At 48.2% G+C, this 57,671-nt stretch carries 51 protein-coding genes and 1 riboswitch (1 of these 52 only partly in view); of the genes, 30 read left to right on the top strand and 21 right to left on the bottom strand.

Annotated elements, in window-relative coordinates:
- Positions 1 to 198 precede the first annotated feature (198 nt).
- The 7 genes from FJ023_00525 (at position 199) to FJ023_00495 (ending at position 9,152) form a co-directional block, all read left to right on the top strand.
- Positions 199 to 1,290, top strand: a complete 1,092-nt coding sequence (locus tag FJ023_00525; protein ID MBM4445831.1) for an NCS2 family permease — start codon at positions 199 to 201, stop codon at positions 1,288 to 1,290.
- A 17-nt stretch (positions 1,291 to 1,307) separates the two neighbouring features.
- The gene (locus FJ023_00520) at positions 1,308 to 1,904 is read left to right on the top strand and encodes a cysteine hydrolase (GenBank protein ID MBM4445830.1); all 597 of its coding nucleotides are present in this window, start codon (positions 1,308 to 1,310) and stop codon (positions 1,902 to 1,904) included.
- 547 nt (positions 1,905 to 2,451) lie between these two features.
- A complete protein-coding gene (locus FJ023_00515; protein MBM4445829.1) occupies positions 2,452 to 3,828 on the top strand; it encodes a GTPase in 1,377 nt (458 codons plus the stop codon).
- A 239-nt stretch (positions 3,829 to 4,067) separates the two neighbouring features.
- The gene (locus FJ023_00510) at positions 4,068 to 5,255 is read left to right on the top strand and encodes a serine/threonine protein kinase (GenBank protein ID MBM4445828.1); all 1,188 of its coding nucleotides are present in this window, start codon (positions 4,068 to 4,070) and stop codon (positions 5,253 to 5,255) included.
- Positions 5,256 to 5,341: 86 nt separating this feature from the next.
- Complete coding sequence (locus tag FJ023_00505) at positions 5,342 to 6,859, top strand: hypothetical protein (GenBank protein MBM4445827.1); 1,518 nt, start codon at positions 5,342 to 5,344, stop codon at positions 6,857 to 6,859.
- Between the two features lie 293 nt (positions 6,860 to 7,152).
- Positions 7,153 to 8,112 carry a carbamate kinase gene (gene arcC / locus FJ023_00500; GenBank protein ID MBM4445826.1) on the top strand — a complete coding sequence of 320 codons (960 nt, stop codon included), beginning with the start codon at positions 7,153 to 7,155 and terminating at the stop codon, positions 8,110 to 8,112.
- Positions 8,113 to 8,429: 317 nt separating this feature from the next.
- The gene (locus FJ023_00495; GenBank protein MBM4445825.1) at positions 8,430 to 9,152 is read left to right on the top strand and encodes an HAD-IIA family hydrolase; all 723 of its coding nucleotides are present in this window, start codon (positions 8,430 to 8,432) and stop codon (positions 9,150 to 9,152) included.
- 76 nt (positions 9,153 to 9,228) lie between these two features.
- Here the strand turns inward: FJ023_00495 and FJ023_00490 are convergent, their stop codons facing one another.
- Complete coding sequence (locus FJ023_00490) at positions 9,229 to 9,723, bottom strand: N-acetyltransferase (protein MBM4445824.1); 495 nt, start codon at positions 9,721 to 9,723, stop codon at positions 9,229 to 9,231.
- Positions 9,724 to 9,971: 248 nt separating this feature from the next.
- Here FJ023_00490 and pyrB point away from each other — a divergent pair, with 248 nt between their 5' ends.
- The gene (gene pyrB, locus FJ023_00485; protein ID MBM4445823.1) at positions 9,972 to 10,952 is read left to right on the top strand and encodes an aspartate carbamoyltransferase; all 981 of its coding nucleotides are present in this window, start codon (positions 9,972 to 9,974) and stop codon (positions 10,950 to 10,952) included.
- Between the two features lie 26 nt (positions 10,953 to 10,978).
- On the opposite strand, the gene argF is transcribed toward pyrB, so the two are convergent.
- From argF to FJ023_00440, 9 genes are all read right to left on the bottom strand, one after another.
- Entirely contained in the window at positions 10,979 to 11,980 is a 1,002-nt protein-coding gene (gene argF, locus FJ023_00480; protein MBM4445822.1) for an ornithine carbamoyltransferase, read from the bottom strand.
- A gap of 55 nt (positions 11,981 to 12,035) precedes the next feature.
- Entirely contained in the window at positions 12,036 to 12,266 is a 231-nt protein-coding gene (locus tag FJ023_00475; protein MBM4445821.1) for a hypothetical protein, read from the bottom strand.
- 2 nt (positions 12,267 to 12,268) lie between these two features.
- Positions 12,269 to 13,453 (bottom strand): acetylornithine transaminase, encoded by a 1,185-nt coding sequence (locus FJ023_00470; protein MBM4445820.1) that lies wholly within the window; start codon positions 13,451 to 13,453, stop codon positions 12,269 to 12,271.
- Between the two features lies 1 nt (position 13,454).
- Positions 13,455 to 14,234 (bottom strand): acetylglutamate kinase, encoded by a 780-nt coding sequence (gene argB / locus FJ023_00465; protein MBM4445819.1) that lies wholly within the window; start codon positions 14,232 to 14,234, stop codon positions 13,455 to 13,457.
- A 23-nt stretch (positions 14,235 to 14,257) separates the two neighbouring features.
- Positions 14,258 to 15,463, bottom strand: coding sequence for a bifunctional glutamate N-acetyltransferase/amino-acid acetyltransferase ArgJ (argJ, locus tag FJ023_00460; protein MBM4445818.1), 1,206 nt, complete (start codon positions 15,461 to 15,463; stop codon positions 14,258 to 14,260).
- 155 nt (positions 15,464 to 15,618) lie between these two features.
- Positions 15,619 to 16,947 carry a 2-hydroxyacyl-CoA dehydratase gene (locus tag FJ023_00455; GenBank protein MBM4445817.1) on the bottom strand — a complete coding sequence of 443 codons (1,329 nt, stop codon included), beginning with the start codon at positions 16,945 to 16,947 and terminating at the stop codon, positions 15,619 to 15,621.
- Positions 16,835 to 17,902, bottom strand: a complete 1,068-nt coding sequence (locus FJ023_00450) for a 2-hydroxyacyl-CoA dehydratase (protein MBM4445816.1) — start codon at positions 17,900 to 17,902, stop codon at positions 16,835 to 16,837. The genes FJ023_00455 and FJ023_00450 overlap by 113 nt, the downstream gene beginning before the upstream one ends.
- A gap of 101 nt (positions 17,903 to 18,003) precedes the next feature.
- Positions 18,004 to 18,786, bottom strand: coding sequence for an enoyl-CoA hydratase/isomerase family protein (locus FJ023_00445; protein MBM4445815.1), 783 nt, complete (start codon positions 18,784 to 18,786; stop codon positions 18,004 to 18,006).
- A 17-nt stretch (positions 18,787 to 18,803) separates the two neighbouring features.
- A complete protein-coding gene (locus tag FJ023_00440) occupies positions 18,804 to 19,235 on the bottom strand; it encodes a hypothetical protein (protein MBM4445814.1) in 432 nt (143 codons plus the stop codon).
- 138 nt (positions 19,236 to 19,373) lie between these two features.
- Here FJ023_00440 and FJ023_00435 point away from each other — a divergent pair, with 138 nt between their 5' ends.
- Positions 19,374 to 19,634 (top strand): helix-turn-helix transcriptional regulator, encoded by a 261-nt coding sequence (locus FJ023_00435; protein MBM4445813.1) that lies wholly within the window; start codon positions 19,374 to 19,376, stop codon positions 19,632 to 19,634.
- Positions 19,635 to 19,757: 123 nt separating this feature from the next.
- On the opposite strand, the gene FJ023_00430 is transcribed toward FJ023_00435, so the two are convergent.
- Together FJ023_00430 and FJ023_00425 are read right to left on the bottom strand one after the other, a co-directional pair.
- Positions 19,758 to 20,204, bottom strand: coding sequence for a hypothetical protein (locus FJ023_00430; protein ID MBM4445812.1), 447 nt, complete (start codon positions 20,202 to 20,204; stop codon positions 19,758 to 19,760).
- Complete coding sequence (locus tag FJ023_00425; protein MBM4445811.1) at positions 20,201 to 21,121, bottom strand: hypothetical protein; 921 nt, start codon at positions 21,119 to 21,121, stop codon at positions 20,201 to 20,203. Before FJ023_00425 ends, FJ023_00430 begins: the two co-directional genes overlap by 4 nt.
- 268 nt (positions 21,122 to 21,389) lie before the next feature.
- On the opposite strand from FJ023_00425, the gene FJ023_00420 reads away from it, so the two are divergent.
- Positions 21,390 to 22,304, top strand: coding sequence for a hypothetical protein (locus tag FJ023_00420; protein ID MBM4445810.1), 915 nt, complete (start codon positions 21,390 to 21,392; stop codon positions 22,302 to 22,304).
- Between the two features lie 55 nt (positions 22,305 to 22,359).
- Here FJ023_00420 and mutS read toward each other — a convergent pair whose 3' ends face one another.
- On the bottom strand, positions 22,360 to 24,936 hold the full coding sequence (gene mutS, locus FJ023_00415; protein ID MBM4445809.1) for a DNA mismatch repair protein MutS: 2,577 nt from the start codon (positions 24,934 to 24,936) through the stop codon (positions 22,360 to 22,362).
- Between the two features lie 155 nt (positions 24,937 to 25,091).
- Positions 25,092 to 25,218, top strand: a riboswitch (cobalamin riboswitch).
- Positions 25,219 to 25,306: 88 nt separating this feature from the next.
- Here mutS and FJ023_00410 point away from each other — a divergent pair.
- Complete coding sequence (locus FJ023_00410) at positions 25,307 to 26,326, top strand: cobalamin-binding protein (GenBank protein MBM4445808.1); 1,020 nt, start codon at positions 25,307 to 25,309, stop codon at positions 26,324 to 26,326.
- 35 nt (positions 26,327 to 26,361) lie between these two features.
- Positions 26,362 to 29,628, top strand: a complete 3,267-nt coding sequence (locus FJ023_00405) for a hypothetical protein (protein MBM4445807.1) — start codon at positions 26,362 to 26,364, stop codon at positions 29,626 to 29,628.
- A 276-nt stretch (positions 29,629 to 29,904) separates the two neighbouring features.
- Here the strand turns inward: FJ023_00405 and FJ023_00400 are convergent, their stop codons facing one another.
- Positions 29,905 to 30,516 (bottom strand): CDP-alcohol phosphatidyltransferase family protein, encoded by a 612-nt coding sequence (locus FJ023_00400; protein MBM4445806.1) that lies wholly within the window; start codon positions 30,514 to 30,516, stop codon positions 29,905 to 29,907.
- Positions 30,517 to 30,681: 165 nt separating this feature from the next.
- Positions 30,682 to 31,251: a hypothetical protein gene (locus tag FJ023_00395; protein MBM4445805.1), complete on the bottom strand. Its 570-nt coding sequence runs from the start codon at positions 31,249 to 31,251 to the stop codon at positions 30,682 to 30,684.
- Between the two features lie 404 nt (positions 31,252 to 31,655).
- Between FJ023_00395 and FJ023_00390 the strand changes: the two genes are divergently transcribed.
- The 18 genes from FJ023_00390 (at position 31,656) to hemC (ending at position 51,065) form a co-directional block, all read left to right on the top strand.
- Positions 31,656 to 32,918 (top strand): KamA family radical SAM protein, encoded by a 1,263-nt coding sequence (locus tag FJ023_00390; protein ID MBM4445804.1) that lies wholly within the window; start codon positions 31,656 to 31,658, stop codon positions 32,916 to 32,918.
- The gene (locus tag FJ023_00385; protein ID MBM4445803.1) at positions 32,890 to 33,897 is read left to right on the top strand and encodes an ATP-grasp domain-containing protein; all 1,008 of its coding nucleotides are present in this window, start codon (positions 32,890 to 32,892) and stop codon (positions 33,895 to 33,897) included. The genes FJ023_00390 and FJ023_00385 overlap by 29 nt, the downstream gene beginning before the upstream one ends.
- Complete coding sequence (locus FJ023_00380; GenBank protein MBM4445802.1) at positions 33,822 to 34,880, top strand: ATP-grasp domain-containing protein; 1,059 nt, start codon at positions 33,822 to 33,824, stop codon at positions 34,878 to 34,880. Before FJ023_00385 ends, FJ023_00380 begins: the two co-directional genes overlap by 76 nt.
- On the top strand, positions 34,881 to 35,366 hold the full coding sequence (locus FJ023_00375; GenBank protein MBM4445801.1) for a GNAT family N-acetyltransferase: 486 nt from the start codon (positions 34,881 to 34,883) through the stop codon (positions 35,364 to 35,366). It abuts the gene before it with no gap.
- A 93-nt stretch (positions 35,367 to 35,459) separates the two neighbouring features.
- A complete protein-coding gene (locus FJ023_00370) occupies positions 35,460 to 36,068 on the top strand; it encodes a hypothetical protein (GenBank protein ID MBM4445800.1) in 609 nt (202 codons plus the stop codon).
- 12 nt (positions 36,069 to 36,080) lie between these two features.
- Positions 36,081 to 36,614, top strand: a complete 534-nt coding sequence (locus FJ023_00365; protein MBM4445799.1) for a C_GCAxxG_C_C family protein — start codon at positions 36,081 to 36,083, stop codon at positions 36,612 to 36,614.
- Positions 36,615 to 36,668: 54 nt separating this feature from the next.
- Entirely contained in the window at positions 36,669 to 37,790 is a 1,122-nt protein-coding gene (locus FJ023_00360) for a CBS domain-containing protein (GenBank protein MBM4445798.1), read from the top strand.
- Positions 37,791 to 38,042: 252 nt separating this feature from the next.
- Positions 38,043 to 38,600 carry a response regulator gene (locus tag FJ023_00355; GenBank protein ID MBM4445797.1) on the top strand — a complete coding sequence of 186 codons (558 nt, stop codon included), beginning with the start codon at positions 38,043 to 38,045 and terminating at the stop codon, positions 38,598 to 38,600.
- A gap of 10 nt (positions 38,601 to 38,610) precedes the next feature.
- The gene (locus FJ023_00350; protein MBM4445796.1) at positions 38,611 to 38,985 is read left to right on the top strand and encodes a response regulator; all 375 of its coding nucleotides are present in this window, start codon (positions 38,611 to 38,613) and stop codon (positions 38,983 to 38,985) included.
- Complete coding sequence (locus FJ023_00345) at positions 38,982 to 39,251, top strand: hypothetical protein (protein ID MBM4445795.1); 270 nt, start codon at positions 38,982 to 38,984, stop codon at positions 39,249 to 39,251. Before FJ023_00350 ends, FJ023_00345 begins: the two co-directional genes overlap by 4 nt.
- Positions 39,252 to 39,279: 28 nt before the next feature.
- Positions 39,280 to 40,398, top strand: a complete 1,119-nt coding sequence (locus tag FJ023_00340) for a response regulator (protein MBM4445794.1) — start codon at positions 39,280 to 39,282, stop codon at positions 40,396 to 40,398.
- Between the two features lie 78 nt (positions 40,399 to 40,476).
- Positions 40,477 to 44,694: a PAS domain S-box protein gene (locus FJ023_00335; GenBank protein MBM4445793.1), complete on the top strand. Its 4,218-nt coding sequence runs from the start codon at positions 40,477 to 40,479 to the stop codon at positions 44,692 to 44,694.
- 222 nt (positions 44,695 to 44,916) lie between these two features.
- Complete coding sequence (locus tag FJ023_00330; GenBank protein ID MBM4445792.1) at positions 44,917 to 46,077, top strand: radical SAM protein; 1,161 nt, start codon at positions 44,917 to 44,919, stop codon at positions 46,075 to 46,077.
- Positions 46,074 to 47,210: a radical SAM protein gene (locus FJ023_00325; protein ID MBM4445791.1), complete on the top strand. Its 1,137-nt coding sequence runs from the start codon at positions 46,074 to 46,076 to the stop codon at positions 47,208 to 47,210. Before FJ023_00330 ends, FJ023_00325 begins: the two co-directional genes overlap by 4 nt.
- Positions 47,211 to 47,219: 9 nt before the next feature.
- Complete coding sequence (locus tag FJ023_00320) at positions 47,220 to 48,209, top strand: Lrp/AsnC family transcriptional regulator (GenBank protein MBM4445790.1); 990 nt, start codon at positions 47,220 to 47,222, stop codon at positions 48,207 to 48,209.
- The gene (locus tag FJ023_00315; GenBank protein ID MBM4445789.1) at positions 48,206 to 48,871 is read left to right on the top strand and encodes a bifunctional precorrin-2 dehydrogenase/sirohydrochlorin ferrochelatase; all 666 of its coding nucleotides are present in this window, start codon (positions 48,206 to 48,208) and stop codon (positions 48,869 to 48,871) included. The genes FJ023_00320 and FJ023_00315 overlap by 4 nt, the downstream gene beginning before the upstream one ends.
- Entirely contained in the window at positions 48,868 to 50,148 is a 1,281-nt protein-coding gene (locus tag FJ023_00310) for a glutamyl-tRNA reductase (protein ID MBM4445788.1), read from the top strand. Before FJ023_00315 ends, FJ023_00310 begins: the two co-directional genes overlap by 4 nt.
- Positions 50,145 to 51,065: a hydroxymethylbilane synthase gene (hemC, locus tag FJ023_00305; protein ID MBM4445787.1), complete on the top strand. Its 921-nt coding sequence runs from the start codon at positions 50,145 to 50,147 to the stop codon at positions 51,063 to 51,065. Before FJ023_00310 ends, hemC begins: the two co-directional genes overlap by 4 nt.
- Positions 51,066 to 51,116: 51 nt before the next feature.
- Here the strand turns inward: hemC and FJ023_00300 are convergent, their stop codons facing one another.
- The 6 genes from FJ023_00300 to FJ023_00275 all read right to left on the bottom strand — a co-directional run.
- Positions 51,117 to 51,356: a hypothetical protein gene (locus FJ023_00300; protein ID MBM4445786.1), complete on the bottom strand. Its 240-nt coding sequence runs from the start codon at positions 51,354 to 51,356 to the stop codon at positions 51,117 to 51,119.
- A gap of 184 nt (positions 51,357 to 51,540) precedes the next feature.
- Positions 51,541 to 53,715 (bottom strand): DUF1926 domain-containing protein, encoded by a 2,175-nt coding sequence (locus tag FJ023_00295; GenBank protein MBM4445785.1) that lies wholly within the window; start codon positions 53,713 to 53,715, stop codon positions 51,541 to 51,543.
- Positions 53,716 to 53,734: 19 nt separating this feature from the next.
- Positions 53,735 to 53,956 carry a photosystem reaction center subunit H gene (locus FJ023_00290; GenBank protein MBM4445784.1) on the bottom strand — a complete coding sequence of 74 codons (222 nt, stop codon included), beginning with the start codon at positions 53,954 to 53,956 and terminating at the stop codon, positions 53,735 to 53,737.
- 45 nt (positions 53,957 to 54,001) lie between these two features.
- Positions 54,002 to 55,327, bottom strand: coding sequence for a hypothetical protein (locus FJ023_00285; protein MBM4445783.1), 1,326 nt, complete (start codon positions 55,325 to 55,327; stop codon positions 54,002 to 54,004).
- On the bottom strand, positions 55,300 to 56,292 hold the full coding sequence (locus FJ023_00280) for an ROK family protein (GenBank protein ID MBM4445782.1): 993 nt from the start codon (positions 56,290 to 56,292) through the stop codon (positions 55,300 to 55,302). The genes FJ023_00285 and FJ023_00280 overlap by 28 nt, the downstream gene beginning before the upstream one ends.
- Positions 56,292 to 57,671, bottom strand: partial view of a glycogen synthase gene (locus FJ023_00275; GenBank protein MBM4445781.1) — the 3' portion only. 42 nt of this gene lie beyond the right edge of the window; only the last 1,380 of its 1,422 coding nucleotides appear in the window; its start codon lies off the right edge, out of view; the stop codon is at positions 56,292 to 56,294. The genes FJ023_00280 and FJ023_00275 overlap by 1 nt, the downstream gene beginning before the upstream one ends.

The raw sequence follows: 57,671 nt of genomic DNA, 5'->3' as shown, positions 1-57,671 counted from the left end.
TGAGATTACAAAAGACGAGCTCCACGTGGAGCTCGTCGATATTTTTCGGGAAGACTGAGGTAGAAGGAGGAAGGAGGTGATATATGGGACACTATCACAATCAGGGAAACATCTCAACGCAGGATTTAGAAGTCTCGCTAGCTTGAGACTACAAAGAGGTCGGCTTTGGTAAAATCGAATTTATAGGAGGTAAAAAGTATGGAAATATTGCAAGATGTCTTAGCAGCAGTTTTTACCCTTGGTGATACCTTGGGTGAAGGATTGGTAGCCCTGACCCTTGGTTTTGCCGCTAAGGCAACCGGAATTGGTTTTCTGGTGGGTGCCTTATTCATGCTTATCTACGGCTCAATAGTCCCGGTCTCCTTCCAGGTAGAAGGTTTGACGGTGGTTTCCCGCCGGGCCAAAGGTGACTGGCGATCTATGTGCTATGCGGTCATGCTAGCTGGCCTAGTTGGCGCCCTGCTAGGGTTCATTGGCGTCTTTACCGCCATTGCTAATTTTATTGGCGGGGGAATCCAAAGTGGCATGATGACAGGAGCTGGCTTAATCTTGGCAATTGTAGCCATCGATATTTTAAGAGGAAATTGGAAAATCGGGCTGACTTCGGCAGTGGTGGCCTATATCCTGTTCATCTTTATTCCCAGCCCTGATTGGGGGTTAATTATTGCCTTGGTTGGCAGTGTCTTAGCCGGCGTCATTGCTGGCAGAATCCTCAAGGTTTACGAGCCAGTCGTCTCTAATCCAGAGATTGAGAAGGTGAGACTGGTGCCGCGATCCTGGCGGGACCTCAAACTCTTCGGAAACACCAACGTCGTACGAGCCGCTCTTGCTATATTGGCACTGCGTACTGGTACTAGCATAGCCTATAGCGGTGTAGATGCTGGTTTAGCTGGTGCAACCTTTAATGCTGACCATGTCAACATTGCCTCTGGTTTAGGTGGCTTCTTCAGTGCCCTATTTGGCGGCGCCAATGTTGAGCCAATTATAAGCGCCACTGCCGCCGCTCCTCATCCAATGTGGTCAGGGATATTAATGATGGTGCTAACAGCAGCAATACTCCTTTTTGGCCTGCTTCCTCGCTGGGGGAGATATGTTCCGGCACAGGCAATATGTGGCTTCTTACTAGTCCTAGGACCGATGATAGTAATCCCGAGTAATATAGAAGGCATATTAGCTGATCCAGTGCCAAGTGCCGTTGCCGCTGGTGTTACCGCTGCCACTATAGACCCATTCCTGGGTATGGTCGTAGGCATAATAGTGCGGGCACTAATGGGAATATTTGGCGGTTAAGTTAAGGGGGTGATTGAATGGTCAAAATGATTGAAGGCAGAGCGGCTATTGTGGTAATTGACGTGCAATACGATTTTCTGCCTGGGGGTGCGGTACCAGCAGTAGATGGCTGTGAAATAGTACCGAGAATAAACCGCCTAATTGAGGCTGGTCGCAAGGCTGGTATTCCAGTAATCTTTACTCAGGAATTCCACCGAAAGGACAAGGTTGACTTCGGCCGGGAGCTTGATGGCGCTGAAGCATATCATTGTCTTGAGGGCACCCAGGGGGTTGAGATCGTCAAGGACTTAAAAGTAGCGGCAAACGACTATGTAATCAAGAAGCCAAGATATGATATCTTCTTAGGTACCGGTATGGAGTATCTGCTGAATGGCTTAGGTATAAAACCTGGCGATACTCTTATTCTGGTTGGGCTGGTTACCAACGTTTGCGTCCATTACTCTACAGCATCAGCACACCAGCGTGACTACCGTGTCCGTGTAATTGAGGAATGCTGTGCTGGGACTAGCGTTGAGGAACATAACGCCTCCATGACAGCTATGGAGTACCTGCAGGCTGGTGCTAGAGTTAAGTTGGAGGACGTGCTAGGGGCAATAGCCAAATATAAAACATAACATAAAAGGAGTGCTACTTTAGTTTCACAGCGACCATGTTAAAAAACCCCAGGCAATGCCTGGGGTTTTTCTTTCGTGGTATTTCTGACAAGCACCGCCTTATCCAGTTTCATATAAGGATTAGTATTTACCCCTCTAAGAGCTCCATCTGTATCTGGTCCCCATAGTCATCATGGCTTAGCAGCGAGAACTACAGAATTTTGCTTCAACTGGCACACCCTGTTTTGGGGAATTATTGAGACGTGAACAGCCCAATTTTAAGAATTTTTTGGGAAAAACAGCCTAAAAACCATTGACAATTCATAGATGAGGTGCTACGATTTCCCCATCCAATTTTATACAGGGACTATCCTGGAGCTAGGCGGCCCTTGATTCGAAAGGACGAGATGCTAGATGCTTGCTACCAGCGGTGTCCTGAGGAACAAGGAGGGGTAGTTCACTCAAGGTGAGCCTTTATCTCGCCAAGTGTGAGTGTAAACGAAAGACGAGCTCCGTTTGGAGCTCGTTATTTTTTTAGGGAAACTAAAGTAGAAGGAGAGAGGTGACCATGAGAAAAAAGAACGTAATCATTATCGGGTCTGCGGGAAGAGATTTTCACAACTTTAACGCGTATTTCAAGGATAAAGACGAGTACAACGCGGTCGGGTTCACCGGCTCGCAACAAGTCCCCGGCATCTCTGGGAGAAAATATCCGGCCGAGCTGGCGGGTAATCTATATCCGAAGGGAATTCCAATATACTCAGAGGAGGAATTGCCGCGGCTTATAAAAGACTTAAAGGTTGATTACTGTGTCTTTTCCTACAGCGATGTTACTTACCAGCACGTAATGGGTATCGGGGCAATTGTGGAAGCAGCCGGTGCCAACTACATGATGCTTGGCCCCAATGACACCATGCTAAAAAGCAAGAAACCCGTCATCGCGGTGGGTGCAGTGAGAACAGGCGCCGGCAAAAGTCAGACCGCGAGGAGAATTGTCGGTATCCTCACGGAATGGGGGCTTAAAGTCGTTGCCGTGCGCCACCCCATGCCCTATGGGGACTTAATTGCCCAGAGAGTGCAGCGCTTTGCTGAGCTCAATGACTTAGAGAAACATAAATGCTCCATCGAGGAGATGGAAGAGTACGAGCCACACTGCGTCCGAGGAAACGTTATCTACGCAGGCGTAGACTACGCCGCCATTTTGAAGGCAGCGGAAGAAGACCCGAAAGGCTGCGATGTAATCCTCTGGGACGGGGGAAACAACGACTTCCCCTTCTTCAAGCCCGACCTGATGGTCACTGTGGCCGACCCTCATCGGCCAGGCCACGAACTCTGCTATTATCCCGGAGAAATCAACCTGCGAATCGCCGATGTGGTGGTCATCAATAAGATCGACACTGCTGCCCAGGAGAACATCCAGAAGGTACGAGACAATATCGCCAGGGTAAATCCGGATGCAACAGTAGTTGACGCCGCCTCTCCGATCCTGGTTGATAATCCGGATGTAATCAAGGGCAAGAGGGTGCTTGTCATAGAAGACGGCCCGACATTAACGCACGGAGAGATGAGCTACGGCTCGGGCGTTGTGGCCGCTCAACGGTACGGTGCCAGAGAGCTGGTAGACCCCAGGCCTTACACGGTGGGAACAATTACCGAAACCTTCAAACACTACCCGCATATCGGACCACTATTGCCGGCGATGGGGTACGGCAAAGAGCAGCTAAAAGAGCTGGGCACAACTATCAACAAGACCGATTGTGATGCGGTAGTTGTAGCAACACCCATCAACTTGAGCAGGATTATTGATATCAAGAAGCCAAATACAAGGGCCTACTACGAGCTGCAGGAAATTGGAAGGCCGAACCTAGGCGACATACTATCTGAATTCGGAAAGAGGCATAAGCTTCCCATGAAAATAAAAGCGAACTCTTCCGGAAGGACATAAAGATTATGGCATGGTCGAAGGGCGTGTCATCTGCTCCCATCTGCTATCCTGGCCGATTCTCGTTTGCCTGTCCCATACGCCCTCCGTTGAGAATGCGAAAAATGAATAAAAAGCTAATCTACTATGCGTGACAGGAGGTGGTGTCTTATGAGAGACTGAGATTGTCAAAAAGGTTATGGGATGGCTTAGATTAACGAAAGTGAAGAAGCCAAGAATAATGATGAGAGGAGACGATTAAAATGGCGAAGATTGTCAATTGCTGGAACGAATGGGATCCGCTGAAGCACGTGGTTATCGGGAGACCAGAGGGCACAAATGTGCCGGCTCCGGAACCGGCCTGGTGGTACGACCTTCCCAAAGGCGGCTATCCACTTGGGTCGTATGGACCATTCCCCCAGGAGATGGTGGATGCAGCCAACGAGCAGATGAACTACTTCATCAAGACACTTGAGAAGCGTGGCATTAAGGTCGACCGGCCGACAATTCACCCCTGTATGTTTAATGTACCGGTCTCGACGCCGGACTGGACGCAGTTGAACTGCCACGGCGTCAACAACGTCCGGGACGTTTTTCTGGTTCATGGCAACTATATCATCGAAGCCACGACCTGCCGCCGCTCCCGATACTATGAGTACCTGAACATGCGTCCGCTTTTTGTGGAATGGTTCAAGAAGGACCCCGATGTAGTTCATTTTGGCGCACCCAAACCACGGCTCACGGATAAGTCATATGTCAAGAACTATTACTACGATTACAACAACGTTTGGACGGATGCCCAGAAGACGAAGCGGCTCCATAATTGGGAGTTCCAGCTCACTGAGGAGGAACCTCTTTGGGATGCTGCCGATGCCTGGCGATGCGGTAAAGACATTTTCCATCAAGCTTCCTGTGTGACAAACAGAGGGGGAATGGACTGGTTGAAGCGCACATTTGCTCGGCTGGAACCTGGCATTCGAGTTCACGAGGTGCAGTTCGACACCCCGACAGACCCTAAAAAACCGAACAACTTCCATCCGTGGCATATTGATGTGAACATAGCAGTTCCACGACCAGGGCTATGTGTGTACAATGCAGATTGGAAGCCACGCACTCCCGAGTTCTGGGAGCTATTCAAGAAAAATGACTGGGAGCTGATTCCTGCGGCGAGGCCGACCTATGTACACAAAAACCTGGTTTACCTCACTGATCTGTATGAGTCCAAGTCCTGGATCTCGGTAAACACCTTTAGTATCGCTCCGAATGTGATGTGTGTCGAAGCTCACGAGACGGCCTTCATCGAGCAACTAACCAAACTCGGTGTCGAGGTAATTCCGATTCCGTACGAAAAAGTAATCCCCTTCGGAGGTGCGTTGCACTGCACCACATTGGATATTTATCGAGAGGGGAAGTGCGAGGACTACTTCCCGAAACAGGTCAAGGGCTATTAAATAATCCGATTGATGATGCGGATCCCTCGTTTAAAGTTTGAGGATGTGTCAGCATTTTTTGAATAAAAAATCAAAGGAGGAAGTGTATGACTAGTATTCAGCTTGGTCTCATTATACTTTTGGGACTTTATTTCGTCGTCGGCGTAGGCACCTATTTCCTGGTCCAGCGGAGTGGCAGGCGCTTCATCATAGCTGGTAAGCGGCTGCCTTTTTTCGTGATAGGAACCATGCTGTTCGCCCAGGCACTTGATGCCAACTCCACAATGGGGGCTGCAACAGGCGCCTACACAGTCAATTTTTGGTTTGGGTTCTCATTTCCGCTGGGGCTCGCTATATGCCTTGTTGTCACCGGGCTATGGTTTGCCAAACCCCTGAACCGGATGAACATGATCACATTGGCTGATTTCTACTACAGGAGGTATAACAAACCAGTAGAAGTCATCGTTTCGCTTCTCATGGCCTTCAGTTTTATCATCCTGGTCGCGGGCAATATGGCCGGTGCTGCCTGGATAATGACCTATATTTTTGAGATACCTTATATCACAGCACTCGCCATAATGAGTGTCCTTGTCTTGGCATACACATTTAGCGGTGGGCTTTTCTCGTGTGCTGCCACTGATATGGTTCAGGAATATCCCGCCATCATAGCTTTCAGTGTAGGTGCTGTCTGGCTGGTGGTTGCTGCTGGTGGTTGGGACTCCTTTGCTGCCGCAATCCCGCCTGGCTTCTTCGACTGGACTGGATTGACATCAACGGCAAATCTTTCACTCGTGACATGGGCAAATCTTCTAGCACTGGGTCTTGGTGATATTGTCGCCCTTGACTTTATGGAAAGGGTCTTTGCCGCCAAGGACCCTGAAACAGCTCAAAAAGGCTGCTATTATGGGGCGGCCTTTACGCTCATAGCAGGACTGGCCGCCACATCCATCGGCCTGATGGCCTTCAAGCTCCTTCCGGCGGCGGACATTGTGGATCCCAGAACAATTTTACCAATGGTGGCAGTAACCAGTCTCCCCTTGCTTCTGGGACTATTCGTTCTGGTGGGTCCTCTTGCTGCTGGGCTATCCACGGCTAACGGTGGTGGATTAGCCATATCAGCAGTATTTAGCAGGAATATATTCCACAGGAACATTCTACAACCGTATCTGGCCAGGAAAGCTAGGGTAACAGGAAAGCCTATTAAAAAGGAAGACTGGCATGTTTGGGACCAAAGGCTTCTTTGGTGGGCTCGTTTCGTACTCATACCGGTATTCGCAGTTGCGGGTTGGTTGGCATATGTAAAACCTGAGCCAGGAATTATGCTGGTACTTGCCTTCGATGTGGTCTTTGCCGGCTGCCTTGTTCCGCTGGTACTGGGCATATACTGGAAAAAGGCAAATGCGTGGGGGGCTCTGTCAGCAGTCATTGTCGGCTCCATCCTTCGATTGATCCTGTATATTAAAATTCCACCGGACTTAGCCGGTTTGGATACGATGATTCCACCGGTTGTTTCTCTCGTTGTGATGGTAGTAGTGTGCCTGCTAACTCAGAAGCAAGACCCGCCAAAGCACAAGGTAATCTCTGAGGTACCCAGCGACGAAGACGTGGCTCGGGCTATCAGGTAGTAGTCCATTTTGCTGCGATAGAGAGGTTCCCCCATGTATTGGGGGAACCTCATTTCAACTCGGTTCAAGAATTTGCCAAAATCGGGAAAATACAAGGGAGAAGACCCAAGCCGATAAGGCCGAAGACGGGGAATCAAGGAAGGTGGAGAGGTAGAGGAGACCCTTACTACTGGAAGTGTACTGCTCTCCGATGCAGTGCTCTCAACCAGAAGCCATGAGCTTATTGATGCATAAATTGATACAGTGATTCAACTGCCTGATTATTAGAAAGGAAACGGACTGTGGACAAAAACATGACTAAGACTAAGACCTTCGTCATTGCTCTGGGTGGCAATTCCATCCTGAGGGCAAAGCAGAAGGGAACTGCCGAAGAGCAGTATGAGAATCTGCAGCCCACCGCTGAACAGTTGCTGGGTCTGCTAGCGAGCGGCAACCGGATTGTCATTACCCACGGCAACGGACCGCAGGTGGGCAACCTGTTCCTCGCCATGGAAACGGCCAAAGATGTGGTCCCCCCTCTGCCTCTGGACATCTGCGGAGCAGCTACAGAAGGCCTTATGGGCTATATGATTCAAAATACTCTGGCTAATCATCTGAGGCAAATCGAGGCACCACATAATATCACCACTGTGGTAACTCAGGTGATAGTTGACAGGAATGACCCTGCTTTTAAGAATCCCTCCAAACCCATAGGGCCCTTCTATGATGTAGGTGAAGCGGAGCGGCTACAAAAAGCAAAGGGCTGGGACATTATTGAAGACAGTGGCCGTGGTTACCGACGCGTAGTCCCGTCACCAATACCGGTAAACATCCAGCAAGCCAGGATTATAAAGGCCATGCTGGACGCCGGTGAGATAGTGGTTGCCGTCGGCGGAGGCGGTATACCCGTGGTCAGGGAGGAGAACCGCAATTTGTGCGGTGTTGAGGCGGTAATTGATAAGGACTACGCCTCAGCCCGCTTAGCTATCGAGATAGATGCTGATGTCCTGTTTATTCTTACTGCTGTGGAATATGTCTATCGAGACTTCGCTACACCGCGTCAGCAGGCACTGGAAGATCTAAGCGTGGCGGAAGCGAAGAAACTTCTGGACGAAGGACACTTCGGCAAAGGAAGCATGGAACCTAAGATTCGGGCAGCGATAATGTTCCTGGAAGAAACAGACCCGTCGCGTGAACGAGAGGCGATAATAACCCTCCCCGAAACTGCGGTAAGAGCTCTTGAGGGCAAGACCGGCACCCGGATTTTGAGATAGATGGCGGGAATCAGGCATAAATATTGAACTGGCAATTTCTCGGCTTGAGCTAAACTAAAACGTTCTGCAAGACTTCAAGCGACGTTTGTTCTCTGGGATATTGGCGACTAAAACTTCGGTAATGAGCACCATCACTGCTAAACTGGCTGCGTGGGTTTTGCCATTCTCGACCTCCTGAGACAGATTATAAATTATCACTTACGGGTAAAGATGTAAAGGACTGCCAATGTGTTATAATTCATTTCTTAACGGTGTCAAGAACACGTTTCAATAAACCAGAGTTTAAGGGTGTAATATTAGACCTGCACGGTGTCCTCATGTTTCATGGGAAAGTATACACCGGTGCTGTCGAATTGTTAAACTCTTTACGCCAAAAAGGGATTCCCTTTCGGATTCTTTCCAACAGCACCCTCGAAAGCCGAAAATCATGCGCCGGTAAATTGAGAAAAAAAGGGATTACTGTATATGAAGATGAGGTGATAACCGCCTCCTTTGCTACAGCCCAGTATTTGAAAACCCTGCACCCCGGGTCCTGCTGGATAATGCTGAAACGAGAAGGGCTGGATGAGTTCCGGGACTTTCACCACGATTCCAAGAACCCTGAATATGTCGTGCTTGGGGACTGTCGTGAAGATTTCAATTTCCAGAATCTCAACAAGGCACTGCGGTTGCTTTCCGGAGGTGCCAAGTTTATCGTTATGATACCTGAGATAGTTGACAACAGTATGGGGGAACTCGAGTTGAATGTAGGTGCTTACGGGAAAATGCTGGAAGAAGCTGCTAACATCAAAGCCACCTATATTGGGAAGCCCAATCGCTACGTCTTCGATATCGCTCTTAACACTATGGGGATAGCGGAAAAGAACAAAATTATTATGGTAGGGGACAGAATCAGCACCGATATCCTGGGTGCCAGAAATGCGGGGCTGAAGACGGCACTCGTGAAGACGGGTGAGTTCCGGGAAAGCGATCTGGAATCCCCTGTCATTCCGGACTATATCTTCAATTCAGTTCGCGAGGTAGGAGAACTTTTCCCTTGAACAACCAACTACAATAAGTTCTCCAGCCATTTGCAAACTCCTACGTAATTGGAAGCGGCCAGTTATGAGGCTATAACTAGACCTCAAGCGGTTGGGTACATTCCAGGATGAGCCCTACCTCATCACATTCAAAGTATTTCGGGCAGCGGCTACATTCATCCCATATCTTGGACGGGAGCTCCTCTTTTCCCTTCGGTTTAAACCCAAGCTTCTTGAAAAACTCTTCTATCAGTGTAAGGGCAATTATCTGCTCAATTCCAATCTGTTTGGCATCCTCTACCAGATACCTAACGATACTTGATCCCAGTCCTTGTCTCCGGAACTCTGGGTGTGTGGTAAGCGAACGTATCTCAGCAGTATCTTTCCAGAGCACGTGGAGACTTCCACAGGCCACAATCTTCGGTTCTCCCATCTCTGCCTTACCTTCGACCACAACGAAATCACGGATGTTTTCATATAAGTACTTCGGTCCTCTGGGGAGCATCAGATTAGAGGTGGCGCAGCTATTGATTAACGCCAGAATATCTTCGACGTCAGAAACATGAGCCCTGCTGATAGTGCAGTTTTCCATAGCGCTCAGTCTCTTCCCCGAAATTGGCTCCTATTTGTAAGCACCACTTTCGCACTAAAACGGTAGGGAAAAACACGGAGCTTCGATGATACAAGGTGATAAGTCCTAGGATTAGTCGCCATTTCTATCTCATAGAGACTCTAGTTAGCACGCATAATAAATGCTGGATTAAGTTTGAATTTCACCTACCTAGAAATCGCGATATATGATAAACTAGGTCATACAAATATTCAAATCGGGGGGCGGATATGGAAAAGCTTCACCATCTAATTAAGGCCGAGCAGCTCACGCCATCGATAGTTGCAGAGTTGCTCACAGATGCTGAAAACTTTAATCAATCATTTAAAGCAGGTGTAAGAAACTTTGAGAATCTGAAGGGCGTGACTGTTTGCAGTCTTTTTTATGAAGAAAGCACAAGAACCCGTTTTTCTTTTGAGAGGGCTGCCCTTCTCTTGGGAGCAAATGTAATCAGTACAGAAAATGCTGCTAAGTTCTCCTCGGCGGCTAAGGGCGAAAGTTTGGAGCATACCATTAAAGTGATCAGCGGGGCGGCCCAAAACCATTTAGGATACGCAGACATCATTGTATTGCGCCATCCAGAAAACGATGCAGCAGAGAGGGCAGCTAGAGTCTCATGGGTACCGATAATTAATGCCGGCTCTGGCTCTAACGAACATCCTACTCAAGCTTTACTTGATGCTTATACGTTTCAAAAGCTCTTGGGAAGATTGGACCATTTTACTATCTCCTTTATTGGAGACCTAAAGTTTTCCCGAGTAGTTAGTTCTGAGGCTGTTTTGCTCAGTCAATGTCCGGGAGTAAAAATGTTTTTTGTTGCTCCCCAAGGATTAGAAATAAGACCGGAATTGAAGTCTTATTTATCTCAAAAAGGGGGTGAATTTGAAGAAGCCTCAGATATTAAAGCAGTAGTTCAAGACAGTGATATTTGTTATGTGGTTCGAGTCCAAAAGAATCGAATAAAAGACAGCGAGCTCCTTCTAACTTACCAGCGGAACAAAGATAACTTTGCCGTGACTGACGAAGTCTATAAAATGAGCGAGCAAAAAGGAACCTTTTTCTGCCATCCCATGCCAGTTGATGAAGAGGAACAAGAAATTCGTCAAGAAATAGAAAACCTACCGCGGGTAAAAATGCTTGAACAGGCAGGATATGGTGTTCCAGTTCGAATGGCTATACTCGCCAAAGTTTGGCAGAATCAAAAAATATAGATTCAGTGCAAATTGGCTTTCGCCAACTATGACCCTAGCGTTGCTACCATTACCGCCTTTATGGTGTGAAGTCTGTTTTCAGCCTCGTCGAATACTATGGATGCCTCCGATTCGAAAACCTCCTCGGTGACTTCCATGCTCTCCAGACCGAACTTCTTGTAGATATCCTCGCCGACGGTCGTCTCCCGATTATGAAATGAGGGGAGGCAGTGCATGAACTTTACTCTCGGGTTGCCCGTAATTTTTAGCAATTCTTTATTTACCTGGTACGGTTTTAGAAGCTCTATCCTTTCTTTCCAGACTTCGGCTGGTTCACCCATGGAGACCCAGACATCAGTGTAAAGAAAATCGCAATCCTTTACCCCCTCTTGCAGGTTGTCCGTTACCTTTATGCGGGCACCTGTCTCTTTGGCTATTTCCTCCGCCTTTCGCACCAGCTCTTTGTTAGGCTGCAGACTCTTCGGAGCAACGCAGCGGAAATCCATTCCCATTTTCGCTGAGCCAACGAGGAGCGAGTTTCCCATATTGAACCTGGCGTCTCCTAGATATGCCAGCTTTACCTGGCTTAAAGGTTTGTCGGTATGCTCCATTATGGTAAGAATGTCCGCCAATACCTGGGTGGGATGAAACTCGTTGGTAAGGCCATTCCAAACAGGGACGTTTGAATATTCGGCAAGTGTCTCTACGATTTCCTGTCCGAATCCGCGGTACTCAATCCCATCGTACATCCTGCCCAGCACGCGGGCTGTGTCTTTCAAGGATTCCTTCTTCCCTAATTGCGAACTCGCCGGGTCCAGGTATGTTACCCTTGCCCCCTGGTCATAGGCGGCTGTTTCAAAAGCACACCTGGTTCTTGTGGAAGCCTTTTCGAAAATCAAAACGATATTCTTTCCGACCAACCTCGGCTGCTCGGTTCCCGCATACTTAGCTCTTTTCAGTTCCGCGGAAAGATCCAGCAGAAATCGGATTTCTTGCGGCGAGAAATCCAGTAATTTTAAGAAGCTCCTGTTTCTAAGGTTGTAAGCCATTTTTTAACTCCTCCCTTATCTATTTGGCATGAAAACTATAGAACAACCTGCTGGCTTAAGCTCGAGCAAACCTTTCGCATAGCCCAAAATTTTTTCTTGCGTCAGGCGTTAATGCCTTGACCACTCCTATCTTCAACGCCTTTTGCTGCATAGCCGTGAATTCGCCAACACCTCCTATATCTGCGGTAAGCGCCATAACCTTCATCTTGTTCTTATCTACTAGCCATTTTATAGCTGCTGAAGTATCCAAACCGCCACTATATGCCGGTACTACTTTATTTGCCATTCCTATGACCTGCGACTAAAAACTCTTTCTAAAATGCTCAGTGCCTCGTCTATATCTCCCTTAGTAATAATAAGCGGTGGCATAAACCGTAAGGCGTCTGGCTTGACCGGATTAACCAGCAAGCCTTCTTTTAGACAAGCCAGCACCAGCTCTTCAGCTATATTATCAGTAAAGCCCAAAGCCAATAACAATCCACGACCTCTTATCTCAACAATAAAACCGAATTTGGCTTTCATCTTTTCCAGGCTGGTTATAAAATACTGCCCCAGTTTTTTAACCTTACCCGGTATGTCATTATCGATGATAAACTTCAGCGTTGCCAGTCCAGCAGCACAAGCTAAAGGATTGCCGCCGAAAGTAGAGCCATGTTCACCGGGAGCAAAGACCGAGGCACTTTCCTTAGCCAAGAAAGCCCCGATGGGCACGCCACCACCTAATCCCTTGGCCAATGTCATTATATCCGGTTCAACTCCATATTGCTCATAACCGAATAGGCTTCCTATTCGGCCAATACCGGTTTGAATCTCATCCAGAATGAGCAGAATGCCTTTCTCGTCACACCAAGCTCGTATCTTCCCAAGATAGTTATCATCAGGCACATTAACCCCACCTTCACCCTGAATAGGTTCCACCATCACAGCGCAAGTTCGATGAGTGGTCGCGGCTTTGATCGCCTCGATGTCATCGTAATTTACATGAATAAAGCCATCTGGGAGGGGAATATAAGGTTGCTGAAACTTGTCCTGCCCTGTGGCTGCCACAGTAGCTAAAGTCCGGCCATGAAAGGAGCCATAAGTAGTGATAATCTCATAAGCTCCGTTAAGTCGAATCTTGCCATACCTGCGGGCTAATTTTATAGCCCCCTCATTAGCCTCAGCACCACTGTTACAAAAGAAAACCCGGTCAAGGCAACTATTATCAACCAATAATTTGGCCAGTTGTACTTGGGGAACAGTGTAGAACAGATTTGATGTATGAATAAGAGTTTGAGCCTGCTCCGTCAATGCCTTGACAATCACCGGATGGCAATGCCCCAAACTGTTAACCGCCGCGCCGGCAACAAAATCAAGGTACTCCTTGCCCTCGGCATCCCAAACTCGAGCGCCTTTACCTCGAACCAGGGTGACCGGCAAGCGTTTGATTGTCCGCATGAACAATTTCTGTTCTAGTTCCTGCCAGTTTTCCATTTCACCAACCTATTGTAGTGCCATCACCTTTGCCTTCAACCTCATCGAGCAAAGCGTGAGGTATCCTGCCATCAATAATTCGAGTTATCGGTATCTTAGCCAGGGCTAGGAGACAAGCCTCAATTTTGGCAACCATCCCACCCGAAGCCACACCGGAGACAACCAATTCCTTGGCATCCTGTGGGCTTAATTTGCGGATGAGATTCTTGGAGCTATCATAAAGGCCCATGACATCGGTGAGAAAAATAAGTTTTTCCGCCTTCAGAGCAGCAGCAATTTCACCGGCGGCAGTATCACCATTAACATTAAGTAAATTAGTATCAATATCCGAGCCTTCCAGCAAGCCAAGGCTTACCGGTGCTATGACCGGTATATAGCCAGCCTTCAGTAATATCTCTACTACAGCGACGTTAACTTTCAGTTCTTCCCCGGTATATCCTAGCTCCGGTGTTTTGTTTTTCGCCAAAATTAAGCCGCCATCAGCACCGCTCAGGCCTACGGCTTTACCACCTAATCTCCAGATGGCTGATACCAGCTCCTTGTTGACCAAGCCGGCCAGTACCGCGGTAACCACCCTCAATGTCTCTAAATCAGTTATCCTCAAGCCGCGAACAAAGTTGGTGGGTACGCCCAATCGCGCCAGCCAGCCAGACACGGCATTAGCACCACCGTGAATCACTACCAATGGCACGCCTTTTTTCTGCAGCGTCACTAGGTCTTCAACCGTGGTATCAGTGCTGCCAAAAGTGCTGCCACCAATCTTGATAGCCAGGGGGTTCATTCGTTCGTATCTCGCACTAGTAACTAACTTGTATAATCGCTATTTATAGTAACATATTCTTCAGATAGGTCGCACCCCCACGCCACAGCTTTACCCTCACCGAGGTTAAGGCACAATTTCATCAATACTTCCTTACCAGCTAAACTAGTGCTCACCTCCTGCTTGTCAAAAGGCACAGGGGAACCTTGTTTCATGACACAAAAGTCATTCAAATAAACATCTAACTTCCTCTCATTTACTTTTGCTCCACTACGTCCGAGTGCTGCCACAACACGCCCCCAATTAGGGTCATTGCCATGAATAGCCGCCTTAACCAGTGGCGAGCTAGCTACGATACGAGCTGCCAAGCGGGCTTGCGCTTCGTCGAGGGCACCATCTACATTAACCTCTATGAGCTTGGTGGCACCTTCACCATCTCGAGCCACACATTTAGCCAGATAAAGACAAACCTTGTCTAAAGCTTTTTGAAAGAGTTCGCCGTTACCTTCGTTTATAGTCTCCGTTTTAGCCAAACCATTAGCCAAAATCACCACAGTGTCGCTGGGGCTGGTATCGCCATCAACCGTAATCATATTAAATGAAACATCCACTGCTTTTTGCAACGCCGATTGCAGGAAACGAGCATCCACAGTCGCATCAGTAGTCAGAAAGCAAAGCATGGTAGCCATATTGGGATGTATCATCCCCGCCCCTTTCGCTACACCACCAATGGTGAAGCTACCTAACCCCGATTCAACGGATATAGCCGTCTCTTTAGGAAAAGTATCAGTGGTCATCATCGCCCTGGCTAGCTCATGCCCCCCATCCCTCGTGAGGGCAATCTGGCTAATACCCGCTCGGATTCGCTCCACAGGCAGTGGTACCCCAATCACGCCAGTACTGGCAACCAAAACATCCTCCGTTGACAGCCCCAGCTTCTCAGCCACTGACCGTGTCATCTCAACAGCATCGGCCATGCCCGAATCGCCAGTGCAGGCGTTGGCACAGCCTGAATTAATCACAACCGCCTGAGCCTTCCTGGCTTTTAAATGCTTCTGAGAAAGAGTTACCGGCGCTGCTTTAATGGCATTAGTAGTAAAGACACCAGCAGCTACACACGGCTTCTCGGAGCACAATATAGCCAAGTCCAGTTTCTCTCGGCTCTTTATGTTTGCTTTAACTGCCCCAGCCAGAAAGCCTTGTGGAGAGGTAACACTACCTGAAGCAATAACCTTAAAACTAGACTCCATAAATGAAATAACTATAGCACTTTTTAAGCTATAGCTCTAGTCAAAGGTTGCCTCAGAGTGATTAAAGCTAAAGAAAACATTCCAGGTGTAATCAAGTAGCCTTTTGGACTAGAACAAAAGGGAGAAGTGAGCGCGTTCTTCAACGGCTACTCGCCTTACTTCCTCGCCGCCATCACCTCGATAAAAGTCTCCAGAAAAGAGCGTGTTCTTTCTGCCGAGTACCCCCGCATGTCACTCATGTCACCATCTAGGTCAAGGAAGGGGATACCTCTCGAAATCAGAGCATCATTGATCACACGGACAGAAGCATTGGCATGGCGACAGGCAGTGGTAGAGAAATGAATCGCGCCATTAACATCATATTCGTCCACTAGTTGAAGCACACCATTCAGCCGCTGCTCAATGGAACCTACATAGGGATTCTTCAGACACCGCAGTGCCATTCCCTCGAAAGGATTTGCCTCATCAAGCTCATCCCAGTACACTCTGGCCAGTTCAGACATTACAATGCTCACTTTGTTTTTGCGGAAGATTTCGTTGATGTTTGTACGCTGTGCCGGAAACCAGGCCAGCCAGAGCACACGGAACTCCTCTGGTGCCACCTTGCCTTCCGCCATCCTCTGTTGGCATTCCTCGATTATCTTCAGGTAAAGCTGCTCCTGGAATGGCGTTCCCGAGAACATGTTTCCGATAATGGAGAGGTTGCATAGCCGGGAACCATCCCAGGGGAATGGTTTTGTTTTCCACAGTTCACCAAGCCGCCCGTAGGCAATACGCGCGCGGTTCGAGGCTCTAACACACTCTTGCAGCCGGTCAAAATCAAGTTTGTGACCACTCACCTCTTCGAGTTTGTGAGCAATACCTTGTAGCTGATTAGAGACATAGGCCACTGATTCCTTGCTGAGCTCATTGGGGACATCGAGCATCATGGCCTCTTTACCATAATACTGGGCAAAAATTTGGTTAGCTTTAGTCTTACCGTCGCAGAAGTGTGAGGTGGTAAGCAAAAGGTCGGCTTTGGGAAAATAGCCCAGGAAATAGCTGCCTAGCGCCAGGCGATGAAAAGAACAGAGGTCGATAGAATAACCCCTGTCCTCAGCTTTAGTCATGATGTCAACACAGCCCTTAGGGTCAACACCGGGGAGGAGATTGCAGCCGATTTCAAAGTCAAAGGGAACAACATCAAAAGCTGCCAAAAGCTCCATTGGGAACGAGTAGTAGGTGGTCCACACCACCTTCGCATCATCCTCAAAAGCTTTGAGCAAGGTTGATGTCATTTGTATGACATACATCAACCAGGCACGGGGCCTCTTCTGGCACTCTTCCTCCGCCGATTTCTTCATTCCTTCATAGAAACTCTTGAGCATATTTTTACCTCCTTCGGCTGTCCAGCATTTCGACAAAGGCCTCCACCCTGGTCGTGAGCTGACCACGGGTCCCCCACGTATAGTCGTTTTCCAAAAACAGCACCGCCACTCCTTCATCTTTCAATTTTTCCACAAAGTATGGCGCATCAGCTAGATGCTGGTCACAAAACTTGACCGAGGTGTAGACAACACCATCAACCGCATAAGCATCTACCAGCTCCCTTATTTCGGTAAGGCGCTCATTCAGGCCAGTCATGCGGGCACAGCGGAGTTTACTAAGATACCCGTGTGCCAGAGCCAGATATGGGTCGCCGCTGTCTTCATCCACCAGGTGCCCGAAATAGCGCAGAGCAGTACATAAATCAGCAGCAGCTACGTCGGCTCCAGCAGCTTCGATGATATTAAATAGGTCAGGACGGTCTATCACATTGCCACTGACAAGCACACGGGCTTTACTTTCTTTCCCACGTTGTTTTGCCAAACTTCTAGCATCACTATAATACTTCTTCAACTTTGCAATAAAGGACTTCTTGTCCATACTCAGTCCCTCAAGTCCAAGCTGGAATACCTCACTCCCGGATAGAGGCAGCGGTAGCTTGCGCTGAAGCTGATAAATGTGTTGCATCTGCGTGCGCATCTGGTTAGTTGTCTTGATAGCCTTGTTAAGCGACTCCAACGTTATTTCTTTCCCGAATTCCTGCTCCAGGGCACGTGCAAACTTGCGTAACTGGCCAGCAAAATATTCTACAGCAGCCTCGTCCTGGTTCTTAGGCACCTCCAGCATATAGGCAAAGCGAGTGCCGACATATGACCTCCACACATCATACAAGCGGTGCATGCCATCACACGACCTGACAAAGACCAGCCCATCTAGATGCTTAGTTTCACCATTAAGCCCAAGTGCTAAAATGCTTTTAACGTAAGGACATAAGTTGGAATATATATAGGCATCAGCCACCGCGGCTGATTCACCACCTCCGCTGAGCCGCATGGGAAAAAGACCGGCAGCCATAGCTATCTCCTCCGGGGCAAAAGCACAAAGCCAGCCAATCTTCGGTTTAGCGTTCTCCATTCCCTACCTCCTTTTTTCTCGCGTTTACTATTCTGCCACCACTTAATCTTAAATCAAAGAACATAACATTAAACAGCGATGTTCGTTTGGAAAATTGATATTTAACTCTGAAAAACGGGTTTGCGTTTGTCTACGAAAGCCTTCAATCCTTCTTTTCCGTCTGGGTGCTCAGCACAGCTGCGAAGTCCAAATCGCTCTCGCTCGATGTGTGTCTCGAAGGCACTATTGAATGAATCTGTAAGCAGCTGTTTCGACCACCCAAAGGAATTGAGTGAGCCCTTACTCAATTCGTGAGCCATATTCATTGCTTCTTCCAGTGCCTGCCCGTCATCTACAACCTTGTTTACTAGCCCCCAAGCCACTGCCTTCTCAGAGGAAATTGGAGCGTCAAACCCAACGATTTCTAGAGCGCGGGCGAGGCCTACAAGCCTCGGAAGCGTGAATGTGCCTCCACCATCGACACAAAGTCCGTTTGAGGTATAGGCTTGTCTCAGAGTAGCAGACCGAGCCATGACACGGAAATCGCAAGCTAGCGCCAATGAGAAACCACCGCCGGCTGCAGCTCCGTTGATGGCTGCTATAACTGGTTTAGGCATCCGGCGAATCTCCAGTATTGCCTGATGGAAACTCGCCGCCAACTTGTGAAAGGCTGCAGAAGGACCGAGCGGAAACTCGGATACCCATTTCAAATCACCGCCGGCACAAAAGCCTTTGCCCTCGCCCGAGATCACTACACCTCGTACAGTGTTATCTACAGCAAGGGCAACAACGTGGCGCGTGAAATGCTCAATCATATCATGATCGAAAGCGTTGAATACTGCCGGTCGGTTTAGAATTAGTTTTGCTATCCTGTTATCCTGTGTAACTGTCACGGGTTCTGACATATTTTTCACCTCCTTTTTCACTCTTTCTTGCGCTCTTCCGCTCGTAGTTCCATAACAATATGGCCCCAGCCACCACATTGCAGGCCGACATCGGAGCAGCCTACCCGTTTGAAGCGCATCTCATTAGGGTCCACACCGGCATATATTAACTCATTTGCTGTGTAAATTAACGTTGCCAGTGGCATTAAGGCGAAGAGGCAGACCTTCTTGGGGCAGAGTTTGGTGATAAGATTGCCATGTCCGCCTATATAAAATTTATCACCCACCTTATGCTGGCTATCACACCCGTGTGCCTCCACCACCTCGGCAATGAACGTCTTGCTTAACAACGCATTAGTCTTGGAAAGAACATCTACATTTCGGGGGTCCTTTTTAAACTGCTCCATTTCTTTATCAGTGTAACCCAGGTGCCTCTGCAAAACTTTCCATTCATCTTCGCTGACTTTCATTTCGCTTCCTCCCTTAATAACGTTTTGTTATTTCCAGCATAACAGAGCATGACAGGCTTGTCAATACAAAATATAACATTATGTTATATTTATTGTCGATTTTTAGCCAAATATTACAAACTGTGATAGAATTCAAATATGGCCGACCGCAGCATCGGTATGAGAATTCAGCAGACCAGAAAGGAACTTGGTCTCACCCAGGAGGAACTAGCAGCCAGGCTAGGCTGTACACAGGCGGCCCTATCAAACTACGAGCTGGGCAAAAGGCGACTTTATCTCGCCAGTTTGGAGCAAATCGCAGAGATACTGGGCAAGCCGCTGAGCTACTTCCTGGAATCACTTGCCAGCCCTGGTGAAGACGATGTCAAAAGCTGGTATCCCCGATATCCTTATCGCTAAAGAGTAGGGTGATGATGCAGCCAGTATGCGCACTGCAGCCATCATGATAATAGAGCCAGCTATGGCCTGTGCCAGCCAATATCAGGGCAGGCGCCACTTTATACTCTACATCCTCACAACTTACTATCTTTTGCGCTCTTCAACTCGCAATTCCATAACAATGCGTCCCCATCCCCCACATTGCAATCCCACGTCGGAGCAACCTGCCCTCTTAAATCGCATCTCGTTCGGGTCAACGCCAGCATAACAAAGCTCACCTGATACCTGAATTAACCCTCCCATCGCGCCCAAAGCGGCGATGCAAATTCTCTTGGGGCAGAGCTTGGTTAACAAGTTGCCTGACCCGTCAAAGTAGAATTTATCACCAACCTTATGCTGGCTATTGCACCCATGCGAATCCACCACCTCTATAACGATTGTGTTATTCATCAATGCCGGCGCTTTGGAAATAATATCTTCGTTTCTCGGATTCTCCCTGAATTTCTTCATTTCTGCATCGGTATAGCCCAGATGCTTCTGGTAGAACTGCCACGTGTCTTCGTTGACTTTCATATTTTCCCTCCTTTTTATAGCCTATTATCATTTCTCGTGTAAGGATTTGCCTCTGGTGTCCTGAAAACAACCGAGATTACAACTAACACTATCCCAGCGCTGAGAAAACCAATGCCATACATCCTCATGGGAGCCACAATATCAGCAGCCAACTGAGGTAACTTCGACTGAAGCCCAAGTAATATGCTCGATTCACCGACAAGGCGGCTAAGGACCTGACTAATCAATACATCAAGCAGCGAGCCTAAAATACAAGCCACACCGACAAGAATGAAGGTTATGCCGATAGACCGCGTAATCGGCTTCGGCTGCCACCAGTGCACCAGAGCTATCAGCAAGACCAACAGAACAGCTAAGACAATCATAGCCTTATAGGCCAAGTCTACATAACCTATAATCCTCCTGACCTGCTCAAGCTGTGCCATCACTTGCGAACCTACAGCCGTCTCACTAAGCACAAAGCTTGAAGGTATAACATTGTCAATCCCGGCGTATATTTGTGACATATAGGCATCTATCTGGCCTTGTAAAGCGCCCTGTAGCTCTGGAGGTAGCAACTGAAGCACAGCCTCGCTTACTTTTTCCTTGACCGCAGCCCTCACCGGCTCAAGGGAAATAATAACGTTTAGCTCCCGGTTTTCCTTGAGGTATGCGTAAACGTCGCGGATAACTTTGTCAGCCTGCTCCTCGAACCATGGCGTGAGCTCAGTGACCAACTCATCTACGGTCTCAGTATCGATATACTGCTGACCTGGTATCAGTGTTTTTGCCTGCTCAATTACCACCGGATAGACATCCAATTTCTCAAGCTCATCCGTAACAAAGTCGGGATTGAGAATGGTCAGGTTCAAGGAGATGACGAGTCCCAGAAGCACTAAGACGTCGAGCAGCAGAAAACCAAAAACGCCTGAGAAAAATCCCCTCACTACATTCATCGAAATGTGGGCTAATTATTGACTATCTGAACTCTTAGCGTCAACTTTTTTCACCCTGTCATTGCGAGTCCTTCCGCAGAAGGACGTGGCAATCTGCACACAGCAACTACGTCTGCCTCCGCTAAGAATCATATCAAAGTAGTGCCACCCGTGGGGGTGGCACCTAAAAACAGAAGGCATTAGTGTTGAAACACTAGTCCAAAGTGGTATAATTAACAATGTGGTAAGTCAATATACGCATAATGGAATGGCGTGGTGAGTCTATATTATGGAATCTTCATCTATTTTATTAATTTCTACAACACTAGTCATTACAGCAGCAATGGCCATTGTATTTACTTTTTTTATCCAGAGAAGCATCGTAATACGAAGCCGATATTCGCGTGAACAACTGTGGGAAGATTTAGACAAACATTCTAAAGTTCTTAATGACAGCATTGCTGAAAAGAAGAAGCGAGAAATACAATCGACTGGCCTAAAAACATTTTATTATCTTGATGAGAGTCAAATTAAAGATTTATATCCACAAATCGCTGGAGGCATTACGGCAGAGCAGATTCAAACAAAACGATTAAAAGGAAGCAAGAAAGGAATATCCGCTAAATTAAAAATAGTTGAACCCGAATATCATCAAGAGGCAGCGGATGAAAAAACTACGACGTATAGTGTGAAGCAACATTTATCATTACAATACAATGAAATTGAACGTTATTTATTCGATAAAAGTCAAGTCACATTTGCATTAGAGGATTTTGAAAGTGATGAAGCCTTGATTCAACAAGCTGAAAATACGGTAAACGAGATCAGAGACAGTGGTCTTGATATACCTGAAGAAACTATGCGCAGGTTATTAGCAAAAAAGATGGAGAAGTTAGCCTCTCAAAATATTAAGAGACTAGAAAATGCAAGTGGATACATAGCCATCAAATGCGAAGTAATTGCGATGAATACAGAGGAAACCGAGTATCAACGTCTTCAATATGAGCATCCGCTAAGCAAATACCTCTCCCAAGAAGAAAACAAAGCAGCTATCCAAATAAATTGTGCAAAAGAATCTATAACTCCATCGGGATGTAATGCCTTCGCGAAACATAAAAGAGCAAAAATAACTTGCCTCGGCAAAGTACTAAGCTGGGATCCTAATACAAACACACTGCAAATAAGCCCAATAGCAATCTATTAAGCCGTTTTCCCAAGCACCACCCACCTACGGGTGACCGTCTCAAGCACCCATAAACCTATTGAGAATCAGCACCTTTCGCCTTCCGCTTCAGCTCGTAGAGCCTGGTGATGGCTTCGAGGGGAGACATGGAGTCGACATCGAGCTGGCTGATTTCCTCAATCAGCGGCGATTTATCACCAAACATCGCAAGCTGCGGAGGCGATTCCTTCTTGGGTCGCACGGCTTTAGCCTGCTTTTGCCGGGGCTGGTCGCTTTCCAACTTCGCCAGAATCTCCTCAGCCCGGTGCACCACCGATGCCGGCAGCCCCGCCAGTTGCGCCACGTGTATGCCGTAGCTCTTATCGGCTCCGCCAGGGACTACTTTGCGCAGGAAAATAACCTTGCCCTCCTCTTCAGTCACCGCCACGTTGAAGTTCTTGACCCGGGACAGAAAGCCTGCCAGCTCCACAAGCTCGTGATAGTGGGTGGCAAAAAGGGTCTTTGCCCTGAGCCTGGGGTGATTGTGTATGAACTCGGCCACCGCCCAGGCAATGGAAAGCCCATCGTAGGTGCTCGTCCCCCGCCCGATTTCGTCCAGTATAATCAGCGACTTTGCAGTGGCGTTGTTTAAAATATTGGCGGCTTCCACCATCTCCACCATAAACGTCGATTGGCCGGCAGCCAGGTCCTCCTGGGCACCAATTCGGGTAAAGATGCGGTCAACGATGCCTATGCTGGCTGAATCAGCCGGAACGAAGCTGCCGATTTGAGCCAGGAGCACAATCAGCGCCACCTGCTTCAAGTAGGTGGACTTGCCCGACATGTTAGGACCGGTAAGTATAATGAGCTGTGTATCTTTATTGCACAGGTAAGCATCGTTAGGTATAAAGCCGCCGCTGCCCAGGCTTCTCTCCACCACCGGATGCCGTCCGCCCCTGATGGTTATGGCATCCTCGGCGGTCAACTCCGGCCTGACATACCCGTGCCTGACCGCTGCCTCAGCCAGACTGGAAAAGACATCAATCTCAGCCAGAGCCTTTGCCGAAGATAGTATCTGCTCTCCATAGCCGGCTATCTGCTGGCACACCTGCCGGAAAATCGCCGTTTCAAGCTCGACTATCCTGTCCTGCGCGTTGAGTATTAACGATTCATATTCTTTAAGCTCCGGTGTGAAGAAGCGCTCGCCACCGGTTAATGTCTGTTTTCGAATATAGCTTTCCGGCACCGATTCAAGGTTGGACTTGGACACCTCTATGTAATAGCCGAACACCCGGTTATAGCCTACCTTTAAGTTCTTAATGCCGGTGCACTCCCGCTCCTTTCGTTCCAGGTTCGCCAGGTAGCTTTTAGCCTCCGATGACGCCTGCCGAATTTCGTCCAGCTCTTTAGAAAAGCCAGCCCTTACAACACCACCTCGCTCCAGTGTAGCCGCAGGCTCGTCGACAATCGCTCTCTCGATTAAGCTCACCACATCGGGGCAGGGCTTCAATTCAGAGCTGAGCCAGGCGGGGAAACCTTCGCTGCCTTCTATCTCCGTCTTCACCTCAGCCAGCTTCTCCAGGCTGGAACGCAGGGCAACCAAATCCCTGGGTGTGGCTATACCACCCCTGACGCGATTGACCAATCGCTCCAGGTCAGCGATATCACCAAGAAGGGACATGATATTACGCCTGATCAGCGTGTTCTGGTAGAACCAGGTCACGGCCTCCTGCCGACTATTCAATTGCTTTATGTCAAGCAGCGGCTGTCCCAGCCATTTCTTGAGCAACCTGCCTCCCATAGCCGTTTGGGTTAAATCGATTACAGAGAATAGCGAGCCGGAGGTGGCTCCCCAGCGAGCTGAGGTGAAAAGCTCAAGATTGTTACGGGTATGGGCATCGAGTACCATAAAGGATTGAGTGGCATAGGTAGCCAGGTGGTCCAGTTGCCCCAGCGCTGACTTCTGGTTCTCCTGAAGATAATGAATGATGGCACCGGCAGCCCTGACAGCCAGAGGCAGGTGAGCGCAGCCATAACCTTCAAGTGAAGCCACGGCAAAATGGTCGATTAAAACCTGAGCTGCGGTCTCCAGGTCAAAAAAGTAATCATCGAGACGGGTTACCGATGGCGGCAGTGTCAGCAGGCTACCATCCAGATTTTCGGGAAGCAAAAGCTCAGCCGGGTGCAGGCGCTCCAGCTCGTCGGAAACCTGACTCAAGGCAAGCTGTGCCGTAGCGAACTCGCCGGTGGTTATGTCCACATAAGAGATGCCTGCCTCATCGCCGTCGATAACCAGGCTGACCAGATAGTTATTGCTCTTGTCCGTTAGAAGTCCGGGCTCTACCACCGTACCCGGCGTCACCACGCGGATGACATCGCGCTCCACCAGCCCTTTGCCCGGCGGTGTCATCTGCTCGCAGATAGCTACCTTATAGCCCTTGCCGATGAGCTTAGCCAGGTAGTTGTCCAGCGCATGGTAAGGAATACCAGCCAGAGGCACGCGCTGCCCCTTTCCCATTTCCCTGGAAGTCAGGGTGATTTCCAGTTCTCTTGCCGTGGTTCTGGCATCATCGTCAAAGGTCTCGTAGAAATCGCCCAGCCGGAAAAAGACTATGGTATGGGGATAGCGCTGCTTGATTTTAAGATATTGCCGCCTCAGGGGAGTTATAGGCATATTCCACCCACCCCCTATTTTACTACTTCCTAAGACAAGGACGAAAGGAGCATTAGTCATCCAACAAATCAATTGCAGATTAAAATTTAGAAGCTTTTGCCACAAATTAAACCATTGACTCTTTTTCCCGTCGTTTGCTATACTTTCCTCAATCAAATAATAATAGTAGTCAGGGTGCCCCCAGGTGACGGGGGGCTTAATTGGAGAGCAAGCCGGTGGAACTCCGGCACAGTCCCGCCTACTGTGAAAGTCAGAACGCCTGCCCTGTAGTACTATCTGCCTCCGCGGAGTAAGGGGGTGGGATTTGTTATTTTGAGAAATCCCCCTGCTCTCGGGAGCATGGGGGGTTTTTTTACGGAGGAGGCCTGAAATGAAAGAACGCATCAATCATTTATTGTACCTGGCAGTCACGCTTGGCTTGATTTGCTGTGCTGCTTGCGCCACTCCATCTCCACCTACGGAGACCAAACCACCACCCTCACCACCTGTTGAAATACAAGTACCACAGGACAAGCCTGAACCACCACCTGAAGAGTTACCACAATTCCCTTTAACTGTCGTCGATGACCTGGGCAGGAAAGTACAAATTGCGCAACTTCCCCAACGGATTGTGTCCTTGGCTCCGAGCAATACCGAGATCCTTTATGCCCTAGGGCTCGAAGACAAGCTTGTAGGTACCACCGACTACTGCGACTATCCAGAAGCAGCTAAATCCAAGCCACGAGTAGCTAGCTATACCACACCCAACCTAGAAAAAGTTGTCTCAGTCCAACCAGACCTTATTCTTGCCGAAGCGATCCACGAAAAGACGGCGCTTCCGGCTATGGAGAACCTAGGACTTACAGTCATCGTTACATCAGCCAAGTCCTTGGATACCGTGCTGAACGATATCAAGTTGGTGGGACAGGTTAATGGAAAGAGCAAAGCAGCCGAAAGGTTGGTTGACAGTTTAACCGAGAGAATACAAGCAGTGGTGTCGAAAACGGCTACGTTAACTCCGGAACAGCGCCTTAGAGTCCTCTACGTTGTGTGGCATGACCCAATCTGGACAATGGGGCGTGAAACCTTCATTAATGACCTCATCTGGAAGGCTGGAGGAATTAACGTTTTTGCCGCCGACTTCGAGAAATCACGAGTCGTCTCACTGGAGGCGATTATCCAGAAGGACCCTCAGGTCATCATAGTCAGCGGCATGGGCACAACCGGAGACCTGATATACAACAATATAAAGAAGGAAACTCGGCTGGCAGATGTAGATGCGATGCGCAACAACCGCGTGTTTAAAATAAGCGATGCTAACCTGATTGAGCGCCCCGGCCCCAGAATAGCTGATGGCCTGGAGGAGGTAGCAAGGCTGCTTCATCCCGAGATTTTCGGCACCTCGAAATAAGAAGGCCTTCGGCTTATCACAGTCGAGAGAAGGACATGAAGATAAGGCGAGCTTCCATCACGTGTCTTTTCATTATCTCATCGATACTGGGCAATATGCTGCTGGCCACTAGCCCAAAGCCAGTTTCAGCAGACTCGGAGTCACTTAGATGGACTCGCATCAACACACCAGGAGCGCTTCCCGACAGCAATGATATCGTCAGTCCCTGCGAGGTCAATCGTATCGTAATCGGTTCAGACGGCAAGACCTTTTACGCCGTGGATATTGCGAATCCAAACAATGGTAATGGCAGCAGAGCCCTCTACAAATCAACGAATAGCGGCGCATCCTGGAGCGATACTATTAGCCGGTACCTTTACCAAGCAATGACGCCAGCTGAGCAAGCTAACTTTCACGTGTGGAATGTAGCCGTAGCTCCAGACGACATCAATTTTGTCGCCGCTATTGCTAACGACAGCGCCAGTATTCTGCCTCGAAGCGTTTGGGTATCGAAGAACGGGGGCACTGAATGGCAGAATACGAATTGCCCTGCAGCCAGCAACATAAGCGCCATTGATATCTCTATGAGCTACGGCAGCCGCGATATCGCCATTGCCACCCGTACCGGAGCTGGCGGCGGCACCATTTGGATTCTAAAGGCACCTGAGTATGATACCTGGATTAATCAGGGCTTCACCGGCGATATATTGTCCCTGAAATTCTCGCCCAACTACCCCGGCGATGCCATCATAGCCATTGTCTACACAGACGCAACCGGCACTTATCTTAATGCCGGCATTCACGACTTGGATAACAATACCACCAACTGGACTACGGTCTACGGTGGCTCTCCGCCAGAAATCACCGCAGGAGCTCCAGGTACCTCACCCACAGCAAACCAGGTCATCGGCGCCGACTTAGAGCTACCTATCGACTTTTCAGGCCAAGCACTTAGCCTGCGCCGCTACTATATCAGCGTCGACGACGCTGGAGCCACCGGTAATGGTGGCATTTACCGCATCGATGACACCATGATATATCAATTGATGTCCGCCACTACAACCAAGAGGATTTCCAGCATCTCCTGCTACGGCACCTATGCGTCAGGCAAGCTTCTTGCCGGTGAAGTTCTTGGCGACCCCTGCTCAGCTACTGTGATGACCTGGTTTACCGATTCACCCACCACCTGCCCCATCCCATGCTGGTATCCAGCCATGAAGCCACTTACTGGGGCTGCCGGCACTGACAACTGCACCGGCTCCGGCTACGGTAACACACAAGTTGCCTGGTCACCCGACGGCTCAATCGCCTACGCTGGAACAGCCAGTAGCGCAGTTCTTGTAGCCGGCGCCAACTGGCCAATTCCCTACCTTGTCGGTGAAGACCTCGATGAATCAGCCTTCTCCATAACTCGCAACAACGGTGAAACGTGGAACCAGCTTGCCTTGATAGATACCAAAATCAGCCGGTTCACTGACATAGCCCCATCTCCGGATTGCTCAACTATCTATCTGGCTTCAGTGAGTGATAATGTTGACTGCTCTGGATTCGATAGCGTTTGGCGCAGCCAGAGCTCACCAGTCGACACCTATTGGGAGCGCGTGCTGTGCACGCCTACCACAGACCAACGCTGTGCTTCCGGTCAAACCGATTTAGCCATTCTCAGACTGGCGGGCGATAAAGCTGATGGTCAGGTGGTGGTATGGGCAGCCGTGGGGACACAAAAGATAATGTGGTCGCCGGACTTCGGTGATTATTGGACTAATATCATCAGTCCCAGGCTCGCTGTCCAGGACATAGCAGCCGAGGATAGCAGCACTTTGTATATCCTTAGCCCTGACGGCCTGGTGCAGAAGTTCATCTTCAGCGGAACAGGTTGGGTATCCCATGCCGTCGTCCCTACCGAACTCGATACCGGATACAGCATCGCCACCGCCTATATTGGGCTAACACCGGATAATGACAAGGGACACATCGTCGTGGGCGGAGGAGGCGTTGGCATCTATGACGTGGCTTACTCCACAGATGGTGGCACTACCTTCAGCACTATCACCAAGCAGCTTCCCACAAGAGGCAATACGCTGGTAGTCGCCCATTCTGGCTACAATAGCAACGGGGAGATTTTTGCCATAAACACCGGCGGCATGTATGAGTGGTCAATCTACTACGGCGGTGGAACCTGGTCCTGGCCCATTCCTGAAAGAGATAATTGGGCAACACTGTGGGGAGGGCAAGGCTGGCCAACCCCCACCACCGGCTTAACCATATCCCGAAGCGGCAACTTCTATTTCTCTGACGCCTGGGGCTCGTATGTCAGATGGGCATGGGCCGGTGCCGGCCTTGACCCACTTGTCAACTTCGGCACAGACCCTACCACAAGGCTCAGAATATGTGGCGGCTTATCATCCGGCGAGCCTATAACCATCTGGCTCATTGACCAGCGCCCCTATAATCCACCCCAGGGCGGAGTCTGGAGATATATAGACGACCTCGCCTGGAACGGCCCCACTCCCACATCACCGATAACCAATGCTACAGTAAAATATGACCCGGTAAGCGGCAGAGCCAGCGAGATAAACCTCACATGGCAGCCGAGTTCTTTATCCAGGGGCTATCGAATTCAGATAGCCAAGGACGAAGATTTCGCCATACTGGTCGCCGATATAGGTAGTGCCTGGAGTGGACCGTTTTACATCCCACCTGACTTAGATGCTCCGGCGTTGTTCATACCTCCCGGCGGCGGTACAGTCCTTGATGCCAATAGCGATAACTGGACAGTACCTGCCCTCGAGGCCGGTCACTCTTACTATTGGAGAGTCATGGTTCAAGATGTGGCCACAGGCGATGCCATCCAAAGCCCGTGGTCATGGCGGGAAATTTTTACTGTTCAGGCCGGCCTGCCTACAACCCACCCTTATTATGGTCTTCAGTTGCTATCGCCGGATAACGGCTGTATCCATTGCCCGGTCAAGCCAGCGTCGTTCTCCTGGTCACCATTCCAAGGTACACAAAGATACAAGTTCGTTCTAGCCAAAGATGCGGCGATGACTGATGTTGTAGTCGAGACAGAATTGCCCACCACCAGCTACAGTTATGTAGTCACATTGGACTACAGCACTGCCTATTTCTGGCAAGTCATGGCAATTGAGCCGGTGCCCAGCGATTGGAGTGCTACCTTCTGCTTCCAGACCCAGCCTCCACCAGCACCACAACCACCATCTTATCCTCAACGCCCAATTCCGGCGTGGGCTTGGACAATAATTATATGTGGCCTACTGGTAGACATATATCTATTTGTGCTCCTTCTTCGGCGGTTACTCTAGTGCAATTTCTAAGCAGTCTTGGTATCATCATCGAATTTCTCATAGAAATCACCCGGTCGTAAGAAGACTATAGTTGGTGATAGCGTTGCTTTGGTAAATTCACTACCTTCAACTCAAGACGGATTGACAATCAGTCACTATGTCTGGTAACAGCAAACTAGCTGCTATAGAACTTTGGCCTCAAAGTACGAGTTGACCTTTAGCTAGCAGTGATGCTCAGTACTGAAGCTGGCAATCAAGAGATTGATAGTCTAACGAGCAAGACTGGGTGCAAGGTCAGTCAGTAAAGACATAGCTGCCCTTCTTAAGATAGGAATAGAATGTGAGCACAGTCGAGATAATCGCTAAATACATCAGGGCAGCAAGCAGCCAGCCAGGGCCGATACCAAAAACGGCTACCACCAGTGGTGCCAGCCAAAACCAGAAGTTAACCTTGGCTACCCCTGTGGGAGTGGGAAACTCAATGTTACGACTCCGGCGTTTCCAAAGATATGTGCCTACGCCGGCAAGCACCGCAACTCCTCCGGCAAGCGCAAGCACCGCGTAGGGATAGGGATTTAAGGGCATCAGGCTGTCTGCCCTTGAAAACAGTCCCGCGGCTATCGCCAATATTAGGCTGGGCATAAATAATATCTCGTCAGCCACCAGGTCGAAAAGTGACCCACCCAGGCTCGATTGTCCAAGTCTACGGGCTAGTAAGCCATCTAGTCCGTCAGTAGCCGCGGCAATAAGGATTAAAATGCCCGCCGCCAGGAATTCTCCTTGCCACAAGAGCCAAGCGATGATACCAGCCATAACCACGCGCACTGCGGTTATAACATTGGGTACATTGAGTGCCAATTTCAATTCCTCTTTTGATGCCTGTTTATCCTTTTTCTTCGATTTCATGAGCGTAGGACACTCCTTCCTGTTGTTATGAGAAGGCAGAATAGCATGACATTTAGATACCTGTCAATCATGGGTAGCGCGGAAATTGCCATATCGAGTGCTATTTATTACCACACGCCATGCACCAGTGCCTTGCGCTCAGACGGATAGTCAGAAAAATGGGCCTTAGAGTCGTGGCTTGCAGATTATTTCCTTTACCCTGAGGGAAAAGGCATCATGAGCGTGGGCTGGCTTAAGTACGATAGCTGTATCGGCCCCCCTTACCGTCCCCCCTATTGCTATGACCTCTCCGTCCGGGCTTACAAGGCCAGCGTCAGTAGCCATAATACTTATCTCAATGGCTACCTTCACCCCCTGACCGAACATCCTAAGCGTATTAGCCATGAAATCTCCCAAAACGTGTGTGTTAAAAGCTCTTCTTACCGCATGAGATATACCACCGAAGGCATGAGCGCCGGTGAAAATCTCCGCCCCCAGCTTCTCTATTTTTTTTCTGTTTTCCGGAGTAAGTTCCTGCGTGCCCGGAGCTGTGAAGCCAGCCGTGTGGGATACCACAACAACTCTATAGCCCTTGAACTCCTCGGCAGCCTTAACCCCGGTATCACCCGTCGTTGAAGCTACCACAATTGTCTTTATGTCAAGCTCCTTGGCCCTGACTTTGACTAACTTGAACGTCTCCTCCGTGTTGTCAGGGCCGAGAGAATCGAAATAAACAATGCTGGCTTCTCTTGTCATAGTCGCTCCTTTTATACCAAAGAACTAGCTCACACTTGAAACAAACACCGCTATTCAACCTTGAAATATGCACTGCCCTTTTAGATGGGTTTCAGCACAGGCAAAAAATCTTAAGCATTATACATACTTTTGTCAAACTGTGATTTATTCACTTTCTTAAAAAGTTCAAGTTTAACCCACTAAAAATATTGACAAATTGGGAAAAGTATGTTAGCGTGTTAATGAAAAGGATTTCATTTATGATGTTTCATAAATTGTTAAGCATTTTAATATAATAAGTTGAGGAGAATCAATAGATGACAAAACCAACAGCGATAAAAAACCAAGCAGAGGAAGAAGAACCTCCTGGCATCGCCACCACAAGAAATGAAGTGGTGGCAGAGGAAGAAGAACCTCCAGGTAGGATGGCCGTTACCGATGGTACGGCCGTTATTAATGAATACAGGCTCTCCGTCCCTATACCAGAGCAAAATTGGAACGATTGGAAATGGCAGTTTCGCAACCGAATTACCACTGTTGAGAAACTATCCACTCTAATTCCCCTTGCAGCTAAAGAAAAAACTCAGCTTAAACTAGTAACCACAAAATATCCTCTTTCAGTAACACCTTACTACCTCTCCCTAATTAACACATACGACCCAGATGACCCTATCCGAAAACAGGCAATACCTTCTTTCAAAGAGATAACGCTTGGCAGTGTAGGTTTTGAAGACCCTCTTGGAGAAAAAAGGGATTCCGTGGTCCCCGGACTGGTCCACCGCTATCAGGACAGGATACTGATGGTGCTCACAGATATCTGTCCAATGTTTTGTCGCCACTGCACGCGAAAAAGGGAATGGCACAATGGTGGCTGGGTACGCACTCCGAGTGAAATCAAGGCTATGCTGGACTACATCCGCAAGCACAAGACCATCAGAGACGTCATCCTCTCCGGCGGTGACCCTTTGACTCTTTCTACGCATCGATTGGAAGACGTTATCTCCAAATTGAGACAAATAGACCATGTCGAAATAATCCGCATCGGCACCCGATTCCCAGTGGTGCTGCCACATCGCGTAGATGACGAACTGTGTGGCATGCTGTCAAAGTACGGGCCAATATGGCTTAACACTCAATTCAACCACCCCCGTGAAATAACACCTGAATCAGCAGCTGCCTGTGACCGTCTCCTACGAGCCGGTGTTCCAGTGAACAACCAGTCTGTACTGCTTCGTGGCATAAATGATAACGTAGAAACACAGACGAAACTCTGTAATGAACTCCTTAAGATAAAGGTGCGCCCCTACTATCTGTTTCAATGCGACGAGGTTCAGGGAACAGAACACCTACGCACCTCTGTAGAAACCGGAATCAAAATAATAGAGGGTATGCGTGGCCATACCTCAGGTCTGGCTATCCCCACCTTCGTCATAGACCTGCCAGAAGGTGGCGGCAAAGTGCCTCTCCAGCCAAACTATGTGTTGACGCAAACAAAAGAAGAGTTGGTACTAAGAAACTATCAGGGACGCTTCGTCTGGTATCGGAACCCTAGAGATAAAACCGGCTCCGAACCAACTGCTGGAGCAGAGCTAGCTGATAATCTATTTTCCGATAGTCTCAACCAAACACAGCGTCAACTCCAGCCAGTGAGAGTCAGAAATGAAAATAGGTCTCGCATACGACCTTAAAGAGACTGTCATCTCTACCCCTAACTGTCCCGAGGATGCCCTCGAAGAGTATGACTCTCCAGAGACAGTGGAGGCTCTTGCTACTACCCTCGAGTCCTTAGGGCACTCGGTAATCAAACTGGGTGGCGGTAAAGAGTTCATTACCAATATCCTCCATAATAACGTCGACTTCGTTTTCAACATCTCTGAAGGACTGGGTAACTACAAGAGCAGAGAGGCTCAGGTGCCCTCCATTCTGGAAATGCTCGATATACCTTATTCAGGTTCAGATCCCCAGTGTCTGGCGATTTGCCTGGACAAATCCCTGACTAAACGGCTGGTGGCAGCGGCAGGTGTTCGCACTCCAAAATGGCAGCTAATCACAGATTACAGGCAATTAAAACAAATAACCTGTGACGACTTGCCACTCCCCGCCTTTGTAAAGCCAGCCTATGAAGGCTCAAGCAAGGGCATTCGCCTTGGCTCCAAGGTAGAGACTACGGTACAAATAGCCGAAGTAACAACAGAACTTCTCGAGCACTACAAGCAACCGGTGATGGTAGAGGAATTCATCGCTGGTGATGAGGTTACGGTTGGCATGGTCGGTAATTCACCACCAACAGTTCTGGGCGTAATGCGTGTTTTGCCCAAACAGACACATACCTATTTTATATACTCGCTCGAAATAAAACGGGAATGGGAGCAACTGGTAGATTATGAGTGTCCTGCCCGGCTGGAGCCAGAAATCCTGGAAGAAATTACAGATTCAAGCCTTAAGATTTTCAAGTCACTGGGCTGCCGTGATTTTGCTAGGCTAGACTTCAAACTCAACCCCCAAGGGGTGCCTTACTTTCTGGAGATAAATCCGCTGGCAGGGCTCAACTCAAAGAGCAGCGACCTGTCTATTATGGCTAGCAACCTGGGCTGGACATATCAAGCTCTCATTTCAACTATACTCAATGCCGCCTTACAAAGGTACCCGCAGTGCGTCCGAGAATAGCAATCATCTATAATACGCCTAACCCTGACCTCTATAGAACCAATGTAGAAAGGAAAGCATCGCTCGCCATCCTCGACGGAGTGGATGCAGCACACCAAGCCCTGACTGAATCTGGATACCATGTTGCTCGCCTACCCCTGCTGCCACCACTCGAGTCAGCTAGAGACAGCCTCAAAGGATTAGAGGCAGATTTAGTCTTCAATCTCTTCGAAGGCTTTGATGGCTATCCCGAAACGGAGGCAGCCGTAGTCAATTTTCTTTCCGAGCAGGGCCTAACATACACCGGTTGCTCCGGAACTGCCTTATCTCTGGGGCTAGACAAAACAAAGGCGAAGGCACGTCTAGCAGCAATAGGGGTAGACACGCCCAAATACCAGCTGTTAGGCCCCAAGACAATATCTTTGTTTCATATGAACTACCCCTGTATCGTCAAACCGTACGCAGAGGACGGAAGCAACGGTATATCAGAGGAAAGTGTGGTATACGACTTTGCCTCACTGGAAAAGCAGGTGGCAGAGATAAGCAAGCATTTCGGGAGAAGGGCACTGGTAGAGGAGTTTGTTGATGGCCGTGAATTCAACATCACAGTCCTAGGAACCAGCGAACCCAGAGCTTTGCCCATCTCCGAGATAGTCTATTCCCTGCCATCTGAAATGCCCAGGATTCTCACCTTTGCCGCCAAATGGGATCCACAAAGTGTGTACTTCGAGCATACCAAAGCCGTTTGCCCGGCCGAAATAGGCACGGAGTTACGAGAGCACATCGCTCAGACTGCCCTCCTCGCCTTCAGATTGCTGGGTTCTCATGGTTATGCCAGGGTCGATTTTCGGCTGGATGTCAAAGACCAGCTAAAAGTTATAGAGGTAAACCCCAATCCTGATATATCACCTGACGCCGGTGCAGCACTTCAAGCTCAAGCTGCCGGAATGACATATAACCAGTTCATTGAACAGATTGTGCAACTCGCCATTGAGAGAACATAGATGAGAATGAAATTGAAAGTCAGGCCAATGACCGACGAGGACAAGTCATCCATAATGCAGATGTTAAGGAATATGCCGGAATTCAGGCCGACCGAGGTGGATGTAGCCGAAGAAGTTCTCGATAGCTATCTGCACGACCCGATTCGATCAGGATACCATGTCTTCGCAGCTGAAGTCGATTCATCAATCGTCGGCTATATTTGCTATGGGCCCACACCACTGACTGAAGGAACCTGGGATATATACTGGTTGGCAGTCGCCCCAGATCAACAAAGCCAAGGCATAGGGAAAGCCCTGCTGACTTTTGCCGAGGACAACATTAAAGAAACCAGGGGCAGGCTAACTCTCATTGAGACATCCTCCAAGCCAGAATACGAGACAACAAGGCACTTCTATAAATCACAAGGCTATGAACTGGCCTGCTGCATTGCCGACTTCTACACGCCTGGCGATAATAAACTTGTCTTCCAGAAGCGGCTGAGGTAAGCTATACCTCGCGAACCAAATCAACACAGGGTAAGACCGCCTATTGTTCATTGTGAGCAGCATAAGCCCCAAAGCAATCTCTAAGAGGTCAACGTGAAGTCTTGGGAAGATAAGCCAAACAATTGGAAGCCACTTGTTGCTGGTATCATAACCGCTTTTGTACTGATTGCCCTTGTCTTTGCTCTACCACTCAAGGTTATATCCACCGAGACTATTGAGACCTACTACGTCACCGAAATGAGACAGGAAACCTATTCGGTCAGTGAGCCATATGCAGCCGAAGAGGTCTACGAAAAAACCAACGTCTTCGCTGACGGGTTCTATAAAGTCATCCCTAGCGGAATTATAGTTCCTTTCAACATTGATAAACCTAGTGCACAGCTGGTTGGCAAATTCGAAAACCCTATTCCAGGCAGCTTTGTAATCATCACCGCCGCAAACCGCATTCTCTGGGAGACTTTTGGTACTCAAGGCTCTATCGACTTGCCCCTCTCACAAGGTAAATACCGTGCCAGATTCCAAGAAAATGTAATGTGGGGAGAAGACTGCTACATCTATTTAGCCATGAGTTGGACTGAAACACAGCAAGTGACGAAGTATAAAGAGATTATCAAATACCGGGAAGTCCCTGTCCAAGTAGAAAAACAGCGGACGATCACAAAACAAAATAGAATATCAATCTGGGAGCAAATCTTCAAATAAGGGGACAAATACATGGAAAAATCAACAGAAGAGATTTTCAACAGCGTATTAGAAAACGCCAAAAGATATGAGATGGAGAACGGTAATTGCGCCCAATGTGTTATTGCTGCTGTATTTGAGACGCTAGGCATTAAAAATGATGATGTTTTCAGAGCCGCAACTGGTTTCGCTGACGGAGTCGGACTAACCGGAGACGGGCATTGCGGTGCCCTCTCTGGCGGCACTATGGCCATAAGTTATCTTTTTGGCAGAAAAAAGGAAGACTTCAATAAACGTGGGAAAATGATAAAGTCTCTCATCCTGTCCAAAAAACTATATGACGGGTTTATTGAAAAATATGGTGTCTGCCGATGCGCTGACATCCAAACAAGGCTTGCCGGCAGATTCTTTAACTTTTACGACCCGGCTGAAACGGAGGCAGCCATAAAAGCAGGACTGCCAGACAAATGCTCAACACTCACTGGGGAGATCGCCCGACTCACTACCAAAATCATACTAGAGGAAAGAGAAAGGGAAGCTCTAAAGGCTAAGGAGGGGAAATCTTAGACTTGTGACCAGCCAAGACCGTTATAATCTTAGTTACGGAAAAGGTGATTTGATATGCTGACGGAAGGTATATCCATCGGCAAGGCATTCGGCATACCTCTAAGGTTACATTACTCCTGGTTCATCATCTTCATACTCGTCGTCTGGTCACTGACAGCTGGCTATTTCTCGGTTACTTACCCGCACTGGAACCTGGCCACTTCAATAATCGCCGGCGTGGTGACAAGCTTGCTGTTCTTCGGTTCTGTTTTAGCCCATGAACTGATGCATAGCCTGGTAGCTCAGGCAGCAGGCATACCAATCCAATCCATAACCCTCTTTATCTTTGGCGGTGTATCTCAGATGGTCGAAGAACCCAAACAGCCGCAGGTTGAACTGCGCATGGCTCTGGCCGGCCCACTGACCAGCCTGGCACTGGGAGGCATATTCCTGGCAATTTGGTACTGGATAACGAGTGTGCCTGAATTTATAAAGGCAATGTGCTTCTGGCTTGGATGGATCAATATCTTCCTAGCTGGCTTCAACATTATACCCGGCTTCCCGCTCGATGGCGGTCGGGTGTTCCGTTCACTATTATGGTGGCGAAGCAAAGACCTGCGCAAGGCCACACGGATAGCATCCAACGTGGGCCGTGGAATTGGCTACCTGCTTATCATCATCGGCATAGCGATGATTTTCTTCGGTGAGTGGATAAACGGGCTATGGCTGGCTTTCATCGGTTGGTTTCTGGAAAACGCCGCTGCCAGCAGCTACCGCCAGCTAGCCCTTCAGGATATACTCAAAGGGCACCGTGTCAGCGAGCTGATGACGCAGGATTGCCCGATTGTACAACCAGAACTCACCATACAGCAACTGGTAAACGAGCAAATGCTGACCTCCGGCCGCCGCTGCTTCCCCGTGGTACAGCACAATAAAGTCCTCGGGCTCATTACCATACACGACATCAAGGCAGTTCCTCGAACACAATGGCCTGCTAAAACGGTGGGGGAGGCCATGACTCCCCTGGCTAATCTGAAGTCAGTGGGCCCCAATGAAGACCTGGGCACCGTCCTGCGAATATTGACGGAAAATAACATCAATCAACTTCCGGTAGTTAAAGACGGCACCATCATCGGCATGATCGCCCGTGACAATCTGCTTGCCTTCATCAGCGTCCGCAGCGAACTGGGCACATAGCTTCCTGAGCAATGCTCAATATCGCTCACCTATCCTAACAAGTCAGCTTTATACACCCAGTACATTAGTCATCACACATTGGTAATATCTAACCGCCTCGTCTTGCTCTGCTTTGCCTAATTTTCGTATTTGTCAGTAAAATGCTCCAAAATGCTCTTATGCAATTTTTATACTACAAAGTTATTGAAGGTATTGACAAATGCATGTAAGGACGTATAATGACTTCAGACTCACAAAAGGGGGCATTTCAATATGCAAGAATTGCTTACTCCTCAAGAACTAGCAAAATATCTCAAGCTAAACCACACAACAGTGATACGAAAGGCCAATAAGGGCGAGATACCGGCGATTAAAATCGGTAAGCAGTTCCGATTCGACAGAGACCAGATCGATAAATGGCTACTCCAGCAGACGGTGGGCAGGTCAGCCCACATCTTAGTCGTTGACGATGAAGCCGTTATCGGACAACTCTTCAGGGACACTCTGGAGAAAAACGGTTGCCAGGTAACGACCATGGTAAGCAGTCTTGAGGCACTGGAACTTGTCAACAGACAGCGCTTCGATTTGATTTTCCTTGACTTGGCCATGCCTGAACTTGATGGCAGCGAGCTTTTCCGACGCATCAGGAAAATAGACAAGCAGGTACCAATAGCCATCATCACCGGTTATCCGGACAGCGAATTGCTCAAGAAAGCCAAGGAGCATGGCCCTTTTATGATAATGATTAAGCCTTTCACTGATAATGAGATACTACAAGCTGTCCATACATTCAATCAGCAGCCGACAGTCAATGGCCAAACAGGGCAGTAGGAGGTGAAACATGATGTCAAAGAATGTATTGATTGTGGATGATGAGCCAGCAATCTGCACTATTGTGGCCAGAATTCTCTCAAATAACGGGCTCCAAGCGCACACCGTACCCAGTGGTAAAGCCGCTTTAACCAAGCTGGCTGAAAACGACTACGACCTCCTTATAGCTGACATTAAGATGTCTGGACTGGGCGGGAGAGAACTCTACGAGACCTTGAAACAGAAACGCTCCGATATGGCTAATAAAACTGTATTCATCACTGGCGACACAATGAGCAAGGAAACCAATGACTTCCTTGTCTCATCTGGAAGACCGTATTTACCCAAGCCTTTAACTCCGATAGAGCTAATAGACATAATTGAAAGGACACTTGCAGAAAAATGACTGCCGACGATATGAATAAAGTAAAAATCTTGATTATTGTAGATGATGAAGTGATAGGACTTCAGGTCTATCCGCTTCAGACTTCAGACAGTTCTAAAGACCTGCCCCTACATGTTGAATTGCACTTCGTTCAGGCTAACGAGAAACAAAGGAACAGCAATGACGCAATAGGACTACCGCCAGACACAGAGCGCCAGGGCAATCCCGGCCTTCATATACTCTCATCGAGAAGAGCGCCAGAGGCATGGCAAGCCCTCATGAATTGATTATTATCAGAAAGCAAGGGCACGAGTTATGAATAGCAAAAACAAGGCAAAAATTTTAATCGTGGATGATGAGATACGGGTAAGAGAAATCCTTTCCCGCAAGCTGACCGATGATGGCTACCACTGCCTCACCGCCCCTGATGGTAACAGTGCCTTGAAACTAGTGAAAACTGACCAGGTTGATCTGATTTTGCTGGACATTATGATGCCAGGCAAGCCCGGTCCCGAAGTATTGCAGGAAATCAAAACTACGCATCCAGATATTGCCGTCATCATGATAACTGCCATAGCTGATATCCAGACAGCTATAAACCTGATGAGGCTAGGTGCTTATGATTACATCATCAAGCCCGTTGAGCTAAACGTGCTCTCGATTAGCATGGACAGAGCCCTGGAGAAAAGAAAATTGATGATTGAAAACAGAGACTATCAGCTTCATCTGGAACAGAGAGTTGCAGAACAGACCAAGAAAATACGCCAGTCGTTTCTCAATTCCACCACCTCCCTAGCTTACGCCCTAGAAGCCAAGGACAAATATACTCACGGGCACTCGGAGAGGGTGACAGAAATAGCCGTGGCCGTAGCCCGGGAATTAACCCTAGCAAAAGGCACGACCGAGAAGATAAAGCTGGCCGGGTTGCTTCACGATGTCGGTAAGATAGGAGTCAGCGAATTAATCTTAAACAAGCCTGGCAAGCTCACCAGTGAAGAGTTCGAGCTGGTAAAGTCCCACTGTGAAGTAGGTGAGCGCATCTTAAGCCCTATAGTCGAAGATAAGGAAATATTGGAGATGGTCAGACATCACCACGAGCGCTATGATGGCACCGGCTACCCTGATGGGCTATCAGGCGAGCAAATGACACAAGGGAATAGCATCATAGCAGTTGCTGAGGCCTACACTAATATATTGTCGCAAGGAGCCATGGCTCTAGCCGTAGCCGATGCCTATGATGCCATGACCTCAGACCGCCCTTATCGACCGGCAATGTCCGATGAAGCCGCCTGCTCCGAACTGGAAAAGGGTAAAGGTAAACAATTTGCCCCGGTCATAGTCGATATTGTCCTGCACCTCCAGAGCAAAGGTAAAAAAACTATGAGGTTTATTCCTAAATTAAAAAAAGCGGAGGAAAAGAAAAACGCTTTCTGAACATACATATGGACAAGTCTTTCAAATCGCGCAAAGGGACAGATTTGGTACAAGGTGAGATGTAGCTAGGGAGGGAATGTGAAGATAAAGGATGATAGGTTAAAGAAATTACCAACGGGGAAGCAGGAGGCCTCTAATGTATGGGAACGCATAGCCTCCGCAACCACCGACCTCTTGTCACTTGTCGACAGGAATTATATCTATCGAGCAGTAAATGATAGCTACCTTAGAGCATATAATAGGTCACGCGAAGAGATCGTGGGACACCACATCAGCGAGCTTTTAAGGCCTGAAACCTTCGACAAACTCGTTAAAGGCTATTTGGACCGGTCCTTTGCCGGCGAGCAAGTACGCTATCAGTCGTGGTTTAATTACCCCGCATTGGGACGTAGATTTATGGACGTTACTTACCAGCATTATTTCGACATCGACGGGACTATTTCAGGTGTGCTTGTGGACAGTCACGACATTACGGACCTCCACGCAGCCAAAACAAACCTAAGACAGTCAGAGGAAAGATATCGGACCATAATGGAGGAGATGAAAGATGGCTACTTCGAGGTTGATCTTGCCGGTAACTTTACTTTCACAAATGAAGCCCACTGCCGCAATCTAGGGTATTCCAGTGAAGAGCTGATAGGAATGAATTATCGGGCTGATACTGCCCCTGAAGATGTAGATAAAGTATACAAGGCCTTTAATCAGATCTATCTTACGGGCCAGCCAAGCAGAGGCATTACTTTCAAAATGACTCGAAAAGATGGCAGTACTGGGCTAGCTGAAATATCAGCTTTCCCTCTGAAAAACGAAAAAGATGAGATAATCGGCTTTCGGGGAGTCGGCCGTGATGTTACCGAACACGCACAGACGGTTGAAGCCTTAAGGCAGTCAGAGGCGAAGTACCGGACCATCTTGGAGGACATTCAAGAAGGCTATTGGGAGACAGATATTGCTGGCAATTTTACTTCTTTCAATGACGCAGTACGCCACCTGCTAGGATACTCCAAGAAAGAGATGATGGGGATGAATTATCGGGCCTATACCAGTGCTGGAGATGTGGATAAAGTGTACAAGACATTCAATCAAGTTTACCGAACAGGTAAGTCAATCAGAAACACGCATTACGAAATTATCCGAAAGGACGGGAGCAAAAGATTAAACGAGACCTCAGTGTTTCCAAAGCGAAATGACAAGGGAGAGATGATTGGATTCCGCGGGGTTAGCCATGATGTTACCGAACATACGCAGATGGAGGAAGCTCTGAGACGATCAGAGGAAAGATATCGGACTATACTGGACGAGATGCAGGATAACTACTTTGAAGTTGACCTGGCTGGCAATTGGACCTTCGTAAATGATGCCAATTGCCGCCAGATGGGGTATTCCAGAGAAGAGATGATAGGAATGAACTACCGGGCCATCTTCCCTAGTGAAGATGTCGAAAACGTTTATAAGTCCTTTAATCAGGTCTATCTTACAGGCCAGCCAAGCAGAGGTTCTACTTTCAAAATCGTTCGAAAAGATGGCAGTTTTGGAGTGGGTGAATTCTCAACTTTCCCCATGCAAAACGAGAATGGCGAGATAATCGGCTTTCGTGGAGTCGGCCGCGATGTCACCGAACGTATGCAGATGGAGGAAGCTTTAAGGCAGTCGGAGGAGAGGTATCGGACTATTCTCGAGGAGACAGAAGAGGGCTACTATGAGGTTGACCTTGCTGGCACTTTTACCTCCGTAAACGACACAGGCGCGAAGTTGCTGGACCATTCACGCGAGAAACTAACAGGAATGAGCTACCGTTCCATCTTCTCTGAGCAGGAACAGCAAAACCTCTTCAAGGCTTTCAACAAGGTCTATCAGACGGGCCAGCCGGTCAGAAATTTCCACTTTCAAGCTGTTCGAAGGGATGGCAGTAACAGGATTGGCGAACTCTCAATTTTTCCTGCGCGGAATGAAAATGACGAGGCAATCGGCTTTCGGGGAATCGGTCGTGATATTACCGAACGCGTACAGATGGAGGAAGCTTTAAGGCGGTCAGAGGAGAGGTATCGGACTATATTGGAGGAGATACAGGATGCTTACTTTGAGGTTGACCTCGCCGGCAATTTTACATTTGGCAATCCTTCATTCTATCAAGTTCTGGGATATTCTCCCGGTGAACTGATGGGAATAAACTATCGAGCCGTCACCTCTGCTGAAGATGTGGAGATAGTGTATCAGAAATTCAATCACGTCTATCAAACAGGTAAGCCAATCAGCAACCTCGCCTATAAAACCGTTCGGAAAGACGGGAGTACAGGCCATGTTGAAATCGCAGTTACTCCCATACGAAATGAAAAAGGTGAGATTATCGGCTTCCGGGGAGTCGGCCGCGATGTCACCGAACGTATGCAGATGGATGAGTATTTAAGGCAATCTGAGGAAAGGTACCGGACTATACTGGAGGAGATGCAGGATGATTATTTTGAAGTTGGCCTGGCTGGCAATTTCAGCTTCGTAAACGATATTATCTGTCGTCAGTTGGGCTATTCCAGAGAAGAGCTGATAGGTATGAACTTCCGGGCCATCATTGCTAGTGATGATGCCGAAAACATTTATAAGACCTTTAACCGGGTATATCGGGAAGGTCAGTCAATCAGAGCCGTCACTTTTAAATTCGGCCGAAAAGACGGCAGTTCCGGAGTGGGTGAACTCTCAGCTTTCCCTCTGCGAAACAAGAAGGGTGAGATTGTCGGCTTTCGTGGAGTCAGTCATGATGTTACCAAACGCATACAGATGGAGAAGGCTTTAAGGCAGTCAGAGGAGAGATATCGGACTGTTCTGGAGGAAATGCAGGAGCCATACTTTGAGATGGACCTTGCCGGCAGATTCACTTTCTTCAACGATTCATTGTGTCGCCGCTTGGGCTATTCCAAAGAAGAGCTGATGGGGATGCACTATAAGGTGTACACGCCACCCGAGGAATCCCAAAGAGCGTTTGAGGCATTCAATAAGGTATATCGTACAGGTGAGCCAATCAAATTGTTTGATAGGATAAGCATCAAAAAGGACGGAACTCGAAATCTTTCCGAAACATCGGTCCTTCCTTTGCGAAACGAGCAGGGTGAGATAATTGGCTTTCGGGGCCTTACCAGGGACCTTTCCGAGCGCAAGAAGGCAGAAGAGGAAAGGAAGCAACTGGAGCAGAAGGCTCAGCTCGCCAGTCGTTTGGCTTCTGTCGGTGAGCTGGCTTCGGGTGTCGCTCATGAGATAAACAATCCACTGACCGGGGTTATCGGCTACGCTCACCTGCTGTTAGCCAGAAAAGATATCCTTAAGGATATGCGGCAAGATGTGGAGATTATCAATGAAGGTGCTCAGCGGGTAGCCGGCATTGTCAAAAAACTGCTTGTCTTCGCCCGTCAGACAAGGCCGGAGCAAAGATACGTCAACATGAACGAACTTATACATACCACACTCGACCTGCGAGCCTATGAGCTGGCATCCAGCAATATAAAGGTTGCTCTCCAACTGGCTCGTGATTTACCCATGACCATCGCCGACCCCGGTCAACTCCAGCAGGTGTTTCTCAATTTAATTATAAATGCCGAGACCGAGATGAGATTAGCTCATGATAAGGGCAAACTGTCGATTAAGACAGAGCAGATAGATAACACTATCCGGATATCATTTAAAGATAACGGTCCCGGTATAGCTGATGAGAATCTAGGGAGTATATTTGACCCCTTCTTCACCACCAGAGAGGTAGGTCAAGGGACAGGGCTTGGCTTAAGCGTCTGCCACGGCATAGTGACCGAACATAAGGGCAGGATATGGGTTGAAAGCCGGTTGGGCAAAGGAGCTACCTTTGTTGTGGAATTACCCATAGCCACTGAAGACAAGCAGCTGGAGATGCCTGAGCCTGTCATAGAAGAACCCAAGAAGGTGGCTAAAGCCAAGATACTGGTAGTAGACGATGAGCCAGTGATACGGCAGTTAGTAAGCCAGGTGCTGACCGAAGAAGGGCATCAGGTGGAAACTGTGGACAATGCCGCTGATGCTTTAAAAATGGTCAAGAGCAAGAGATACCGCCTCATCTTGCTTGACATCAAGATGCCGGGCATGAGTGGTATCGAGCTATACAAGCAATTTAAAAAGATAGCCCCATCTCTGACGAAAAGGGTAGCCTTCATCACCGGCGATGTCATGGGAAAACGTACTATTGATTTTCTTGACAAGACAAAAACACCTTACATGATGAAGCCGTTTGATGCCAAGGAGCTGAAGGCAAATATAAGGCACATATTAGTCAAAAGGTGACTTCTAAAACTCACCCTCTATAGGAAATCCTAAATCTCAAATACCAAATCTCAAACAATGCCAAAATTCAAATTGCCCAAATTCAAAATGGTTTGGATTTAGAAATTTGTGCTTTGAATATGTTTAGGGCTTGGTGCTTGTGATTTATGATTTTGGGATGGGCGGTATTGGCAAGGTTTAGAATAGCTTAAAGGCAAGCTTTGGAAGTATAATAACCGTGGCATGATTTCAATTTCAAGGCTGCTCTGTGATGCCGTAGGGCCGGGTGACAGCCTTCGCTACGACAGAGGACACCAAGCCGATAGGCAACGACCTATCGTCGTCTGGAACTGCACCAGGAAATGCAATCTTTGTTGTGTCCATTGTTACAGTAGCGCCGGCGAACAAGACCCTGCTGGAGTTTTAACTACCGAGCAGGCAAAATCATTCATCCACGACCTGGCAGATTTCGGTGTACCCGTAATTCTCTTTTCCGGCGGTGAGCCTTTGCTCAGACAGGATATCTTCAAGCTAGCCCACTTTGCCAGAGAACAAGGGATGAGGACTGTCCTGTCAACGAATGGCACTCTTATCTCCGAGAGTTTGGCCAATGAAATAAGAAATGCCAGCTTCGCCGAGGTTGGCATAAGTCTGGATGGCATAGGTGCTAAAAACGACCGATTTCGGGGCAAAAAGGGCGCCTACAAAGCTGCTTTACAAGGTATCCGAACCTGTGTCGTTCTGGGACTAAGAGTCTCCTTGAGATTGACCATTACTCGCTACAACTATATGGCAATACCAGCTATCTTCGACCTGGTGGAAAGAGAGGGGGTAGAGCGAATCTGTTTTTACCATCTTGCCTATGCGGGACGAGCAGGCAAGTTAATCAGAGACGACTTAAGCCATTCCCAAACCAGGGCAGTAGTTGATTTAATCTGTGACCGCACCATAGACCTTTATCAGCGTGGACTTACCAAAGAAGTCCTTACCGTGGACAATCACGCCGATGGCGTTTATCTTTACCTTAAGCTGCAGAGACAAGACCCGGCACGTGCTGAGAAAGTATTGGCTTTGCTCCGAGCCAATGGCGGCAATAATTCAGGCATCCGCATAGGAGCAGTTGACGAACTGGGGAATGTTCACGCCGACCAATTCTGGCAGCACTACTCATTCGGCAACGTGCGCCAGCGTAAATTCGGCGATATCTGGCTGGATACTTCAGACCTGCTGATGCGCCGACTCAAAGACAGAAAGGGATTACTCAAAGGACGCTGTGCCAGATGCCAGTACCTCGAGTTGTGCAATGGCAACCTACGGGTGCGTGCTGAGGCCGTTTCCGGCGACATCTGGGCTGAAGACCCGGCATGTTATTTGACTGATAGCGAGATCGGACTTGTTCAATGACAAGAGAATTGGTTAGAGAGAGCCGAGTCGAAAAAGAAGACATTACCGCTAAATTAAAGATGGTAGCCTGGGAGATAACCCGAAGTTGCAACCTGTTTTGCGCTCACTGTCGGTCCTCTTCCACTGCCGGTACCTATAAAGATGAACTTTCCACCGAAGAATGCCTCCGCCTGATAGATGGCATACTGGAGGTAAGCAAACCTGTCTTGATCCTCACCGGTGGCGAACCACTTCTGCGCCAAGACCTCTTTCAAATAGCAGGATATGCCGCGACAAAAGGACTAAGGGTGGTAATGGGCACCAACGGTACCATCATCACCGAGGACATTGCCGCTAAGCTGAAGGCAATACCCATATCGAGGGTGGCTGTCAGCATAGATTTTCCCACAGCCGAGCTTCAGGACGAGTTCCGTGGTAAGGCAGGCGCTTTCCAAACAGCCATTTCAGGAATAGCCCGATTACGCCAGGCAGGCATCGAAGTTCAAATCAACAGCACCATCACCAGGCTAAATATGAAGTATCTGAATGATTTACTGAACCTCGCCATTGAGGTAGGAGCGGTTGCCTTCCATCCATTTATGTTAGTGCCAACAGGCCGGGGCAAGGGACTCGGAGCAGTAGAAATGTCTCCAGAAGAATATGAGCAAATTCTAAATTGGGCCTATGATAATCAAAAAGAACTGGGGAACAGAATATTCTTCAAGCCCACGGATGCCCCTCATTACCAGCGAATAATGAGACAGAGAAGCAAGGAGAGCAATCCGCAAGAAACATTGCTTGGTGCGAAACCGGCAATGAGAACCAGAGGTCACGCCATAAACTCTATAACACGAGGTTGCCTGGCTGGCATTAGTTTCTGCTTCATCTCCCATAGGGGTAGAGTGCAGGGGTGTGGTTATCTGGATGTGGAAGCCGGGAATATAAGAGATATGAATTTCAGACAAATCTGGACGAATTCAAGGCTGTTCCGTGAATTAAGAGACGTATCGAACATCAAGGGAAAATGTGGCATCTGCGAATACAAAAGCGTTTGTGGCGGCTGTCGGGCCAGAGCCTACGAATCAACCGGCGATTTTCTGGAAGCTGAGCCGTACTGCATATATGAACCGTTAGCACTTAGAAAGAACAGATAGATATAGGCCATGGAATTCGATGACATAGACAAAAACCTGCTCAACATCATCCAGGCAGATTTCCCTTTGAGCCGAGAGCCGTTCACCGTCCTGGGGCTGCGTCTAGGTATAGCAAGTAACGAGGCAATCCAGAGGATCGAGCGGTTAAAAGCAAAAGGAATCATCCGCCTAATAAGTCCCGTTCTTAATCCAAGAAAGCTCGGCTACCAGACTACCCTGGTAGCAATGAAAATTCCCCCAAAACAGCTAAATGAGGCAGGTCAAATCATCAGCGCACATCCCATGGTAAGTCATTGCTACGAACGCGGCCATGACTTCAATTTCTGGTTCACACTAGCCATGCCTGTAGCTGAGGACATAGGGAGCAAAGTTTATGAGTTGGGGAACAAAATCAAAGCCGAGGCAACATTAAACCTGCCAGCAGTAAAAACCTTTAAGATAGGAACTTACTTCGACCTTGTTGGTCATAATATGTCAACGCCAAATATGGTTTCCCATTATAACAGGCTTTCGGGTACTGACTTCGAGCTATCTCTTGCAGACCGGGCTGTCATCAATGAATTGCAACAAGACCTTCCTGTAACAACGAAGCCCTTTGACTCAATGGCAACAAGACTATCAATGGATGTAGACGAATTTTTAAGCAACTGCCAGACCCTTTTGCAGCGCAGAATTATGCGACGCTTCAGCGCCTCCATAAGCCATAACAAACTTGGATTTACGGCTAATGCAATGGCCTGCTGGAGAGTACCATCGGATACGGTGGAGACAGCAGGCAAAAAGATAGCCACACTCCCACAAATAAGCCACTGCTATCAAAGGCAGACAGGCCCTATCTGGCCCTACAATCTATTTGCCATGATGCATGCCAAGGCTAAGGAGACCTGCCGAGCCATAGCTGATAAAATATGCTCAGAGACGGGGCTTGACAGAAATGCGCTGGTACTGCTTTTCAGCACCAAAGAGGTAAAAAAGACCAGGGTTAGATATCCAGTATGAAAAGGCACGAGAAAGCATCTCCATACTATCCTATTGTACTCAATATTCAAGGTAAGAAGTGCCTGGTGGTCGGTGGAGGCGACATAGCCCTGCGCAAGGTACAAACGCTGCTAGAACACGGCGCTAATGTGGAGATTGTCAGCCCCACCTTCTGCCCAGAGCTGAATCGACTGGCAAAAGATGGAGCCATCCGAGCAATCCACAGGGACTACAAGCCAGAAGATTTACGGGATGCCTTTATCGCCATAGCCGCGACCGATGATACCAAAATAAATGAAGGCGTGGCTACTGAAGCAAGAAAGCTGGGAATATTAGTAAACGCTGCGGACAACCAGGATAGTTCCGATTTTATTGCCCCTTCCTATTTCAGGCGTGGTGACGTTATCGTCGCTGTCTCCACATCCGGCAAAAGCCCAGCACTAGCCCGAAAAATCAGGCACGAGTTAGAAAAAGGCTTTAAGGCTGAATATTCCCAACTAGCCATGCTTGCTGATGAGATTCGCTCTGAACTTAAGCAGGATGGAATTACAGCCAGCAGCGATGCCTGGCAAGAAGTCCTAAACCTGAACTCGCTTATTGAGCTGCTGAGACATGGGAAAAACCGAGAAGCCAAGGAAATCATGCTTAAGAAACTAAAGACACTGGAACAAAAAGAACTATGAAGAAGTCGCTCGGAATACAGATTCATGTGATGGGTGTGAATCACAGCACCACGCCAATTGAAATCAGAGAGAGGTTGGCAGTAAGCAGTGACCACATCTCCGATGCCCTGAGCCTGTTGCGTAAATACGTATCCCAGGGACTCATACTTTCTACCTGCAACCGTATTGAGGTCTATGCCGTGACCGACAGCGGTTACTCTTCCCAACCAGGCATAGACTTCCTCAAAGCCTGGGCAAATATCTCGGATGCCGACCTATCGCCATATCTTTACTGTTACCAGAATGAGGCGGCAGTCAAGCATCTCTTTTGCGTAGCTTCCGGGCTTGACTCTATGATTATCGGCGAGTTCGAGATTTTAGGGCAGGTGAAGCAGAGCCTGGAAGAAGGCAACAAGGCTCGTATGGTAAGACATCCGCTACGAAACCTTTTCCATCATGCACTTAGGGTGGGCAGACAGGTAAGGGAGAAGACGGGGATCAGCAGGAATGCCCTTTCCGTGAGCTCTGTGGCAGTTGAGCTGGCAGCCAGGGCTATCGGCGATTTGACCAGATGCAAAGCCCTTATCATCGGCACTGGAGAAGCCGGAAGATTAGTAGCCAAGGCCCTCAAAGAAAGAGGTATCGCACAGATTACTACTACCAGCCGTTCGTATGAAAAAGCATCAGCTCTTGCCACAGCACTGGGCGGAAACTCAGTAGATATAGGTAGTCTTGGCCAAGAGCTGATTACCTGCGATATAGCCATCAGTTGCACCGGAGCACCTCACGTTATACTTGACCTAAAGACATTAGAAAATGCCATGTCAGCTCGCTCCAACCGCCCTCTGGCAATTATTGACATCGCTGTCCCTCGTGATGTAGAGCCAGGGGTAAAACGTATTAGCAATGTATTTCTCTATGACATTGACGACTTCATCCATCTCTCAGAACTGAACCGCAAACAGAGAGAGACTGAGATACATAATGCTATGGAAATTGTGGAATCCGAAGTTAAGAGATTTACCTCCTGGTGGCAGTCTTTTGAAGTCAAGCCGGTAATAAGCAGCCTGGTGAGAAAGGCAGACTCCATACGCCAGACACAGCTTGATATGACCCTAAAGAAGCTACGGCAGCTATCTGCAGAGGAGCAAGAGAGCTTGGAGGCTATGACCGAAGCCATAGTGCAGAAGATACTTCATGACCCCATTCAGTACCTCAAGAAGGATACCCACAAAAGAGATGACTACATTACGCTGGTCACCGAGCTTTTCCAGCTCGACAGAGATGAGCCCGAATGAGGGAAATCACTATCGGTACCCGCGGCAGCAAACTGGCTGTCCTTCAAGCTGAATGGTTGCTGACCAAACTCAAAGAGGCATTCCCTGGGCTGGAAGCTCGCCTTATCAAAACAACAACCAGAGGCGACCGATGCAGCGCTACCACCCTGGACAAATTTGCCGGGCAAGGTATATTCGTCAAAGAACTGGAAAAGGCACTTCTGGATAATCAAATCGACTTAGCCGTCCACAGCCTTAAGGATTTACCAACAGAAATTCCTGACGGGCTGACGCTAGCTGCGACAACCACAAGGCTTGACCCCAGAGATGTCCTTGTCTCCAGGGCTGGAAGGCTTGCCGAATTTGCCCCAAGTTCAAAGATAGGTACGGGAAGTCACAGGCGTGCTGTTCAGCTACTCGCCCTTCGCCCTGACCTTAGGATATGCGATATACGGGGGAACATTGATACCCGACTACGAAAGGTCTGTGATGGCGAAGTTGACGGTGTCATCGTAGCAGCTGCTGCCCTGATACGCATGGGCTGGGAAAATAGAATAACAGAATACTTACCAATAGAGCATTTTACGCCAGCGGTGGGACAGGGAGCATTGGGAATAGAAACACGCTCCGAAGACAAGGAGATTACAGCGCTATTCTCCGCAATAAATGATGAGCCGACATGGCAATGCATAACTGCTGAACGAGCATTCTTGCAGGCGCTCGGTGGTGGCTGCCGTGCGCCAATAGCTGCCATCGGCACCGTTTCAAACAACGTCTTAAAACTAAGCGGAATGGTGGCCAGTGCCGATGGTGACCACATTCTGCGTGCCACCAAAGAAGGCGATGCACTACACTACGAGCAAATTGGAAAGCATCTAGCTCGGAAAATGACAGAGATGGGTGCACTTCAATACATTGCTAAGCCAAAATCTCAGTGAGCAAGCCAATACAGAGCCAGACATAAAGAGGTCTGCTTGCTTATGGTTGTTTTATGGCTGTAACGCCTCTTCAGCTAGCCCTTCAACATCGAGGCCATCAATATTAACAGCATAAAAGTACAAAGAATTAGTCCCAGATAGGCCGAGGGCTTCCTTTGCCGCCAAGTCATTTGTAGGTATTGCAAAATTTTCGACAACAACCCCACTCTTGCCCACATATTGTTCGAATTTCGGATTTGGGGCTGATATAACTTTTACTCTCTGTCCTATTGCATATTTTGCTTCTTCCATCACACTAACTCCTTTTATAATACCATCGCTAGTTGAGCTGATGTTCCCATTTGCCTTACCATTTCTCTCTTAGATATTTTAGAGTTTCCGGTTAACATTTCGCAATTCCTATATAGCTTTTTGCATATTCCGTATACCAACATCAGGAGAGTCTCTATATACCGACTCCTCCGAAAGTAAACACCTAAACAATCGGTGACTTAGCCAGCCAAGTAAGATTAAACTTAGCTATCCCGCCCGATGGCAAGTCGAGCGACAGCATGGCAAGTAGACAACTTTGTTGATATATCCTTTCTATGCCCCCTTCGGAATTGGAGATGCTTTCCACGGGGAAATGCCACAAGCTGATTTTTGGCCTCGCTTTCAATTCCAGCTCTATGTCCAAATGCCGATTGCCCAAGGCTATCCCTTCGACATCCATCAGCTCACACCAGGAATCGAGATGATGGTCGTCCAGAGCAACTCCAGGTATATGATAATAGGCCTGTTCATTATGTCCGCCGCCAAGCAAATTCACATTCCACTCACTGCCAAAAACAGCCTGAATTGATGAGCCACTTATGTTCTTCACTCGGTAGCTTATATCCATTTTCTCGTCTCCAACCACCAACCTGATTGCCTTTTGCACCTCAAAGGGTAGACTCCGTGATTGAATCTGTACAACTCCACTCCGCCTCAATAAAATATTCACTTCATCGCCTTTCTGCTCTACAAGGAACTCGTAAGGCTGACCAACAAAGTCCCCCAACTCGTCATAAGACTGATTGGCAAATTCCTCAAGCTTCGTGGCCGGGCTAAAAAAGTGGTCGATAAAGCTGGAGCGGAGATACCTGTCATAGACTAAATGGCGTAACGAGTCTTCGTCTTTCACCATTATCAGGTCATGTATGCTAGGAATACTACCTCCACCTGTTTGCTCCTCATAAACTGGCTCAGTCAGAGCTTTATGATAAGCCTCCGGCCTTCTAGCCAGCGTGCTTAACACGTTATACTGGTGACGGCGAAGGTCCCATTCAAAAACAGAGCCACCTTCCTTGGGGCTTAAATAAACAGAAAAGCTATCGCTATCAACCAGTAACTCTTCATTACCATCATTGTCAAAGTCATCTATCTGCCATTCCAGCCAATTGTGCTTTCTATGGAAACGTCTTCCTAGCCATGAACGGGACTGATGGATTATGTTGTCAGCTTTGCTCTCAGCCTGAACCAGATAGCTGTGAGTACTTGCCCGAATATCAGCCAGGTAAATCCCACCGAAGACACCATGCCAGTACGGACAATTGCATTGCCCTTTCCACAGTTCTTGCAGTCCACAGTCGCCTTTACCAATGGTGCGAGCTTGATAAACCTTGTGGTGGACACGGAGCATTTTCTTATGCATCCGGTTTATCTCCGGGTATTTGATTAAAAAATTGCGCCACAACCCACTATACATAAATTGAGTTACATTATGGCGTCCTTCAGCTTCAAGCTGACGTTTAAGATTAGTATATTCCCAAGATTTGTCGGCTGGCAGAGACCACTCCAGCATCTCATCATAAGAAGCGCAGGGCAAATAAATTCTGCCTACAGGTGGAACCCGGCGGGAGTATTCACCAAGCGGGATGGTATGTAGCCAATCCTGGTTAGCTTCCAGTTCAGTGAAGAAATTATCCACCCATCCCTTCTGCCAACAATACTCATAAGTTCCCGGCCATATGCCAAATTTCTCACCGTCATCGCCCAATATAGCAATCTTATCCTCTTTATCCGAAGCTTCACTGCCCAGGTAATTAATAACTTCCTCAACATCATGCCAGGGTATAGAATAACGCAGGCGCTTACTGATAGGAAACACCTTTACCGAAAAACCTTGCTCCTCGGTGAGGTAGTAGCCAAAAAGACTTCTCTCATCCAGCCCCAGCGATTTGAAGGCATTATCGTCAACCATCGTCCACTCCACACCTGCTTCAGCTAGAATCTTAGCCAGATGTGGTTCCCAGACCCGCTCCGCTAGCCATAGCCCAGTAGGTTTTATACCGAATCGTTGCTTGGTGAAAGCAGCCATCTCGGCAATCTGTCCTAATTGATCCACATCGGGAATAGACGGCAAGATAGGCTCATAATAGGCACCGCCTATGATCTCTATCTGATTTCGATTCACCAACTCGGCCAGTCGGCTTAAGAATTCAGGGTGGTTTTGCTCCAGCCAATCAATAAGGCAACCGCTATAGTGCAAGGAAAGACGGATACACAGATGTCTCTCCAGTGCTTCAACCATAGGCAAATATGCCTGCTGGTAAGCCTGCTCGAAGACCCAGGGAAAGTTACCTAATGGCTGATGATTATGGATGGCCAGACCAAGATGAATTTGTTTCAATGAATGCTCGTTGACCAGATTATATTTTCTTTTTCCTATCCTTGGTGACTTTCAATAAGACCTTATCCCCGATCCTATCGATATTCCTCGGAGATATTGACACTTTCTTGGCCCATCCCTTTTTAACTAAAATACCATTAATCGTCGCTTCTTCGATATCCAAGCCTACATCCACAATCTTGCCCACCACTTTAGCATTGGCATCAATAACTTGTTTGCCAAATAGCTCCTTGGCCTTCATCTGTTACCTACCTCCTTATCAATTAATATTTTCACCCCGTTATATCTAATCCATATACAGGCTGTCTGTAATCTGGTCAAATATATACCTTGCCGCTACCACCTTATAATAGTATTCCTTCTTCATCTCCGGTTTACTGCCACCGGTAGATATCGCCTTGTAAGCATTCAGTAAAACTTCGCGCTGGAGATTTAAGCCACGGTAAACCATGTTTATGTCCCACATCGGCTTTTTACTAGCCCACCAGAACTGACAGCTATGGAGCGCTGCATCCAGAGTTTCTCTGGCGATGTTGGCAAACTGAGAGCTGGCGTCATTGTCCGCCAGTTTTGTTGCCTTATGAGCTAGATCCATAGTAATAGAAAGATGTTCCCACTGCATCTGGTGCACCGGATTATTCTTGTCTTTCCACAGAGGATAGTAATTTTGCATTTGTATATCATCTGCCGAAGTGCTCCAAGATGATGGTTTCGGCTCAACCTGATTCCCCCTGGGAAAAATCTCGAGCAGCTCACCCATAGTGACTATCCTTATCTGCCTGTCCTCTTTGTCTTTTTCGAACTCGAACAGTCGTCGGTGCTGCTCGGCAAGAGGTTTCTGTTCGTGCATGGTTTTATCATGGTTTGCCATAGGCTCGAGGGTCTCGAAAATTTGCGACAGAAACAACTTGTCCCAATGCTGAATATGATGCCCGAAGGTCTCGGCATCCATAGCAGTAACAACATATATATCACCTTCGCCGTTGTACAACCGCTTCAGGTGCTCAATAAAGCCTGGGCCATCAATACCCCGAAAGCTAATCTTATTGCTTAATATGTCATCACGGAAAAAAGCAACCAGCTTATCCTCTCCACTACTGATTTCATGAATCACATTCATCGGCCAGGCCACCGGACAGGCAATGCCACTCAGAATAATCCACTCATGACGGGATTCAATGATCGGATCAACTATATCCCTGGAATAACACATCTCAGGAGGAAAGAAGCCTCTAGGGACATAAGCGTCACCCAAGAAACTTCGGTTGGTCTGATAATTAAGCCTGATCTGCCGTTCCATCTCTTTCGTTGGTATCAGAGGCAGTACTGGATGGTATTTGCCTGAACCGGTAAATTCAATTTGCCCATCTCCAGCTAATTTACGCAATTTAGTCAATACATCAGAATAGCCACATTGCCCCAGCATCTCAGTAAGCACACCATTGATATTGATGGTGGCATGGGCATGTGGAAATTCGCTGAAGACATCCAGCAATGGCCGATATGCCTCATTGCTTATTTTCATCAGCATGCTGGCGGTTTGAGTCGGAGGTTGATAGAAATGGAAAAGAGGTGCCCAGTAAATCATACCTTGGCTCCTGTTTCCAAACATTGCTCGAAAACATAAGCGGCAGTACCGATTATCCCGACATTGCTGCCAAGGCGAGCCCGAACGATACGCACTGTATCAGCAGGCAACCGAAAAGCCCTTTCTTTAACCACCTTCCGGGCTGGTTTCAGCAGCATATATCCAATTTTGGACAAACCGCCGCCGATAACAATCAACTCGGGATTAAAGATATTGACCGAATTCGCCAAGCCAACACCCAGATAATTAGCAGCTTCAGCCACTATATCACAGGCTAGCTGGTCACCTTGTCTGGCCGCCATTGCTACTTTCTCCGCAGTAATGTTTTCAAGTCTGCCATCAGCAAGCTCGACAATAGAACTTCTTTCCCCCCGATTTATGCGTGTCATCGCTTCTTTAGCCACAGCCCAGCCCGAAGCCAATGCCTCAAGACAACCGAAATTGCCGCAATGGCATTGAGACCCATCAGCCTTTATCGTCATATGCCCCAGTTCTCCGGCACAGCCATCAGCCCCAGAATAAAGTTCGCCGTCTATGATTATACCACCACCAATACCGGTGCTCACTGTAAGATAGATTAGATTATCAAATCCCCTCCCAACTCCAAAGCGATGCTCCCCTAGTGCAGCAGCACTGGCATCGTTGATTATATAAGTAACAATGCCCAGCTTTTCAGCTAGAATATCGCGCAACTGAACATTACGCCAATGCGGCAAATTAGGTGAAGTGGTTACGATTCCTTTCTTCGTGTCCAAGATTCCAGCAGCAGCAATGCCAAAGCCAATCAGCTCAGATGTCTTGATTCTCGCTTGAGCCATAGCCCCATTCACGGCAAACATTATTCTATCGATTACGATATCAGGGCCTTTATCAGCCATGGTCAGGCAATAATTTCGCGATAATACCTTACCGTCAGGTAAAACCACCGCAGCGATAATCTTGGTGCCACCCAGGTCTACAGTTAATACCGGCCGTTCGCCACTTATCATCACGATTTCGTCAACTCCAGAGCCTTACGATAAAGAGACTCATACTTCTTGGCGGAGGCCTGCCAAGAAAAATCCAGTGTCATTACACGTCGCATCACATTCTGCCAAGCTTTCTTTTTGCAGCTATTCACCGCGCGCTGAATAGCATCTAACATGGCGCCAGAATCATAATCCTGAAAAACAAAACCGCTGCCCTCATTAAGGTCTTGAGATAAGTCACGAACCGTGTCGGCCAATCCGCCAGTGTGACGAACCACAGGCACAGCCCCGTAGCGCATAGCAATCAGCTGCCCCAAGCCACATGGTTCGAACCGAGATGGCATTAAAAACATGTCGCAGCCCGCATAAATAAGACGGGCTAAGGCATCATCAAAATCAATAAACACGGCCAATTGCTGAGGATGCCTACTGGCTGCTTGTCTAAGCAAATCATGATACTCTTCCCTACCCTTTCCCAGGATAACAATATGAGCTTCCGTATTCTGGAATAAAGTATCAAAGCTAGCACTTAATATATCAAGACCTTTCTGTTCATCAAGACGTGACACCATCCCGATAAGCGGTACACCGGCATCCTCAGCAAAACCAGCCAGTTTCTGCAGGGCAAGCTTATTAGTAATTCTATTGCCTACTGTGGAAATATCATACCTGGTCGGTATAAAAGCGTCAGTTGCTGGGTTAAACTCTTCGTAGCTCAATCCATTAACTATCCCAAAGAGCTTATCCTGTCGGTAACGCAAGAGATAGTCAAGCCCCACCCCATATTCTGGAATTAAGATCTCCCTTGCATAGGTCTCGCTAACCGTCGTCACCATGTCAGCCCAAAGAATACCTTGACTCATGAAATTAAGCGGAGCTTCAGGTGCACCGGCTGGACGACATTGCCAATCTTGCTCCATCCCGTAATCAACCAGAAAGCCACGGTCGAAGAATCCCTGATAGGCTAGGTTATGAATGGTGAAAATCGAAGAATAAGCATAATCTTTTTTCTTCAGCCATAGGGGAACCAATGCAGTATGCCAGTCATGGCAATGAACTATCTCAGGTTGCCAGTCCAACTTAGGCAATATATCCAAAACAGTCCGACAGAAGAGAAGAAAGCGCTCCAGCTCACCTTTGCCGTACACTTCGATAGAATTACGAAAACCATCACTATCCACCAGATAAACTTTGACCTTGCTGTCAAGCTCAGTTACTTTCAGAGACATTCCTTCGGTAGTTTTCATTACCTCTATATTCAAATTATCAATTACCGGTGACACGGGGAATTTGCCAGAATCAATAATGCCATATCTTGGCATTATCACTCGCACATCATGCCCAATTTCAATAAGTGCTTTAGGTAAAGAGCCAATGACATCTGCCAGGCCACCCACCTT

The sequence above is a fragment of the Chloroflexota bacterium genome (genome assembly GCA_016875875.1).
GTDB lineage: Bacteria > Chloroflexota > Dehalococcoidia > GIF9 > UBA5629 > 9FT-COMBO-48-23.
The sequence above is the reverse complement of the archived record's forward strand: the minus strand, read 5'-3'. Positions and strand labels throughout refer to the sequence as shown.

Excerpts from the sequence above, each read along its gene's own strand:
- FJ023_00525 (MBM4445831.1), top strand. The coding sequence starts at position 199 with ATGGAAATATTGCAAGATGTCTTAGCAGCAGTTTTTACCCTTGGTGAT.
- FJ023_00520 (MBM4445830.1), top strand. The coding sequence starts at position 1,308 with ATGGTCAAAATGATTGAAGGCAGAGCGGCTATTGTGGTAATTGACGTG.
- FJ023_00515 (MBM4445829.1), top strand. The coding sequence starts at position 2,452 with ATGAGAAAAAAGAACGTAATCATTATCGGGTCTGCGGGAAGAGATTTT.
- FJ023_00510 (MBM4445828.1), top strand. The coding sequence starts at position 4,068 with ATGGCGAAGATTGTCAATTGCTGGAACGAATGGGATCCGCTGAAGCAC.
- FJ023_00505 (MBM4445827.1), top strand. The coding sequence starts at position 5,342 with ATGACTAGTATTCAGCTTGGTCTCATTATACTTTTGGGACTTTATTTC.
- arcC (MBM4445826.1), top strand. The coding sequence starts at position 7,153 with ATGACTAAGACTAAGACCTTCGTCATTGCTCTGGGTGGCAATTCCATC.
- FJ023_00495 (MBM4445825.1), top strand. The coding sequence starts at position 8,430 with ATGTTTCATGGGAAAGTATACACCGGTGCTGTCGAATTGTTAAACTCT.
- FJ023_00490 (MBM4445824.1), bottom strand. The coding sequence starts at position 9,723 with ATGGAAAACTGCACTATCAGCAGGGCTCATGTTTCTGACGTCGAAGAT.
- pyrB (MBM4445823.1), top strand. The coding sequence starts at position 9,972 with ATGGAAAAGCTTCACCATCTAATTAAGGCCGAGCAGCTCACGCCATCG.
- argF (MBM4445822.1), bottom strand. The coding sequence starts at position 11,980 with ATGGCTTACAACCTTAGAAACAGGAGCTTCTTAAAATTACTGGATTTC.
- FJ023_00475 (MBM4445821.1), bottom strand. The coding sequence starts at position 12,266 with ATGGCAAATAAAGTAGTACCGGCATATAGTGGCGGTTTGGATACTTCA.
- FJ023_00470 (MBM4445820.1), bottom strand. The coding sequence starts at position 13,453 with ATGGAAAACTGGCAGGAACTAGAACAGAAATTGTTCATGCGGACAATC.
- argB (MBM4445819.1), bottom strand. The coding sequence starts at position 14,234 with ATGAACCCCCTGGCTATCAAGATTGGTGGCAGCACTTTTGGCAGCACT.
- argJ (MBM4445818.1), bottom strand. The coding sequence starts at position 15,463 with ATGGAGTCTAGTTTTAAGGTTATTGCTTCAGGTAGTGTTACCTCTCCA.
- FJ023_00455 (MBM4445817.1), bottom strand. The coding sequence starts at position 16,947 with ATGAAGGAGTGGCGGTGCTGTTTTTGGAAAACGACTATACGTGGGGGA.
- FJ023_00450 (MBM4445816.1), bottom strand. The coding sequence starts at position 17,902 with ATGGAGAACGCTAAACCGAAGATTGGCTGGCTTTGTGCTTTTGCCCCG.
- FJ023_00445 (MBM4445815.1), bottom strand. The coding sequence starts at position 18,786 with ATGTCAGAACCCGTGACAGTTACACAGGATAACAGGATAGCAAAACTA.
- FJ023_00440 (MBM4445814.1), bottom strand. The coding sequence starts at position 19,235 with ATGAAAGTCAGCGAAGATGAATGGAAAGTTTTGCAGAGGCACCTGGGT.
- FJ023_00435 (MBM4445813.1), top strand. The coding sequence starts at position 19,374 with ATGGCCGACCGCAGCATCGGTATGAGAATTCAGCAGACCAGAAAGGAA.
- FJ023_00425 (MBM4445811.1), bottom strand. The coding sequence starts at position 21,121 with ATGAATGTAGTGAGGGGATTTTTCTCAGGCGTTTTTGGTTTTCTGCTG.
- FJ023_00420 (MBM4445810.1), top strand. The coding sequence starts at position 21,390 with ATGGAATCTTCATCTATTTTATTAATTTCTACAACACTAGTCATTACA.
- mutS (MBM4445809.1), bottom strand. The coding sequence starts at position 24,936 with ATGCCTATAACTCCCCTGAGGCGGCAATATCTTAAAATCAAGCAGCGC.
- FJ023_00410 (MBM4445808.1), top strand. The coding sequence starts at position 25,307 with ATGAAAGAACGCATCAATCATTTATTGTACCTGGCAGTCACGCTTGGC.
- FJ023_00405 (MBM4445807.1), top strand. The coding sequence starts at position 26,362 with ATGAAGATAAGGCGAGCTTCCATCACGTGTCTTTTCATTATCTCATCG.
- FJ023_00400 (MBM4445806.1), bottom strand. The coding sequence starts at position 30,516 with ATGAAATCGAAGAAAAAGGATAAACAGGCATCAAAAGAGGAATTGAAA.
- FJ023_00395 (MBM4445805.1), bottom strand. The coding sequence starts at position 31,251 with ATGACAAGAGAAGCCAGCATTGTTTATTTCGATTCTCTCGGCCCTGAC.
- FJ023_00390 (MBM4445804.1), top strand. The coding sequence starts at position 31,656 with ATGGCCGTTACCGATGGTACGGCCGTTATTAATGAATACAGGCTCTCC.
- FJ023_00385 (MBM4445803.1), top strand. The coding sequence starts at position 32,890 with ATGAAAATAGGTCTCGCATACGACCTTAAAGAGACTGTCATCTCTACC.
- FJ023_00375 (MBM4445801.1), top strand. The coding sequence starts at position 34,881 with ATGAGAATGAAATTGAAAGTCAGGCCAATGACCGACGAGGACAAGTCA.
- FJ023_00365 (MBM4445799.1), top strand. The coding sequence starts at position 36,081 with ATGGAAAAATCAACAGAAGAGATTTTCAACAGCGTATTAGAAAACGCC.
- FJ023_00360 (MBM4445798.1), top strand. The coding sequence starts at position 36,669 with ATGCTGACGGAAGGTATATCCATCGGCAAGGCATTCGGCATACCTCTA.
- FJ023_00355 (MBM4445797.1), top strand. The coding sequence starts at position 38,043 with ATGCAAGAATTGCTTACTCCTCAAGAACTAGCAAAATATCTCAAGCTA.
- FJ023_00350 (MBM4445796.1), top strand. The coding sequence starts at position 38,611 with ATGATGTCAAAGAATGTATTGATTGTGGATGATGAGCCAGCAATCTGC.
- FJ023_00345 (MBM4445795.1), top strand. The coding sequence starts at position 38,982 with ATGACTGCCGACGATATGAATAAAGTAAAAATCTTGATTATTGTAGAT.
- FJ023_00340 (MBM4445794.1), top strand. The coding sequence starts at position 39,280 with ATGAATAGCAAAAACAAGGCAAAAATTTTAATCGTGGATGATGAGATA.
- FJ023_00330 (MBM4445792.1), top strand. The coding sequence starts at position 44,917 with ATGATTTCAATTTCAAGGCTGCTCTGTGATGCCGTAGGGCCGGGTGAC.
- FJ023_00325 (MBM4445791.1), top strand. The coding sequence starts at position 46,074 with ATGACAAGAGAATTGGTTAGAGAGAGCCGAGTCGAAAAAGAAGACATT.
- FJ023_00320 (MBM4445790.1), top strand. The coding sequence starts at position 47,220 with ATGGAATTCGATGACATAGACAAAAACCTGCTCAACATCATCCAGGCA.
- FJ023_00315 (MBM4445789.1), top strand. The coding sequence starts at position 48,206 with ATGAAAAGGCACGAGAAAGCATCTCCATACTATCCTATTGTACTCAAT.
- FJ023_00310 (MBM4445788.1), top strand. The coding sequence starts at position 48,868 with ATGAAGAAGTCGCTCGGAATACAGATTCATGTGATGGGTGTGAATCAC.
- hemC (MBM4445787.1), top strand. The coding sequence starts at position 50,145 with ATGAGGGAAATCACTATCGGTACCCGCGGCAGCAAACTGGCTGTCCTT.
- FJ023_00300 (MBM4445786.1), bottom strand. The coding sequence starts at position 51,356 with ATGGAAGAAGCAAAATATGCAATAGGACAGAGAGTAAAAGTTATATCA.
- FJ023_00290 (MBM4445784.1), bottom strand. The coding sequence starts at position 53,956 with ATGAAGGCCAAGGAGCTATTTGGCAAACAAGTTATTGATGCCAATGCT.
- FJ023_00285 (MBM4445783.1), bottom strand. The coding sequence starts at position 55,327 with ATGTTTGGAAACAGGAGCCAAGGTATGATTTACTGGGCACCTCTTTTC.
- FJ023_00280 (MBM4445782.1), bottom strand. The coding sequence starts at position 56,292 with ATGATAAGTGGCGAACGGCCGGTATTAACTGTAGACCTGGGTGGCACC.